The organism is Paenibacillus macerans, assembly GCF_900454495.1.
GTDB classification, from domain to species: domain Bacteria; phylum Bacillota; class Bacilli; order Paenibacillales; family Paenibacillaceae; genus Fontibacillus; species Fontibacillus macerans.
The window spans coordinates 1,368,211-1,425,881 of the sequence record NZ_UGSI01000002.1 but is presented as its reverse complement, the minus strand read 5'-3'; the positions used below and the strand labels follow the sequence as shown (position 1 = coordinate 1,425,881).

Genomic DNA, 57,671 nt, shown 5'->3' with positions numbered 1-57,671 from the left:
GAATCGACAATTTGAAAATTTCCGCATAAATCCGCTTAAACGGCAGCTTTTCTTCCGGTTTGGCATCCTGTGCCCGTTCGGTCCGGTCCTGCCGCAGCATTTTTACGCTGAAATACAGCATAACGATCAAAGCGGCAACGCCGCCAAGCACCGCGCCGAAGGTTGCCCCTGCGGCGATATCCTTTCCGGAGAACCCCCAGTCGTATAGCATAAACGCCAAAACAATGCCTGTCGTCACACGAACGATCTGCTCAATGACTTGAGAGATGCCGCCGGCGATCATAATGTTCCGCCCCTGCAAATAACCGCGGATGATGGCGATCAGCGGAAACAGCAGCAGCGCCGGGGCAAGCGCCCGAATCGCCACCACCGACTCAGGAACGCCGGCAGCTTGCGCATAATAAGGCGCCATAACAAACAGCAGCGCAAACATGATGACGCCGGCGGCTGCGGCAAAGATCAGCGCGGCGTGATAGACGCGGCGGGCCTCCTCGGGCCGGTTTAAGGCGTGGCGTTCGGAAACCATTTTGCTTAACGTGCTGGGAATGCCGGCCGTGGCCAAGGTGAGCAGCATGAAATAAGCATTGTTCGCCTGCGAATAGGAGGCGTTCCCGACGCTGCCGAGAATGTGTTCCAGCGGCACGCGCTGAAACAATCCGAGCACCCTCGCGATCAGCGCCGCCCCCGCTAAAATCAAAGTGCCTTTAATAAACGATTCTTTTTTGGACAACAACGATTCCTTCTTTCGCTCCCCTGAATAAGTCCATTTCTGCGATGATTATAACGTTCTAAAAGCAAGAAGCCTGGCGCCGGCCTATCCGCCGCAAAGCTAAGCCGCCATGATCCAGATAATAAACGCGACGATCATGACCAGCTGCAAAATCACCTTGACGACGATGCTGCTGAACAGGCCGACGACCGAGCCGATCCCGACTTTAAACGCCTTGGAAAGCGACTCGCCCCTAATGAGCTCCCCGAGCATCGCCCCGACTAGCGGCCCGATCACAAGCCCAAACGCCGGGATAACAAACGGTCCGATGATGATGCCGATCGTGCTGAGCCAGACGGACAGCTTGCTGCCGCCGAATTTTTTCACGCCCCAGGCTCCGACCGCATAGTCCGCGACCAGCAGCACAACGACGATCAACGTCTGCACGATCCAGAAAAGCGGCCCGAACGGCTCGAAGGAGAAAAACCAGCCGTACACAAAAAAGGCGAAATAGATGGCGATGACGCCGGGAAGCACGGGATATACCGCCCCCGCCATACCGATGGCAAACAGCAATATCACCAAAATCCATCCGAGCACGGTCATGGTCATCACGACAGCTTCACTCTCCCGTTAAAATATAATCGCGGATAATCAGCGCGATGCCGTCCTCGTTGTTCGTGGCCGTTACCACGTCCGCCTTGGCCTTTACGGCTTCCTGGGCGTTGCCCATAGCGACGCCGAGCCCGGCCGCTTCGATCGCGGCGAGGTCGTTCAGGCTGTCCCCAACCGCCACGACTTCGGACAAATCGAGGCCAAACCAATCGCAAACGGTGCGAATGCCGCTCGCTTTGCTGATTCCCGCGGGATTGATCTCCAAATTGTACGGCGACGAATTGGTGACTTCCAGACCGCCCAGCTCCTGGAGCTGCCGCTTGATATCCTGGCGCGCCTCGTCGTCCTTGGTAAAATAGCCGAACTTCATCCACTGGTTGCGCTCCAGCACCTCAGGGACCCAATTCGTTTCATTATAGCTGCCTTCCACCGAGTAGGCCCAAAACCATACCTTCTTTTCCTCGGCAATGGCATGCATCCGGGCGACAAGCGACCGGTCAAGCAATACCCGGCTGTGCAGCTCTTTCGGCGTTCTCCATATTTCGCTCCCGTTCACGGTGATCATCGGCGTGCCCAGATCAAGCTGCTCCCCGTACGCGATCGCCTCATGATATCCCCGCCCCGTCGACAGGCAGACATGTACCCCGGCCGCCGCCGCCTTGCGAATCCATTTTTCCGTTTCCGGCGTAATTTGCTGCTCATCGTTCAACAACGTTCCGTCCATATCGAGCGCCAACAATTTGTACTTCAAAAAAAAGCTCCTCCCATCTTCGGGTCATCCTATATTAGTACACCGCCATTTTACCATAATCCCGGAATCCCAACAAAGCTTCGGCAAAACAGGCAGGCTAACCGGAGACTCGCCGGTCGCAGCTTCCGAGCCGTTATTGCATCATATCCAGCCATCAAAGTCAAAGAGTCTTGTGATGCTGCGTTCCTTCCGGCATTCCCGGCATCTTTTGGGCGGGTCCCACCCTCTCATGCGGAAACTGTCCTGCTCTTCTACGGTCCAGTCAAAACGCGCGCCGCAGTCCCGACATTTCAATCGTTCGCTCTTCCGTTCCCCGATAATCGGCTTTCCGTCGCCCACCCCTGCATCCACCGGCGCGCCTTCCAGCACGAGCGGTTGGTTTGTCCCTTGCTGCAGGTGGACGATAACTTGACCAATGGCATGCCGCACCTTCCTGTAATCCACAAGCTCCCACTGTTTCAGCAAAGGAATGTAGCGGGCGTCCCGCGAATTCGCGATTTTTTGCAAAAACAGTAAGATCATGCTCCGGTCGCGGTCCTTGAGGTAGGTCATATCCACGACGGGAATCCCGGCTTCCACCCAAGCCTTCCACTGCGACAGCAGCAGGTCCGCCAACTGCTCCCGCTGGATTTCCCGCCCCCGCTCCGTAAACACCAGCACCGGCATTTCGCCAACCCAACTGAATGACAGAAAATCGTTTTTAATCATCCAGTCTACACGCTCAAGTGATGTTTGCGATCGTTAGCCGCCGATAATATCCGTATGCTATACTATCGTTCAGTCCTAGCGCCAACAGTTTTTTGTCGCGGGAACCCTTCAATATTTTGGCCAGCATCGTTCTTCCCGCGCAACCGGCGATGCTGTCGGCGGCATGAAGCATGTAACGAACTTCCTCTTCCGTCAACATGAGTTTATCGGATGTATCGTTCACTTTCTTCCCTTCCCGTTCCGTTTTTTGAAACATATCTCTAATTCAATTAAATTCAGATGTTGTATAAATCCTTTTGCCTAACTCCCGCATTTCTTTAGTTCAACTTATATACTCAACTTTCGCCGAACCAAAATCGGCTAAACTGCCGATGCTGTACAGACAGAGTACACCGTTGCCTATTTATTCGTCTGGTCGGATGGCGGGCAAAAGTGTGCTTGACCGGCCCCTCTCTGACCATTAATTGCAAATCATACAACCAACTTTACATCCATTTATCAATCATCCGTTTAATTGTATTTCATACATCGATTTCCTCGTTTCTGTGTCTCTTCTTCAAAAAGGCAGCGGAGTAATTGCAGGTTTTACACTTATTCAGGTGCTGTGGCAGCATTTCCCGATAAGTAACTGTACATTCTGCAACTATTCCATTATAACAATGGACCAAGAAAGCTGGAGAATGAAGCAGGTACGCTCGGGTGGGGCGATCGCTTTGCAACAACCGCTTCGCTTAATTGCCAATTTCATGTTGATCGCACCGACAGTTGATTTATATAGTATAAACTATATCATTACTCGCAAATATCCAAACAAAAACAGAGCTCCCAAGCGGAAGAAACCTTCTCCGCTATTCGGGAGCCCTTAAACGATCCGGCCGCGGCAGCTAAAAATCCAGAAGCATCATGGCGCGCCGGTATCCGCCACTCGCCATTTTTGCCGGTCCAGCGCCGGATCCGGTTCGTTCAAGTACAAGGAGCCGCCGTCCGCCGAAGCTTCAAGCGCTTGCTGGTTGTGAAGCGACAGAATGGCTACCGTGCCGTCGCCATTGTCGCGAAGCAGCCAGCGCTGATTGTCGTAGCCGAGATAATCGTACAGCTGGAGTTTGTTTTGGCCGGTATCGAGGTCCAAAGCTTTGCCTCCCGCGGCGGTGCGGATCGAATATGAGCCCGACTCGTCTCCGGTCGGCACCAAAACCCAAGTCTGGGAGGACGCCTCCCCAGCCCCGGCCGGGAGCAGCGCGACCGGCTCGCCGTTTTCCGCTTTCGCTGCATACAGCGACGCGTTCGCGCCGGCGTTAACGAAGCTTGTCTTCCGCAGCTTGGCCTGCTCCGCCCGGCTGGCGTTGACGTTTTGGTAATAAGCCGCGCCGCCGAAGACGTGAACGCCGAAATGCCCTTCCGCGAACGTTCCGTCGGTAATGTCAATGATCCCGGCACCGTCCACGGAAATCCGGATACGCGGCCCGTCCGCTTCGATGACGATGGCGTATTTCTTCCCCGGCTGGATGAATGCCGGCACGTTCGCCAGCACCTGGCGTTCGGCAAATGCGCCATCGATTTTGTAGAACAAACGGAAAGCTTTCATATTCGGATCGAGATTAAAATAGTACCCGCTTCGCCCGTCCCGGCTGGCCCGAAACAGGATAGAGCCCGCACCGCCCGTTTCGGCCAGCGTCATTTCGGCCTCATACACAAAATCCCCGGCCGTCTCCTCCGTCACATAATGAGCGTCGCTCCCGTAGCTGCCGCGGATGCCCTTCTCCGTCGCCACCCAGGAGGATGCCGCCAAATCGGGAGTCCAGCCGGTCAGATTCGTATGGAACTCCCCGGCAAACACCTTCACCGGAACGCTGGCCGACGCTTTCCCGTTCGGGGTGGAGGCGGTGATCACCGCCTCTCCTTGGCCGGCCGCGCGAATCACCGCCTGCCGCTGATCGGACGAGGCGATGGCCACGACTTGCGGATCGCTTGTCTCCCAGCGGATCGGCTGATTTCGGTTGCCGTCCGAACCGCCGCTGCGCCCGCCTTTGGCGCCGCCGTTCACCGCCGCATACAAGGTCCGGGTATCTCCCAGCCCCATTTGCTGCGGACTCGTGTCCATCACGATGGAGGTTTGGCTCTCCGCCGCCTCGTTCCATACGTTTGTTAGTGCGTGCACTTTCAAGGAAACCACGTTCACCTCTCCACCTACAGTAAAAAGGCTCATTTCACGGTGCGCAGGATCGGGAAAAATCACCTCCGAAAATACTACGCGGCCATCCCCTCCGAATACCTCCAGCGAGGAATCGTCCACGAAAATCCGCAGCTTCACACGCCGGTTGTCCGGCTGAAGCGGCGCCTGATGAAGCGTGGTGAACCGCTCGGAGAAGCCGGTGTCGCCGGAAAGGGAGCGATCCACGTAGATCTCGTTCTCTTTTGTTTTGTACCCGACGACCGTCCGCTTTCCGGCTCCCTCGCGGAGGCGGAAACCGAATTCGCTCACGTTGCTGGCCTGAGGAATTTCAATTTCGGCTTCAATTTCATAGACTCCTGAGGACACGCCTTTCAGTAAATTCTCCCTATCCGCTTGGACGCGGCGGTCCGACGCCGCAAACAGCAGCTGGCCGCGCAGCGATTCCAGCTCGCGGATCGGCGTCTGTGCCAGGCGGATTCCCTTGTCCGTCTTCTGCAGCGTTAACTCGCGCGGAATGCTTAGAACCCCCTTCCAACCCTCGGTCGGAAAAGCAAACGGGTAATCCCAGTTCGTCATCCAGGCCAGCATCACCCTGCGTCCGTCCGGCATACCGGCAAAAGACATAGAGGCGTAGTACTCTTTTCCGTAATCGGTCGCCAGCACCTTGCCGGCAGGGTTGTCGTTAACGAACTTACCTTCCGGAGTAAGCTCCCCAATAAAATACTCCGCGGCCGAACCCTGCGTATTCGGGTTGGCCCCCGTGCTGATCATGAGCACCCATTTTTTCTCGCCCGTGTCGTCCACGGCCAGTTGGAATAAATCGGGGCACTCCCACACGCCGCCGCGGACATAAGCCCCGTATCCGAAGCTGTCGGTCAGCGTCCAGTCGATCAGGTTGGTCGAAGTGAAAAAGCGGATATGGTCGCCGCCGGACACAACCATAACCCAGCGGTTATGCTCTTCATCCCGCACGACCTTGGGATCGCGAAAATCCCATCCTCCCGGATCGTCCCCCTGCTTGCCCGGATTTTCGATCACGATCGGGCGCTCTGCGGCGTACTCCCAGGTGCGGCCGCGATCCTTGCTGTACGCCAGCCCAATGCGCTGGTTGCCGTTCGGGCGGTCCGGATTATAGGAAGTATAATAGGCGATCAGGCCTTTGCCCCCGGAATCCGCGAACAAGCCGGAGGCATTATGGAGATCGGCGACGGCCGAACCCGACCAGACATGGCCCAAATCGTTCCAGGGCAAAGCGATAGGCAAGCGCTTCCAATGAACGAGATCGGTGCTGACCGCGTGCGCCCAAGTTCCGCCGTCCTGATGAAACAGATGGTATTCCCCTTCGTAATAGACCAGTCCGTTCGGATCGCTTGCCGACCCGCGGGCGGGCGAATAATGGTAGTCGGGGCGGTATTTTTCCGTATAATAATCATTGGCCGCAGTCAAATAGACGTCCTGAAAATATGCCGCTCCCCCGGATACCGCAAATCCCGCGTGACCGTCCGCGTAGCTATTGTCAACGGCATCCACGGCCGGTTCGGCGTATCCGTCCACATAGACCTGAATCCGGCTCCCGAGCGCATGGATTTCCAGATGGTGCCTTGCTTTGGAAGCCGACGGGTAAGCACGTTCCGAGGCCGCGATGACGCGGCCGTCCGCTTTTCTCAGCTCCGCCCAAACCTGGCCGCCGTCTTTTCGCAAAGCCGCCTCGTAGCCGTCCGTCCCCTGCCCGTTCGCTCTGAACCGCAAACCGGCTTCCCCCTGGTCTGCGGCAAAAGACACGTTTCCTTCCAGCACGAGATCCCGCTCAGCCCCCTGATAAAGCCGCAGCGCCCGCCCGGTACCGTCCGCCGTTCCCAGCTCCCCCCGCAGGTCCGGCTGCCAGACTCCAAAACTCGCGATCGCCGCGCCTAAATTGCTGTTCAGTTCGCTGACCTTCACGTTCTGAAACAGCGCGGAGCCGTCCCAAACGTTCAGGCCCAAATAGCCGGAAGCATAAGCCCCGTCATGGACGTCGATCAACGGTTTATAACGGTCCCCCCAAAATACCTGAAGCCGGGTTCCTTCGGCTTTGACTTTCAGATGATAGATTTCCCCTTCGGCCAAGTCCACCCGCCGTTCTTCCCGCAGCTTGCCGTCTTCGCTTGCATCCTTTAGCCGGATCAATCCCGCGTTCGGCACGAGCTGAAGCATGTAGGAGGACCACCCATCCTGATTGGAGCGGAATACCAACGTGGCGTCCGCCTGCCTCTCCGTTACCATGACGTCGGCTTCATAGATAAAATCGGCCGCCCGGGTTTCCGTCAGGGCCATCACGTTCTCCCTCGGCTCCGAGACGAGCAGAAGCCCCTGCTCCACCGTCTCCATTCGGCCTTTTCCCTCGATTCGCCAGCCGGTCAAATTCGTCTCCAATTTGGTTGCGCTTTCAAAAATGGCCTTTGCCCCCTTTCCCGTTTCCGTCTCCGCGCCTGCCGCCCGGACCATCCCAGCATCAAGCCCGGCAAAAATAAGCGCGGAGGACAAAAGGATGGATAATACGGATTTTCCTTTGCCCATGATACACCCTCTTTTCCTGTAAGAGATACAAACTTGTTTTGGCTTCCGGCGCAGGAGGCCATGGATCACGGCCACCGCCTCCCTCCGGCACGCTCTCTTCGCCGCTTTCTTCGCTTTCGCTTAAGAAGAAAGAAGCGGCCCGGTTAACGCCTTCAGCCCCAATGCCAAAGCGCCGCAAAGCCCTGCATGCTGCCCAAGGCCGGGAGGCACGATATACTCCTCCATGCGCTCCAAAATCTCGCCGGCGTTTATGTATCCGTTCAGATTTCGGCGCACCGCCTCCCGGATCAACGGGAAGAGTTGGGGCTGCTGCATGACCCCGCCGCCCAGGATGACCTTTTCCGGCGAAACCAAGAGCACCGCCCCCGTAATCGACTGGGCAAGATAAAACGCCTCGATTTCCCAAGCGGGATGATTCCCTGGCAGCTCATGCCCTTTGGCTTTCCAGCGGGCTTCGATCGCCGGTCCCGCCGCCATGCCTTCCAGGCAATCGCCGTGATACGGGCAGCGGCCCGCGAAATCATCGTCCGGGTGCCGCCTTACCGGCACATGGCCGCCCTCCGGGTGAACCAGCCCATGCACCAGCCGGCCTTCCAGATAAACGCCGATCCCCACGCCCGTTCCCACCGTATAATACAGGCAGCTGTTCAGGCCCCGGGCGGCCCCCCACGCCGCTTCCCCCAGCGCGGCCGCGTTCACGTCGGTATCCCAGCCCAAGGGGACCGGGAATTCGCGGCGCAGCGCGCCGAGGAAATCGAACCGGCTCCAACCGGGTTTCGGCGTTGTGGTCACATAGCCGTAGGTGGGGCTGTCTTGCCGAAGATCGATGGGGCCAAATGAACCGACCCCAATCGCCTCCACCCGTTTGTCCTTCAAATAAGCAATCGCTTTGCCAAGCGTGATCTCCGGACTTTCCGTCGGAAAACTGATGCTGTCCTCAATCACGCCGTGCTCATTGCCGATGCCGCAGACGAATTTCGTCCCGCCGGCTTCAATCGCTCCTATGCGCATGTTGATGATCTCCTTTTTTTTCGATACAGTCCAAGGCGGTCCCGCATCTTGTATGTTTCATCGGCCGATGGCCGCATTCATCGGCCGCAGCGCCGCCGATCGTAACGGATACCAGCGCCGTACCCTGGCATCGCTGCCTCCATCTAAATTACGGCGCCAGCTCATAAATCGTCAGCGACTTCAGCGCCAAGTCCGTTTCCGCCGCCAGGGATAGGCCGGTGGCCTCCGGGCCAGGGAAGATCAGATCGGTAATAACCGCTTCCCCGTCATTGGCAAACACTTCGACGGAGGCGCGGTCCACGAAAATGCGCAGCTCGAGCTTTTCTCCCGCGGAATGCAGCTTGGCCGCGTGTACGCCGCGAAACTGCTCGTGGAACTCATGCTGCCCCGACTTCGTGCGGTCCACATAGACCTCCCCGGAAGCCGCGTTCACGCCGACAACCGTCTCCTGGCCGGCCCCCGTTCTGACCTTAAAGGCAAAGGACGCGCCGGGCGCGGCTTCCGCAACCAGCTCGCAGCTGTCCAGCCGCAGGGAACGCAGCGCGGCTTCCGCTTCCCCGGCGGCGACATTCGCCAGGCTGAGCACCGGCCGGCGCACACGCGCCAGTTCCCGCGCCGGTCTCTGCGTCAGAACGGTCGCACCGTTCCGGGATTCCAGAGCAAGTTCCCGCGGTACCGTCATTGCGCCGCGAAACTCCTCCGCCGGCGTAAGCTGCGCATACTTCCAGTTGCTCATCCAGCCGATCAGCAGCCGTCTGCCATCCTCCGCCGGAATATCGGACCAACTGACGCCCGCGTAATTGTCCCGGCCATAATCCAGCCAGCGGACCGCGCGCGAGTCTTCATCGGGCGTGAACGTCACGCCGTCGAATTCCCCGGTAAAATACTGCGTTCTCGACCCTTCCGCATAAGCGGGATGATCGCCCACGCTGACCAGCATCACCCATTTTTGCCGGGAGGCATCGCCGTCGACCGCCAGCCGGAACAAATCGGGACACTCCCAAACCGCCTCATGGAAGCCGATCCCGCTGCCGAATTCGCTGGCGAACGTCCATGTTTTTAAATCGGGAGAATGATACAGGCATACCGTCTGCCCGCAAGCGATGATCATAACCCAACGCCGGGTACCTTCATGCCAAAACACCTTGGGATCGCGAAAATCAACGAAGCGTTCATGTCTCAACACCGGATTTCCCGCGTATTTCGTCCAAGTTCTGCCTTTGTCCTTGCTGTAGGCGATGCTTTGCGTTTGCACGGGAGGTTTTCCTTCCGCTTCGAGGTGATGGGTGAAAATCGCGACCAGCCCCGGTTCCTCCTCGAAAAAGCCGGTCGTATTGCCCCAGTCCACTACCGCGCTTCCCGAGAAAATCGTGCCGTTCTCGTCGGGGAAGAGCGCAATGTCAAGCTCCTCCCAATGAACCAGGTCTTCGCTTACGGCGTGGCCCCAGTGCATCGGCCCATGGGTCGTTCCGTGAGGATAATATTGATAGAATAGATGGTATTCTCCGGCAAAATAAACCAATCCGTTCGGATCGTTCATCCAGTTCTTCTCCGGCGAGAAATGATACCTGCCTCTGTAGTTTTGCTTGGCGATTGTCGACATTCCAGCGTCTCTCCTTTTTGCCTCCGTAATAAAATCGGCTATCTCTGTAAATACCTATCATTTTCTATTTCTCGGAATTTTCGTTGAATACGGATGCTTTGTGCGATGCCGCTTTACTTCCCGATTACTTCTTCATGGCCCGATCATATCCGCCCTGCTTGATTTTCAGCCATTCCTGCAGCCCAAGCCGATCCAGCTCCTGCAAATAGCCGCTCCACTCTTCATCGATTTTGCCGTTCTGATACCACTCGGTGCGCTTTCTCAGCACATAAGCGAATAGGTCCGTTTCGATCGTCGTCAGCCGGTCCAGCTCATCGATTGAATCGAATACATTGGGCATTGCCTGCTCCGCCTTCATATGAGGAGCCATGACCTCCTTGACGATTTGCATTCTTTCTTTGGCGTCGTCCGGCACGGTGGTATATTTGCCGAAATAGCTGTCCAGGATCGCCAGCGGGCCGCCAACGCTCGTTTTTTCGCGCAGTTCCACCGGAGCGGTTCCGTTCAGCGGCAGGTGCTTCAGGCTGTTGCTCGCTTCGTCGTATTCGAAGATGTTTTGCTGCGACTCGTCGCCGTAAGTGCCCCAGTTGTTCTGCACGGATTGGATCGGATCGTACATCTGATCCACCCATTTCGCCGTCGCTTCCAGGTTTTTGTTGGTGCTCGTAACGACCATCCGGCCGCGATGGAAGCCCAGCGCGTTCGTTTGGGCCACATTGATTTCACCGTCCGGCCCGGCTACCGGCGGCATGACCTCGTAGCTGTCATTAGCGCCCGTAATGTTGCTCTTGTCCCAGGTGAAGTAGAGGCCGTATCTATGGTCCTTGCCTTTGGCCAGATACGTGCTCCAGTCCTGCGTGTACGCTTCGACATCGATGAGTCCTTCCTTGTATAACTCGTTGATATATTTGACGGCATTTTTGTAGCCTTCCTCGGCAGGCGCAAACACGACTTTGCCGTCGTTCGTAACTACCGCGTGATCGGGATTTTCCCCTAAGCCAAACGCGGCGAACAGGAACACCAAATCCTCGGCCCCCGGCTTGTTGATAAAAGACAGCGGAATTTCGTCGGCCTGCCCGTTTCCGTTGGGATCCTGGGTTTTGAAGGCGATCAGCACCTGCTTCAATTCCTCCGTCGTTTTCGGCATCTCCAGACCAAGCTTATTCAGCCATTCCACATTGATCCACGGAACGGCGTCGACGGATTGAATCCGCTCCTTCCCCTTGCCGAGCTCTTCGATCCACGGAAAAGCGTAGATGTTGCCGTCCGGCGCAGTAATCATCGCCTTGTATTCCGGAGCTTCTTCCAGCACCTTTTTGAAATTCGGCATATACTGCTCAATCAGATCGTTCAGCGGAATGATCGCCCCGTCCTTGGCCAGCTTGAGCAGCTCGTAATCGGTGTAACCGGCGTCGAAGATGGCGTCGGGAAGATCGCCGCTGGCCATGGCGAGATTTCTTTTTTCCACGAACACGTCCTTGGTGAAATTCTTCCAATTGATATGGACGTTCGTTTTTTCCTCCAGCCGTTTGAAAATCAGCTTGTCGTTGGGATCCGCGGGCGCCAGCGGCGAGCTTTGCGTCATCATGTTCAGCGTGATCTTCCCGCTCGGATCCTGTTCGTTGGCGGCCGAATTTTTGCTTCCCCCGTTGCCGCAGGCGGACAGCAGAAGCGCGGAAGCAAGTACGGAGACGGATAAGGCTTTGCAGGCGAATTTCACTTTTTGGCTTTTTTCCATTGTCTTTTGACCTCCCAGGTTTGTGCTTTAGGCAAATCATTTATGTGCAGCCGGCATTATTTCAGGGAGCCGACCATAACACCTTTCTCGAAATATTTCTGGAAAAACGGATACATCACGACGAGCGGCAGGCTCGAAATCACGATCGCCGCGTATTTGATCATCTCGGACAGCCGCTTCATTTCCGCCATGGCCAGTTGATCGGCGATCATGCTGGGATCGACCTGGTTCTGGATCAGAATCGACCGGAGCACGAGCTGCAGCGGGTGCAAGTTCGGATTGTCCAGGTAAATCATCGCGTCGAAATAGGCGTTCCATTGGCCGACGAAAGCGTACAGCGCCAACACGAAAACGATCGGTTTGGACAGCGGCAGCACGATGCGGAAGAAAATCATCGCCTCGGAAGCGCCGTCGACGTTGGCGGCCTCTCTCAGCTCGTTCGGCACGCCTTTGAAAAACGTCCGCGACAAGATGATGTTCCATACGTTGACCGCGCCGGGAATGATCACCGCCCAGACGGTATCGATCATGCCAAGCTCTTTGACCAGCAGGTAAGTCGGCACCAGCCCGCCGCCGAAAAACATCGTGATCAAAAACAAGGTCATAAAAATGCGGCGGCCGACAAGCCTATGATCCGACAGGGCGTAGCCCGCGAAAACCGACACCGTCACGGTGATCAGGGCAAATGAAGTCGAGTACAGCACCGCGTTGCCGAACCCCCGGACCATCGCCGGATTCGTCAGGATTTTCTCGTAACCGTCCAGGGTCCAATCCTTAACGTTGAAGGACAAGCCGCGGCTAAGCAGTACTGAGGGGTCCATAAACGAGGCCACGACGACATAAATCAGCGGGACGACCACGATCAAGACGGCAAACGCTAGCCCGATGGCATTTAAAACCAGCAGAAAACGGTCGAATTTCGAATGTTTGATGGGCATGGCAGTTTTGCTCCTTTCAATACAGTTGCGAGTTCAATAAGTCAGGTTTTCAGCACCGAGAAGGTTGAATGAAGCTAGGGACTGAGTAGCGCAGCGTACGCTTTGGGTACGTGAGCAACGGAAGGCCCGGCTGAATTCAAGATTCGACGCCGAATCCGCTTCTTGACCTGCTTCGTGATTAAAGATGACTCAATAAAGGCCTTCGCCTTCGTTCAGCTTCTTAACCACAAAATTCACGGTCACAAGCAGGATGACGTTGATGACGGAGTTGAACAGCCCGACGGCGGCGGAGTAAGCGTAGTCTCCGGACTGCAAGCCGATTTTGTACACGTAGGTCGGAATGATCTCCGAGGTCGGCAGGTTCATGGCCGTCTGCATCAAGTAAGCCTTCTCGAAGCCGATCGACATGATCCCGCCGGCGGCGAGAATGAACACGATCGCCATAATCGGGCGGATCGTCGGCAGATCGATGTGGCGAATCCGCTGCAGCAGGTTGGCGCCGTCCAGGTGGGCCGCATGGTGCAGCTCCGGGTCCACGTTGGCCAGCGCGGCCACATAGATGATCGAGGACCAGCCCGCTCCCGTCCAAATATCCGACAAAATATAAATCCACCTGAAATACTCGGGGCGGGACATGAACATGATCGGCTCATCCGTAAACCAGACGAACAGCTGGTTGACGGGCCCTGTCGGCGACAGGAAGATGAACAGCATTCCGACGACAACCACAACGGAAATGAAGTTGGGGGCGTACAGAAACAACTGGATGTTCTTTTTCACGCCGGCCCGGCGGATCTGATTGAGCATCAGCGCCAGCAGGATCGGCACGGGAAAGCTGAGCACAAGCCCAAGCAAGCTCAATTTAAGCGTATTCATAAAGATGACTTCAAAATTGGGCGAGGACAGAAACTTGTCGAAATTTTTGAGTCCGATCCAATCGCTGCCGAGGATGCCTTTGATCGGACTGAAATCCTTAAACGCAATCACCGCCCCGTACATCGGCCCGTATTTGAAGATCAAGGTGAGGATCAGGGCCGGGGCAAGCAGCAGGTAGAGGAAGCCGTATTTCCGCAAATATTCGAAGGGGCTTTGTCCATGGGATCTCCTAAGCACCGTTCTTCTTTGTCCGGCTTTTATAGTGCTTTGCAATTTTGTTACCTCCGTTCTCCCGTTGAATTTACAGCTCTTGTGAAGTAAGGGCTTTCACTAACACTAATCCTTTATTGTCTGCACCCTGTTGCATTTACAATTTAACAAACGAAACTTTCATAGTCAATATATTTTGTAAAATTATTTTTGTGCATTTGTTAAGAAAAATTTCTGAAATTTGCACAAAAACATATTTCAAACCGCACAAAACACTCTAGAATCAAACAATCTCGGTTAATTGAGCTGTACAAAACAGCGTTTTCCGGATCGCACATGTTTTAAATCGATTAACAAATTAGCATAATAATTTGACAAATGTAATCATGCAAAATTGTAAATATCAATTGTTCATTTGTAAAGTTGATGTTGCTATTTTTCTCGTTTTATTATACATTTGAGATAGGAAATCTTTGCAAATACTCGCTTTTTATGCATCGTGACCCGAGGATCTTATAGAGGTGAAATGATGGCGAAGGAAAAAGTAACGATTCAGGATATCGCCGACGCTTTGGGCATCTCCCGCAACACGGCCTCCAAAGCGCTGAACGGAAGCGAAAGCATCCCGGCGGAAACGCGCAATAAAGTAATCAGAAAAGCCATTGAGCTGAAATACAAGCAATTTGCCTTTATGGACAGCGACAGCTTTTTGTCGAAAAGTTCGGGCAACATCGCTTTGCTGACGGAGAATTTGCCGAACACCTCCCATTTCGGTTCAACCCTGATCAGCGGCCTGGAAAAAAGAATCAGCGCCGAAGGCTACAACCTGTCCATTCATATCGTCAGGGACATCGAGCAAAAATCGCTGTCGCTGCCGAACAACTTCGACGCGTCCAATGTGGACGGCATCATCTGCATCGAGCTGTTTGATCTGGAATACAGCAAGCTTATCACCGGGCTCGGCATCCCGACTATCTTTATCGATTGCTCGGCTTACGTTTGCTACCCGGAATTTCAAGCCGACGTGCTGCTGATGGAGAACGACCACAGCACCTATCAGCTTACCAGGAAATTAATTGATGGCGGTTACAAAAGCTTCGGCTTTATCGGCGACTACAACCATTGCCGCAGCTTCAACGAAAGATGGGCCGGGTTTAACCGCGCGCTGACCGAGGCCGGCATCGTCCTTGACTTGTCCCAGTGCATCGTCGACGACGACCGGCTGTTCTTCTCCGAACCCGAGTGGATGGGCGCGCGCTTGGCCGCGATTCGGGAGCTTCCTTCCGTTTTCGTCTGCGCCAACGATTACATTGCCGTTAGCGTAATGAAAGCGCTGAGAAACCGGAACCTGTCGATTCCCCAGGATATCGTCATCTGCGGCTTCGACAACAGCCCCGAGTCCGTGATCGTCGAACCGCATTTGACGACAGTCCATATTTTCAGCAACGAAATGGGCGTCAAAGCCGCCGAAATGCTGCTTTCGCGCATCAAGGACCCGAATCAGCCCTACCAGGTGTCCCATATCTACACCAAACCGGTCATTCGGGAGTCCACGCCGAACATCCGGTAAGTCCAGCCGGGAGATAATGCCTGACGGCGCGTCCTTTAAACAGAACGCGCGTAGTGCCACACCCATCAAAAATAGCAGTAATTTTTACCGCTATTTTCGATATTCTCCCCCACTTTGGAGGAATAGCGGAATTTTATGTACTTATTTTGTTGCCGGCCCTGGAAAAAGTGTACATCTGCCTCCATCCGTCGAGCATAGCGGTAAACAATTCCCTTATTTGGGCCGAAGTCCCTCACACGTCCGAAATAGAGCCCTTTTTTACCGCTAATCCCGTGGCCCGCGCAAACATGAACGCCAACAACCACCTCCGCTCTCTCTTAAAGAGATGGAAGGTGGTTGTTGGCGTTGACGGCGCGCAAAAGCCGGGAGTCGCCGCCATCCTAAGCGGCCGCGGCCGACTTCAACCGCCGGCGCCGGCTCAGCCGGGCCGCAAGGCCGTGCGACGGCGAACACAGAAACGCCAGCACGAACAGCAGCCCGGCCACGGCGACCATGCAGCCGGCGATCGAAGCGTCCAGCCATTTGGCGGCGTAATATCCGCCGGCGGCGCTGGCCGCGCCGATCAGCACGCTGAGGAGCAGCATTACGCTGAGCCTGTCGGTCAGCAAATAAGCCGCGGAAGCCGGGACGATCAGCATGCCGACGACCAGGATCGCCCCGACGCTTTCGAACGAAGCGACCGTGGACAAGGATACCAGTCCCATCAGCAGATAATGGAACAGCGCCACCGGAATGCCCACGGCGGCTGCAAGCGCCGGGTCGAACGCGCACAGCTTGAACTGCTTGTAGAACAGCAGGATCGCCGCCAGCACGACAAGCAGCGTACCGCCCAGCATCCAGACGGCCGCCGGCCCCATGTCGTAGCCGTTCCAGACCCAAGTGTCCCACTGCACGTAGGCGATTTCGCCAAACAGCACGCAGTCGAGATCGAGGTCGATATGGGCGGCGTTGCGGCTGATGAGAATGACGCCCACCGCGAACAGCGCCGTAAATACGATGCCGATTGAGGCGTCCGACTGCAGTCCGCTGTGCTGAAGCGCCTGAATCAGGAAAACGGTAATCAGGCCAAGCGCGGCCGCTCCGATCAGCATCAGCAGCGAATCCCGCGAGCTGCTCACCAGAAACGCGATCGCGATCCCCGGCAACACGGAGTGGCTGATCGCATCGCCCACCATCGCCATTTTGCGTAAAATCAGAAAACATCCCAGGATGCCGCAGGCAGCGGCGACCAGCGTGCCGGTCACAATAATCCATACATCGGCCATATTACTCCGCCCCCCTTTCCATGGCGCCTGCGTTTTGGCGGATAACCGCCCCTTCCACGTGCTGCCGTACTTCGCTGCGGTTCCGCCAGTGCCGGACCCATTTTGCCAGCAGCCCGCGGTTTGGCGCGAACAGCGCCGAGACCAAAAACAGCGAGGTGGCGGCCAGCACCGTCACCGGCCCGGTCGGCAGGTTGGACAACGCCCCGCTGATCAGCGTCCCCGTTACGCCCGACAGCGCTCCAAACAATCCGGCCAATATTACCATGAAGCCCAGGGCATCCGTCCAATACCTGGCGGCCACGGCCGGGGTGATCAAGAGAGCCGCCACGAGCACGACGCCAACCGCCTGGATGCCGATGACGACGGCCACCACGGTCATGAACAGCAGCAGCTGTTCCAGAAAAGCCGCGTTCATCCCCATCCCCCGGGCGAAGCCGGGATCGAAGCTGACCAGCTTGAACTCCTTGAACAACAAGGTGCTGACGAGGATCAAGAGCACCGCCACCGCCCCCATCATATACACATCGGACAGCATCATGGAAGCCGCCTGGCCGAACATATATTTATCCAGCCCGCTTTGGTTGCCGTTGCCGCTGTGCTGGATCTTCGTCAGCATGACGATGCCGATCCCGAAAAAGACCGACAACACGATGCCGAGCGCCGCGTCCTGCTTAATGCGCGAATACCGGGTGATCGCGGAGATGCCGAACGTCGCCAGCATCCCGGCCAGGGCCGCTCCGATAATGAACAAGCCCACCGATTTGACGCCGCTCAGCATGAAGGCGATGCAGATGCCGGGCAGCGCGGCATGGGCCAGCGCGTCGCCCAGCAGGCTTTGTTTGCGCAGATAAGCAAACGATCCGATCACACCGCTCCCGAGCCCCAGCAGCAGCGATCCGGCCAAAATCCACCGCATGTTCGGATCCGTGATCCAAGAGATCAGGTTCACCAGCATGTTCATCACACCGTCCCCGCCGGTACGGCCGCGAGATCCTGCAGCATGGCGATCCGTCCGCCGTACGTTTTTTGCAAATTTTCCGGGGTGAATGTCTCCGCGGTCGGGCCGGCGGCGATCAGCTCGCCGTTCAGCAGCAGCACGTGGTCGAAATATTCCCTCACCGTGGCCAAATCATGATGCACGACGAGCACGGTTTTGCCCTGTTCCTTTAATTCATGCAAAAGGCCGATAATCGCTTTTTCGGTCGTGGCGTCCACCCCGGCAAACGGCTCATCCATAAAATAGAGCTGCGCGTTTTGCGCCAGCGCCCGGGCGAGGAACACCCGCTGCTGCTGTCCGCCGGACAACTGGCTGATTTGCCGGCCGGCGTAGTCGGCCATGCCGACCTTTGCCAGACACTCCATGGCGATCTGCCGCTCTTTCGCGCCGGGCCGGCGGAACCAGCCCAAATGACCATAGCGGCCCATCATCACCACATCCAGCGCGTTCGTTGGAAAATCCCAATCCACCGATTCCCGCTGGGGCACGTACCCTACGATTTTCCGCTGCTCCCGGTAAGGTTTGCCGTAAATACTCACTTCCCCCTGCACTTTCGGGATAAGCCCGAGCACCGCTTTGAGCAGGGTTGACTTGCCCGCTCCGTTCGGGCCCAGCACGCCGATCAGCTTCCCCTCGGGAATCTGAAACGATACCGATCTTAACACCGGTTTCTTCTGATAAGCGATCGTTAGTTGATCAACTTCAAGCGGAACCACTTTCATTTTAATCGCCTCGTTTCTTCGGGCAGCGCTGGCCGCCGCTTCATTTGAAATAAATATGCCGTCCGGTTGACGTTTCTTATTTCAACGCTTCCACGATGGTGTTTACGTTGTGGCGGACCATCTTGATGTACGTATCCGCTTCGCCGCCGGGTTCGCCCAGCGAATCGGAGTACAATTCCCCGCCGATCTTCACCGTATGCCCTTTTTCCTTGGCGCCGGCGATCACGGCTTCCATCGATTTGGTCGGAATGCTCGATTCCACGAACACCGCTTTAATTTGATTCTCCACCAAAAAATCCCGCAGCTTGCTGACATCCCTCGAACCGTATTCCGCCGCCGTGCTGATGCCCTGCAGCCCCATCACCTTAATCCCGTAAGCGTCCCCGAAGTACCCGAACGCGTCGTGCGCCGTCACCAGGACCCGGTCCTGTTCGGGGATTTCCGCGATCCGTTGTTTAACTTCGGCATCCAGTTGCTCCAGCTCCCCTATGTAGGCCTCCGCGTTCTGCCGGTATACCTCGGCGTGCTTTGGATCGTACTCCATCAGCGTGTCGCGGATCGTTTCGGTCGCGGTTATCCAGTGCTGGACGTTGAACCAGATGTGCGGATCGTATTGCGAGCCCCCCGCATCCTCGCCCGATCTAAGCAGCGCAGGGTCGATATTTTGGGAAACGGCGACCGTCCGCTTCTTTTGCTCCAGCTTCTCGAAAATCTCCGTCATTTTCCCTTCCAGGTGCAGCCCGCCGTAAAAAATAATCTCCGCCTCATCCAGCTTCTTCACGTCACCTTGCGACGCTTTATATAAGTGGGGGTCGACGCCCGGGCCCATCAGCCCGGCTGCGTCCACTTCCTCCCCGCCGACCTCCCGAACCACATCGGTTATCATCCCGATCGTCGACACGACCTGAATCGGCGTCCCGTCATCGTGCCGATGCGTTAGATCGGCTTGCCCCTCTACTTTCGAACATGCCGCCAGAATGATTAAAGCCAGCATCCCCAGCGTCATTTTGGCCCGCTGAAACGGGCTTTTTTTGATCTTCCATTCGTCCTTTTCGCTCATTTCCCCAATTCATCCCCTTATTTTGGATTAGTTGTTTCCCCAGTGAACACTTGTTTTCCTGATGCCTGTTTTTTAGCTAGATATAAAAATGTTTCCCTAATGCAAATTTTACACGCAGCGCATACAAAAAAGCAAGAGGATTTTTCCTCTTGCTTTTCGGTTTAGATGAATCATAGTTTTCTGCCTAAACTAATTGAGTATACAGGATCGATGTTTCGAAACTCGCGGCATTTGTATCGAAGTTGTAAATTTTTGCTCTGACCTCTGTTCAATTGTTCGCCTTGGCTTCAAAATATATAAGAAGACGAATTGCAAGAGCAGGGGAGATTTAAAAGGAATATGAGACATAAGCAATTATTAATCATTGAGGACGAAGATTCCATCCGTGACATATTGTCTTATTCTTTGCGAAAGGAAGGGTTCGTGATCCACGAAGCGGCGACGGGGACGGAAGGGCTTGAGATGTTAAGCCGGCTCAATCCCGACCTGGTGCTGCTGGATTTGATGCTGCCCGATATGAGCGGGTTCGATATTTGCAGGCATCTGTCAGCCGATGCGAAAACGCCAGTCATTATGATTACGGCCAAGTCGGATATGCTGGACAAGGTGCTGGGCATGGAGCTGGGAGCGGACGATTACATCACCAAGCCGTTCGATATTCGGGAGGTCGTGGCGCGTATCCGGGCGATATTCCGCCGAATCGATCTGATCAGCGAGACGCTGGAAATTGAATCGTTAGAGGTTATTCGCTTGGGGAAGCACATCGAGATTCGCAAGGACGAGCGGGAGGTTTGGAAGGACGGAAAACGCACAGGACTGACAAACAAGGAGTACGACTTACTGCTCTTTCTCGCAAGCCATAACCGCAAGGTGTTTACGCGATCCGAACTGCTGGACAAAGTATGGGGATACGACTTTGCCGGCGACACCCGTACAGTGGACATACACGTGCAGCGCATCCGCAAGAAACTGGACGGCGACGGTCAAGGAGCTTCCATTATCGAGACGGTGTTCGGCGTCGGTTACAGATTGGACACCCAGGTGCGGACATGAAGTGGACGATCCAGTTCAAAATGGTTTCCCTTTTTTCGGTCATCGTATTTATCGGCTTCTCTTCCCTGCTCATCCTTTCAAACAAAGTGGGCGAAGAGAACATGTACCGGGAAGTGCACGAAGACATGATTCAGGTCAAAAAAAATCTGGACATTGCGCTCAATCAATATTTCCTGATTCATAACAAACGATTGAACGAAAAGTCGCTGGAGGCGGGAAGCCGGGACCTGGAGGAGCAGATCGGGGCCGCGGCGGGCGGCAAGGTTACGCTTTATCACCCGGATGCTTCTCCGTATAACGCGTCTTCCAGCCCTGCCGTAATTGCCTCCGAACGGCCGGATATACAGTCTGCCGCCAATTCGCAGATCGCGTACTCCACATCGATGCAGAAAGGTAAGCTCATCTCCAGCCTGTCCTTTCCCGTCATGTCCGGCCGGCAAGTCATCGGCATTATTCAATTGGAGAAAAATTATACGGAGCTGTTCAAACGGCATTTACGCTTTCAAAATACGGTCAAATATTTGGCGGCGGTCATTTTTGTATTTGTATTTATCGCATCCGTCTTCATTTCCCGGCAAATTACCAGACCGGTTCGCGTGCTCACTAAACGCGCGGTACAAGTGGCGCAGGGCAACCTGAATGCGGACGTCAACATCTCCACGAAAGACGAGATTGGCGAACTGGCTTCCAGCTTCAATGTCATGATCAACCGCGTGCGGGAGCAGATCGACGTGATTGAACGTGAACGAGATGAGGTAAAACAGGTGCAGGCGCGCAGCAAATTATTTTTTGACAATGTGACCCATGAATTAAAAACGCCGTTGACCACCATTTTGGGGTATGCCCAAATATTGCGGGATAATGGATTTACGGACAAAGCGTTTTTCGACAAGGGCTTGGACTACATTATTAATGAAAGCAGGCGCCTGAACGCGATGGTTGCGGATATTTTGGAATTTTCCGTAGCGTCCGCCGCGATGCAGGCCTATCGGTTCGAACGGATCGATGTGTCGAAGGTCGTTCGGGAAGCCTGCGAGGACATGGCGATCAAGGCGGGCAAATATAATATCGCCATCCATTATGAACTGGAGGAGAACCTCCATATCCAGGGCGATCGTCATAAGCTCAAGGAAGCGTTCCTAAATGTGCTCGATAACTCTGTTAAGTACGGATATGTTAATTCGATGATCGAAGTCCGGTCGTTCCGGTCGGGCAATTCGGCTTATATCGTGATCAGCGATCAGGGGGAAGGCATCAGTGAAGAGGCGTTGAAACATGTGCTTGAGCCGTTTTACCGGGTGAACGGGGTGAACAGAAAAGAGAGAGGAAGCGCAGGCCTCGGCTTGTCCATCGTAAAAAATACAATAGAACAGCATGGAGGAACCGTCCAAATGTTAAGTGCAGTGAACCTAGGGACACAGGTACACATCCATCTTCCGGGAGAATGGCCGGCATGAAGAACCGGGAATTCTGGACAAAACATCGCGATGTGCTCCTATTGACCATTTTGCTGGCCGCCTTTGTCGGCGGCATATTCGGGGTCGGCGGTTTGTTCGACATGAACGGTTCCAAACTGAGGACGGTCATTCTCCCGGAAGCGCAATTCAGCAGCCGTCTCGCCCCTCCGCCAAACAGTACGGTTCAGATTGAGGCCGCAATCAAGCTGCCCAATGATTTTGCCATCTACGATTTTGAAGTCGCTGATCAAAACACCTTGATCCTGAACCGGCCGGAAAACTCTTATACCGGCATCAAAATTTCCATGCTTAAACTGGATGACAACCATGTGAGGGATCTCGCGACGAACACCGATTACGGCGTAGTCTTGAGCCCCGATCGGAAGAAGATGATCTTTTCCGAATATCGCTCACCGCAAGCACAGCAAACAACCTATGAGTACAATATGAAATCCGGACAGCGGCGGAAACTGGCTGATGACAATTCTTTTTACCGGGAGTATATCGGCAACGACGCCTACATCGGGCACGATAATCTCGTATTCAAAATGATCGATTTAAATTCAGACAAGAAACGCTTAATATACAGCGATGAAGAAATCATAAAGCTGGTTGCCAAGGAGAATCATATCCGGAATCCGGATGACGTGTGGATTCTCTTCAATATTGAGTTCAGCCGGGATTTGCAGTACTTTTATACTCTTGTCGGCTGGAATAACACGACCATGGTATACCGCTTTCCCGTGAATGGCCGGAACAATCCAGTTGCGTGCACCCCCGCGGAGGCTATACAGCAATTCAGAGTGCTCAAGAACGGCGATATACTGGTTCAGGGCACTGTGAACAAGGTGCCGGGGCTATTCATATACCAAGCCGCCTCAAAGCGGTTCGATCTTCTGATGAAAGGCAACATCTGGAGCTTCGACCTAAATGAAGATGAATCCCGGATTGCTTATTTTACGGCGCTTGAAAACCAAAAAAATGAGCTGCACATGGCTTATCTTGACGGCGACAAGTTATTGTCGGACACGGTGGTGTATCGTAATATCGATAATTTTGTCAATCTGAAATGGAACGGCGACAATCTCTTTGTTGTGAGCAGCTCTATGGAAAAAAGCGAGATTTACCGCTTCACGTTCCGCGCCTGGTAACACGGCATAACATACTCATATTTTACAACTTGGATACAATTGCGACCGAGACGGATACAACTGCCAATTATAATATTTTAGGTTATAATGCAAGTTCATCCTCTTATACTTCTCCATCTTGAAAGGAGCATCTCCATGAAACATCAAGCAGCCGCAGCCGTGCTGTTTCTGTCGTTGTCCGCTGTCTTTAGTGCGCCGTCAGCTGCCGCGTCTAACATAGAAGATATAGCACAGACAGCCAATATAAGCGACAGCGCTCAGCAGCAGGAGCTTACTCTCGACCAAGCCAACGCATGGGCTCAGGCCAACAGCTACACCTTGAAGACAGCCGCTCAGGACCTCGAACGCAAAGATCTGGAGCTAAAAAAGAGCACCAATGCCCTGGGCTACTTACAACTTCCGTCGAATTTGGAAGAATCGGATTCTACAGCCAACAACGCTGCTTGGAGAGACTACACCTCCGCTAATCTGTCCTACCTGTCCGCCAAGAAGCAGACTGAATTTGCCAAAGATAAGGTTTATTTTCAGACCATAAAGGCCTATTACGCCATTATCACAGCCGAGAATCAGGTCAATGTCGCTCAGGAGTCCGCTCAAATCGCCAAGCTGGAGGAGCGCATTGCGATCGCCAAGCTATCCCGGGGACTCATCTCGGAGAAGGGCAAGATCGAAAGCACGAAGGCGCGTTCGGATGCCGAGCGGACATTGGAGGAGCGCAAAACCGATCTGCAAAAGGCCAGGGACGAGCTGAACACCTTGATGAACAAGCCGAAGGGGACGGTTTTTCATCTTGTGGATTATCCGGTTTACCAGGAGCCCGAGCCCATGAATATCGAGGCGCATATTACAGGCTTGCTTCAAAACAATCCAACCATCTGGCAGCTGCAGGACGCTGTCAAAAATGCAAAGATTAGTCTGCATTATTATAATTTCCAAGGAACATCCGAAGATTATGAAATGGTCAAGCTGGATTTGAAAAATGCTAATGAGGCGCTGACCAACGGCAAGGACGAATTTGCCGAATCGGTAAGATCTCTCTATACCGCGCTGCAAGAAGAACAGAAAAAATACGTACAACTGCACGAAGATCTGAAGATTGCCCAGGCTGACCTAGAACTGGCTCAGAAGAAGTGGGAACGCGGCCTGATCGTAGAACTAGAGTTGATCAAAGCTCGCCTGAGCGTCGATCAATTGAAGCAGCAAATTAGCGAGCTTGCCACGAGACTGATCCAGTCCAATTATACCTTGAACAAACCTTGGAGCAGTTAGCCAATGCTTCCGAAGCGAGTTTTGGTACGGAGCCGGTTCAGGAAGCAACGCTCACAAAACTGAGTTTATGCTTTCGATGCGAGTTTTGTACGAAGCCGATTCAAGAAGCAATGCTCACAAAACTTTCAGGAGGAAGTTACATGTCGCAGAACCAAATGAACAACGCGCTACAGCAATTACGCAAGAAACGCCGCAAAAAATGGATAATCAGCCTCGCCGTGCTGCTCGCGCTCGGTGGCGGCGGAGCTGCCATATATAGCTCAATGCATAAATCCGCGCCAGAGATGGCAGCGATCCCTAACGAAGCGATCGTCGTGAAGCGCGGGGACATCACCGAGACGCTGTCCGTCACCGGAACAGTCAAAGCCTCCAAAGAGGTGAATCTGAACTTCAACAGCACCAGCACGGACAAGCTGGCCGAGGTGAATGTCAAGGTCGGAGATCAGGTGAAAAAGGGACAACTCCTGGCCCGGTTGAACGATACGGAAGCAAAGCTGCAAATTCAGAATGCCGAGGATACGCTGCGTATGGCCCGTTCCAAGCTGGCCGAGGCGACCAAAGGACCAAAGGAAACCGAAGTGGAACTGCAGGAATTGAATGTGCAAAAAGCCGCGAAAGCACTGGAAAATGCCAAGAAAAGCTATGATCTTCAGGAGGCCGAGGAGCGGCTCAAGACGGCCAAAAGCGATCTGGAACTGGCAAGGAAAACCTATGAAGATCAAAAATTCCTAAACGAGTCCGGGGCCGTCTCCGCCAAGGAGATGGCGGAAGCGGAGCAAGCGTGGGAGAAGGCGCAAGCCAGTTATGACGCTACGGAGCTGCAGGTACGCAAGACCCGCGATCAGATTGAGAGCAGCATTGAGGATGCGGAGTTGTCCTACCGTACCGCCCAATTAGAGCTTAAAAAGCTCAAGGCCCCGCCGGAGGCGGATACACTGGAGAATCTGCGCATCGACATTAGCCGTGCTGAGACCGATCTGGAGCAAAAGCGCAGTGAGCTGAACAAACTTCAGATTACAGCTCCCTGGGATGGTGTCATCCTCAAGGTCAATGGCGACGTGGGGACAAGCCCCACGGCTCCGTTCATCGTAATGAACAACTCCAATTCCAATGACCTGAAGATTGCGACCAAGATCAACCAGAGTGACATTGTTAAGGTAAAAACCGGACAGAAAGCCATTCTGACTACTACGGCTTATCCTGGCGAGGAATTCGCGGGCACCGTCACCTTCATCTCTCCCGAAGTCGCTACAGAGGAGGGTGTAAATGCCTATCCGGCGGAGATATCTATCTCTAATTTGGACAACAAGCTGAAGACGGGAATGATTATGAATATCGCGATCGAGCTCAGCAAGCGTGAAAATGTCTTGTTCGTCCCCGTGACCGCCATCCAATCGGACGGGGGAGCAGACGGAGTCTATGTCGCCGCCGATCCTTCCAATACGTCTGTCTTTGAATTTAAGCCTGTCGAGCTGGGACTCTACACTACAGACCGCGTAGAGCTGAAGTCGGGGGTCAATGAGGGCGACACCGTTGTCATCCCTGCTCCGGGAGGCGCCGGAATGATGGATGCCTCGGGAGGAGCTGTCTTCCCATGAATTATGTAATGGAGATTAAAAATCTGAAAAAGATATATCATGTAGGCGATCAGGAAATTCATGCGCTCCGGGACGTTAGTCTGTCCATTACGGAAGGAGAATTCGTCGCTGTCATGGGTCCGTCGGGTTCAGGCAAATCCAGCATGATGAATGTGATGGGCTGCCTGGATTCGCCTACCTCTGGCGAGTTCTATCTGGACGGATACTCCATTCTGGACGCTCGTGAAAATGAGCTGGCGTATATCCGCAATGAGAAGATCGGCTTCGTGTTCCAAAAATTTCATCTGCTCCCGCGATCTACGGCACTTGCCAATGTAGAATTACCCATGCTTTATGCGGGCGTACCGGCCCGGGAGCGGCGTGAACGTGCGATGGAGGCGCTGGCGAATGTCGGATTGGCAGAGCGGATGTACAATAAGCCTAACGAGCTGTCAGGCGGACAGCAGCAGCGTGTTTCTATTGCCAGAGCGCTTGTCACCAATCCCGTGATCCTGCTGGCGGATGAACCGACAGGGGCGCTGGACTCGCGGACCAGCCAAGAAATTATGGAGATCTTTCAGGATCTGAATGACAACGGCAAGACTATCGTACTGGTTACCCATGATATTGAGGTGTCGGAGTACGCCAAGCGGCTGATTCACTTTCGCGACGGCCAAATAGAACAGGATCATCCGGTGGAGAACCGGAGAATCGCGCGAAGGGAAGTGGCAGAGGAATGAATATGCTGGAGACGATTCGTGTAGCGCTGAGCAGTCTGCGCGGCAATCTGCTCCGTACGGTCCTGACGATGCTAGGGATTATCATCGGGATCGGGGCCGTTATTGCTATTATGGCGATTGGCCGCGGAACGACCGCCAGCATCACGAAAGAAATTAACGGCTTGGGCAGCAACCTGCTCATGATTTACCCATATATACCTTATGATGAGGACAATTGGATGACGATGGCCCAGCCGAAGGATTTCACGCTGGAGGACGTCAAAGCCATGAAGAAGCTCCCCTCCGTCGCCGATGTAGCGCCCAGTGCCATGAGTTCAGCGAAAGTCACGTGGAATCGGCAGGTGCTCAATGCGCAGATTGAGGGGACCTCGGGAGCCTTTTACCGCGTCAAAAAGCAGTCGCTGGCCTATGGGCGTACTTTCACATCTATTGAGGAAGACAACCGTGTTAACGTGGCCATTCTCGGCTCCGATGCGGCTCAAACTCTTTTTGGCCAGTCATCGGCCAAGACCATAGGAGAGACCATCCAAATCAAGGATATCCCGTTTAAGGTCGTAGGGATTATGAGTCCCGCGGATGCGATGCGCAGCTACACGAACAAACAGATTTATATCCCGATCACGACGGGGATGAATATGTTCGGGCAAATGGATATTCAGGAAATGAATGCGTCTGCCGTGACATTTGATAAAATAGATCAGGCTCGGGCGGAGATTCAGCAGCTTCTGCGCAGCAGTCACAAGCTGAAACCTGCGGACCAGGATGATTTCCAAATCATGACCCAATCCGAGATTATGCAAATGTCCACCGGAGTGAATGATACTATGAATCTGCTCCTGCTTGGGGTTGCCATAATTTCTCTCATCATCGGCGGGGTCGGCATTATGAACATTATGCTCGTCTCGGTAACCGAACGGACGCGGGAGATTGGAATCCGCAAAGCGATTGGCGCCCAGCGCAGCAATATTTTGACCCAATTCCTGACCGAATCGGTCTTCATCAGTCTGATTGGCGGGATCATCGGCATTTTCGCCGGAATCGGCGGAGCCAAACTGCTGGAGAAGTTTGCGAGCATGCCGATAGAATTCTCCTATGAGCCGATTATCTATTCCTTCACCAGCAGTGTGCTGGTCGGGATAGTCTTCGGAGTATATCCGGCACTCAAGGCCTCCAAGCTCAAACCGATTGATGCCCTGCGTTATGAATAAGATTTGTAGCGGAACGGAAACTAAAACCCGTCAAAGGCCTTGTAAAATCAAGGCTTTTGACGGGTACTTATTATCTTGATCTATTCACCTTTATAAGATCGGTATATATCTTGAATGTCCATAGCATTACTCGTCCTTTCCAATCGCCTGACTCTCCAAGCCCTTTAGTTCGGGCACAGTGACAAAGACATAGCCATTTGATTTATAGTAATCGATAATCTCTGGAAGCGCCTTGATCGTGTTACTCAGGTCTCCGCCTCTCCCTCCTGAAGAATGCATCAGGATAGTGACCTCCTCCTCAGGACCGGACTTGACGGTCTCAAGTATGTCAGAGGCGGAGGCGCCGTCCCAATCACGCGGATCGACATTCCATAAGGCCATGGCATGCCCCAATAGGTCGATTTCCTCCTCTACTCGATCCGACTTGGCTCCATAAGGAGGGCGCATAAGCACCGGTACAAATCCGACAACCTCATTAATGGCTTCATCCGTTTTTGTAATTTCCTCGCGCATTTCTTTTTCACTGATCTTGGCTAAATTCCGGTGACTCCAGGAATGGTTGCCCAGGGCATGCCCTTCACTAACGATGCGCTCTAAGACCTCAGGATATTGCTTGACTCTTTCACCTATAACAAAAAATGTACCTTTTACTTTTTGTTCTCTTAAAATATCAAGTACTTTTCCGGTATATTTTCCGTCCGGTCCGTCATCAAAGGTCAAGGCCACTACTTTTTTGGATTTGGGAGCCGAAGCAGGAGCAGGAACCGGCAGGTAAACAGGTTGTTTTTGTTCTATAGGATTGGCCACTAAAGAAGGAACGGCAGTTTCTACTGTTGATTTGCCGGACAAGTGGGTGGGAATAGCCGCATAGATCAGAGCAATTACAAATCCGGCCAAAACTAGGAGTCTAAACAAAAGATGATTTCTACGCATGATTTTCTCCTCAACGCTTTTTGTTTCGTTGGATTTTATTATAGAGGGATCTTGTTTCGGATTTCAGAAGACTTGTATCGAGATTGTAACTTCTAAAAATATTGATCCAAAGAGGGGAAGGAGGCCTATCCCATATTTGTTGCTTCCCGTTCGTACGGATCTTCCGGATAAACTCCTAAGCATGCAAAAAAATCAGCGACCTGCTCCCAAACGATGTTGTGAAAAGATCGCTGATCCATGTATTTTTCAATTTTGGGGTGCTTACTCCGCCTTGTTGCTCTCAACTGCCTGGCCGTTCGTCTGCTGATTTTTCGTTTTCTTCGGCACTCCGTCGAGGCCATATTCCTGATCGTAGGCATCGAAAATTTTACGGGCCACCGGCGCGGCGCTGTAAGCGCCAAAGCCGCCTTCCGGTATCACTACAGCGACAGCGAGCTTCGGATTTTCGCGCGGCGCAAAGGCGATAAATACGCCGTTATCTCTATTTCTTCCGGCACCCCATTGCTCCGAGGTTCCTGTTTTTCTGGCAAAGTCATACGGGAAGCCGGAAAATGCGAAGTTCACGTCAGTGCTCATCCCAGCGATAACTTCTTTCCAGTATGCATTATTAAATTTAACTTCGTTGAGTACTTTCGGTTCAAATTCCTTAACAACATTTCCTGCGGAATCGGTAATTTTACTGACCAGATGGGGTTCCATCCGCTTGCCTCTAGTGGCAAGCGTCGCCGTATACTGCGCCAGCTGCAGCGTGGTATATTTCCCCTGCTGCCCAAAGGAAGCATACGCCAGCCGGGACAAGGCGGTTTCCTTATCGTTCATATACTCCAGCTTGCCCAGATACTCCTGCGGAAGATCCACGCCCGTGGATACGCCAAGGCCAAACTGCTTCATATAGCCGTCCCATACATCGATTCCTTTGGCGCCGTACTTATTGTAAAGTCTCTCCCCAACCATATTGACCATAAAGGTGTTGGAGGAATGCTTGATTGCCGCTCGCGGATCAATTAAGCCGTATGCGCTTCTATGTGAATTTTTGACGCTCGACGAATTGTTTTTCCCGAAATAGGCAATCCCCGTGTCATTATAATAAGAGTCCGTCGAAAACAAGTTTTCGTTCAAGCCGAGTAACACGGACAACGGTTTAATCGTGGATCCAAGCAAGACGGTAGATTCGAAATCATGTCCCGACCGTCCCGAACTAAATGGGGTAATTGTCCCATTCATATAATTGCTTGAAATCTTCTTCCAAGCATCAGGCGAAACCCCGCCCGACTGCCAGACGTTCGTATCGTAATCCGGCATGCTGGCCATCGCCACCACATTTCCGGTATCCACTTCCATGGCGACGGCATACCCGGTTTTGGCGTTGGGATGAACTTCACCGGACACCGGGTGCGTATGCACCCACGCAATTTGGTCCAAAATCGCTTGTTCGGCCACAAGCTGAATGTTTTTGTTGATGGTCGTGTGCAGGTCGTTTCCTTTCACCGGCGGCGTGATCTCCGGGATGCCCGTGGCCATGTTCCGCGGATCGATCGGGACGCTTTTGTACCCGTTTTTGCCGCGCAGCTCGCTCTGATAATACAATTCCAACCCGTCGTAACCAACGTCTTCGTTTTCCGTGTACTGCATATCCGGCGGCGCATCTTTTTGCGCGCGGATCTGTTTATAAAAATCGAGGTTCGTCGAGGCATTGGAGTACTTCCGGATATACCCGATCGTCTGCACGGCTACCGTATCCGGATCGTAATGCCGGATGCTCTCTTCGACGATATCAATCCCCGGGAACTGATCCTTCCGCTCCAGAAAATATGCGACCTCTTCCTTGGTCAAATCCATTTTGATCCGGCGCGGCGAAAATCCGTTTTGCTTCCGGTAATCCAGGTCCATGGCTTCGATGATGGCGTCCTTCGTCATCTTGGAATCCGCTTTGCCGTATTTGTCGAACACTTCTTTTAATTTATCCGCCAAGGCCAGCGCTTCCGGACGGTTCTTTTTCCCCTTGTCCGTCGTATTGCTGTAATCCTTCTGCAAAGTAATATAGAGAGACTGGACGGGCGTGGAATACGCCAGCTTCTCCCCGCCGGCCGCATAGATCGTGCCCCGCGTGGGCGCCAGCGGCACATCCTTCACCCGCAGACTGCTTTCCTGCTTGGACAGGGTTGGGCCTTCCACAAACTGCAAAATCGCCAGCCGCACGATAATGACGGTAAAAATGGCAAATGCGCTGAAGAAAAACATGTTCAGCCGTATATTAAAATGTCTCTGCATCGACGCTTCTTGTTCGCGCGGATCTTCACTGTAGACGCGTTTCACTGCGATTCCCCTACTTTCTTCCCCTGATGAGTCGTTTATCGGCATGATCGAGGCAACTGTCGGCCTTATCTATATTAACATAACGCAAGAATCGTAGCGAAGTTACAGCATGATTTCTTTTTACCTGCTCTTATTTGCTTGTTTGATTTTCCGCTTTCTTCGGCACCCCGTCGAGGCCGTACTCCCGATCGTAAGCGTCGAAAATTTTGCGGGCCACCGGGGCGGCGCTGTTTGCGCCAAAACCGCCTTCAGGAATGACGACGGCGACGGCAAGCTTCGGATTTTCGCGCGGGGCAAAGGCAATGAATACGCCGTTATCTCTCTTTTCTTTGCCCCCCACTTGCTCCGAGGTCCCCGTTTTACGGGCAAAGTCATACGGGAAGCCGGAAAAAGCGGACGACACGTTGGTGCTCATCCCGGCAATTACTTCTTTCCAGTATGCGTCATTAAATTTCACCTCGTTTAGCACCTTCGGTTTGATCTCCTTGACGACATTTCCTTCGGAATCGGTAATTTTGCTGACCAGGTGCGGCTCCATCCGCTTCCCCCGGGTGGCAAGCGTGGTCGTATACTGGGCAAGCTGCAATGTGGTGTATTTGGCTTGCTGCCCAAAGGAAGAGTACACCAACCGCGCCAAGGAGGTTTCCGACTCGTCGGTATAATCCAGCCTGCCCCGGAATTCCTCAGGCAGATCCACGCCCGTGGGTACGCCAAGGCCAAACTGCTTCATATAGCCGTCCCAAATGCCAATCCCTTTGTCGCGATATTTCTTCCACAGCTTTTCTCCCACCATATCGACCATAAACGTATTGGAGGATTTAATGATCGCCTCTCTAGGGGTAATTCGGCCGTACACATGTCTTGAGGAATTTCGCACGCTTGACGAATCATTTCTCCCGAAATAGGCAATCCCCGTATCGTTGTATCGATCACTCGTCGTAAACAGGCCTTCGTTTAAGCCAACTAACACGGACAAAGGTTTGATCGTCGAACCAAGGTAAACGGTGGAGTCGAAATTATGTCCCGAACGTCCCGAACTGTTTGGCGTTATCGTCCCGTTTCGGTAATTATCCATAATTTTGTTCCAATCTTCCGTCGAAACCCCGCCCGACTGCCATAAGTTCGTATCGTAATCCGGCATGCTGGCCATCGCCACCACATTGCCGGTATCCACTTCCATCGCGACGGCATAACCGGTTTTGGCATGGGGATGCACTTTTCCGGACACCGTATGCGTGTGTACCCATTTGATTTGGTCCATGATGGCTTGCTGGGCGGCGAGCTGTACATTTTTATTGATCGTTGTATGCAAATCATAACCTTTTTCCGGCGGCGTCAGCTCCGGAATCCCGTTTGCCATATTGCGCGGATCGATCGGGACGCTCTTAAATCCGTTTTTGCCCCGCAATTCATTTTGATAGTACAATTCCAAGCCGTCGAAACCGACAAGCTCTTCCTCCGTATACTGCAGGGAAGGATCCTCTTTTTTTGCTTCCCTGATCGGGTCATACCAATCCAAATCCCTTGTTGATTGAAACTTTTTAAGATAACCGATCGTTTGCACGGCTACTCTGTCCTTGTCGTAGTGGCGGATGCTCTCCTCAACGATGTCAATCCCCGAAAATTCGCTTTTGCGTTCAATAAAGTACGCAACTTCTTTAGGGGTCAATTCCGCTTTGATTCGCCTTGGAACAAAACCGTTATTGGTCTGGAAATTAAGGTCCATCGCTTTAAGGATGTCCTCTTCGGACATGGCCTTGTCCGGGGCTCCGTATCTGGCAAACGCATTTTTCAATTTCCGGGCTAAAGCCACCGCTTCCTCGTAATTCTTCTTTCCCGATTCACTGTCCTGGCTGTAACTGCTCTTTTGCAAAGTCAAATACAAAGATTGAACCGGTGTCGAATAAGCCAGCTTTTCTCCACCGGCAGCCAATATAGAACCTCTCATCGGAGGCATTGGCACATCCTTTACCCGCAGATTGCTTTCCTGCCTGGACAACGTCGGGCCTTCCACGAACTGCAAAATCGCCAGGCGAACGATAATCACGGTAAAAATCGCAAAAGCGCTAAAGAAAAACAGGTTTAGCCGAATATTAAAATGTCTCTGCATCGCCGCTTCTTGCTTGCGCGGATCGTCCATGTAGACACTTTTCATTGCGTTTCCCCTACCTTCTTCCTTTCAAAAATCGGATCGATAAGTCTACACTCTTCTATACTTGCATAAGAAAAACGTCTATCGATGTATTTTCTGGGAAGGCAGACCGCGTTTAACGGCAGTTTTTCTCCACGATTATAGAATTGTTCGGCTCCGCCGGAAACTTATTATTATATAACTTTAACGAAATAGGGCCCGTCGAAGTTACGGCCCGGTTCCAACTTTTTTCGCCCGCCTCCGGAAAAAAATTTTAGATGCGTACTTCCTAGTTAGATTAATTTATCCGGGATATGGGTTTCGCTGAAGGCCGGAGGATTAAACCAGTCCCCGCTTTGGGCCCAGGTCGCGTCGAGCGGAATCCAGGCGTTTTGCGCAGACAAAAACACCTCGTTCCAGGCATGCGGGCCGTATCCGCCCTGCCCGTCATAACCGAGCCCGGTGATGACCTTGACGTCCAGGCCCTGCGACCTCGCCATCACCGCGTACAGGCGGGCGTAATCGATGCAGACGCCTTTTTTCGTCTCAAACGTCATTTGCGGCGTCTGCTCGTGCCAGATCCCCTTCTCCTCATAGTCCTTCACTTTATCGTAATCGTAGCTGACTCTCGTGCCGATCCAGTCGTACAACCGGCGGGCCTTCTCCTCGTCGCTATCCGCGCCTTTGGTAATCTCGGCCGCCGCCAGCTCGATATCCTGCGGGATATGGGCGTCGATCAGCTCGTATTTTTGCTGCAGAATTCCGCTGAGCTCCGCCTCCACACTGCGGGTGAACACCGGCAGCTTCTCCTTGATCAGGTTGCCGGTCAGCGGTTCAATGATGGTGCGGGCCCCCTGCTGGTATACCGGGGACGCCTCGACATAACGGCTGAAGCCGCTGTTCGGAAACAACGTCACGGCGATAAAAAGCACGGCGATAACCATCAGGCAGCGCGCCGCCCCGATCACACCGCCGATGCATGCTCCGGCCAAACGGCTCAGCAGCGAAGCCGGGCGGTCTCCGCCCGAGAACAGCCGCCCGAACCAGGAGCCGCCGCCGAAAAGCGCGGCAGCCAGCCCGGCAATCGTCCGGATCAGCCAGTACATCAGGATGAACACGACGGCAAAACGCATCAGCGGAAAGTCCCTTACCGCCATGATGAACGTATAAAACACCTGCTCCCAAAGCGCCAGCTCACGCTGCGGTATCTCCAGCATAGCCAGCCACCCCTGCACCTTGGGAGAAATCCACAACGTAAGCGGGATGGCGGCGGCAATCCCGAGCAGCGACAGCACGCCCCCGCTGAGCAGCGAAAACAAGCGGCCGGCCGACCGCGATGCCCCGCGCAGCAAGCCCTGAAGTATCGATCCCAGCAGGATGAACAGCAGCAGCAACGATATGAAGTTGTATTCCCGCACACTTTGCAGCAAATCCTCCATCATGTCACCCCCCGATCCTGATGATTTGCCGGCGCGGCATATATATTAACGATAAATTTTCCGAAAAATGCAGATGCAATTCGAACCGCCGCTTACTTGGAATTGCGCTGCGCCTCTTGAATAAAGGCCTTCAGCGTATCGTTCACCGACCATTCTCCCATGGACACGCCGTGGAACGAAACCTTCACTTTATCGCTCCCCTCGGTGCCGGTCACTTCCAAATTCGGCGTGGAAATCGTAAACGATCCGTCCGAGTTTTGCGTCAGCTTGGCTTCCTTGGCTTCTTTTTTCATCATATTCAAAACTTCGCTTTGGCTGATATTCACGGCCTGTTCCTTCACAGTGGCTACCGCGTTGCCGATGTCCTTAAGGGAAATGCCGCTGTAAATAATGATAAAAGCCGCGATCACCAATACAAGCGCCCATTTGACGACGGTTCTGACGAAATTCAGCACCAGAAAAAGGATGACCAGGGCCACGACGATGACCAGCCAGTTCTCTTTCAAAAATTCAGTCCATACTTGCACGTCCATCATTTGCAAACACTCCTACACGTTTTTGCCGGCGGAGTTCTTCCCTGGCCGGCCCGGTTATTTCGGCAACAACACGGTTGCCTTACCATTATACATGATGGCCCAGGCCGGTGTCAGCTTAACCCCTTTGCCATCATAATACAGGGGCTGAAGAAGACGTGCCTTTAGTCCCTGTGGGGCCGTACATGTTTGCCATACATTTTTATACAGGGAGAGCAATCAGGCTACATTTACCTCCTAACCCGTTCAACCTGCCAACACGCTGGCAGGACGAATGAGGAGGAACTCCAGCGGAAAACATAAGAACAAAAAATGTCGTTATTCCGGCGATATCCATCCATTTGAGAGAAATAGAGGTATTTTATGCAGCTATTTTCCCCCGTTGCAAGGAAATGCCCGCGTTCCGGACCCTTCATAAGAAAATAAGGACCAAAAATGCCGTTAATGGGGATGAATATGCCTCGCTCCGGATAATAAGTACATAAAGTGCCGTTATTTTGAAGGACGACGGTTCGTCGTCCCGGTTGGCCGTTCCGTTTGTCGTTCCGGTAATTCTATCCTTCGATTATAACCTTATCCCGTTTCCGGGCAGCTAACGAACATAAGAAAAACGTCTATCGACGTACTTTCAAGCAAGCCAGACCGCGTTTATCAGGTAGTTTTTTTCCTCAATTTTCACAGAACGAAAAGCAGCTTAAAAGCAGGAAGCTTTCCGCCATTTAGACATAACTTCATCCCTTCAGGCGTACAAGTAGTACAAGTAGAGCATCGTTACTATCCAAGAGAGGAGGGCTAACGCATGAAAATCGCGTTCTGGCTGTATTTCTTTATGTTTCTCGCTTTCTTCGACCTGCACGCCCAGTATCCGATTCTGACTCCGTTTGCGTTGTCCCTCGGCGCGGCGCCGACGTTTATCGGCTGGATGATGGGGATCTACTCCTTAACGCATTTGCCCGGCAACCTGATCGCCGGCCAAGGCGTAGACCGGCACGGCAGCCGGAGATACATGATTTTCAGCTTGCTTACCGCCGGTGTACTATTGCTGCTTCAGGCGCATGTGACGGAGCCGTGGCAGCTGCTCGTCATACGCTCGATCAGCGGCTTTGTGCTGGCCTTTTTGTCGCCGGCCTGCCTGGCGATGCTTGCTTCGCTGTCCAATAATCCGGTACAGCAGGGGAAACTGATGGCCGGCCACGGGGTGATGCACACGATCGCTTCCGTCGTCTCGCCGGCGGTCGGCGCGTTCCTTGTGGCCCAGTCGGGCTTCTCGCTCGCGTTTCAAATGCTGGGCTGGCTGCTCATCACAACAAGCGTCATCGCCATGATCACCATTCACGAGCCCGCGAAAACGAGCAAACCAGCCGCTCTGGAGCCGAAAACGGCCTCCTCCGGGATCCCGCTCAAGCTCAACGTCATTCCGCTCCGCTACTACCTTCTGTCGCTGGCCGTCGCCTGCTCCCAGGGTATTCTGTTTTTCGAACTGCCGCTGCAAACCGGCGGGGCTTCCGAAATCATGCACACCGGCCTCTATTTTTCGATCATCAGCCTGGGGGCGCTTGTCACCCTTTCGATGCTGTTTCTTAGCAAACTGTCGCCTTACAAACGGGCGAGCTTCGGCATCCTGGGTGTTGCGCTCTGTTTTTTTGCGCTGGCCGCACTCGATTTCATCCCGCTGCCGGCGATTCTGTTCGTCCTGGGCATGGCCAAAGGCATCGTCTTTCCGGCGCTCTCTTCCCTGTTTATCGACCTGAGCGGGGGACAAAGGCTTGGCACCGTATTTTCCCTTCAGTCGATCGCGACGTCGCTAGGTTCCTTTATCGGGCCGATCGCCGCCGGGGCGATGCACGGGTCGTATTCTCCCTACTTCCTGGCCTTTTTCCTGCTGATGCTGGCGCTCATTTTGGCGCCGCCGAGGAAACATCCCGGCGTATTTACGCCGCCGATCGGCGCCGAAGCCGGCCGGCCGTAAGCCCATTTTATAGTTTTTTCGCCCTCTGGGCCGCCGCACAGGACAGAGACGAACGCCCGACATAAGATAACGTGAAATCAGCTGATAACCAAATATATCGAGGTGAACCAAAAATGAGCTCCTTAAACAATGTTTGGCCCGGCGCGGTTGGACCCGCCAATATTGGTCCCGCTAATATCGGTCCCGCTAATGTTGGACCCGTCAATGTTGCGCCTGTTAATGTCGCGCCTGTGCATATTGCACCGGTCCATGTTGCACCTGTTCATGGCCTTTACGGCTTCTGGACGTCAACAGGCACGATTCTCGTATTGTACATTTTGCTGGTGATCATTCTTCGCTCTACTTTTCATTAATGGGCTTTGCCAATAACCGCAAGGCAAACAGTCTGCCGTGCGGCAGGCTGTTTTTTTTCATAGATTTAACGAACGGCAAAGCTTATACTGGATAGAAAAAACCAGATAAGATATCCGCGGAAAGGACTGGTCCACTTGGCATATTTGCAAATTACGAAGCAAAATATCGACGAACAACACATTTGCTGCGCATTGGGCGCCAAGCAGTATGAAGCGGCCGTCAATGAGAAAAAGCACTGGCTGAAGGAACGAATGGACGAGGGCCTCGTTTTTTACCGTCTGGACGACCGGGCCAAAGTTTTCATCGAATATTTGCCGGCCGATCAGGCCTGGATCCCCATCGATGCTCCCAATTATATGTTCATCAATTGTCTTTGGGTGTCGGGCAGGCATAAGGGGCAGGGGCATGCCGCAAAGCTGCTGGAGCGGTGCAAGGAGGACGCGGCGGCCCGGGGCATGGACGGCATTGTGCATATCGCCGGAAGCAAAAAGCTGCCTTATCTGAGCGACAAGGCTTTTTTTGAGCATATGGGGTTTATAGTGGCGGATGAGGCCGAGCCTTATTTTCAGTTGCTGGCTTTAACCTGGAACGAAACCGCCGCTTCTCCTGCGTTCAAACCGCACGTCAAGCAGGCATCCGTTCCGGAAGAAGGAGTTTCGATCTATTACACGGCCCAATGCCCGTTTGCGGCCGGCATGCTTGAGGAGCTGCGGGAAGCGGCCCGCGCCAAAGGCGTCCCCTTCCGCGCCCGCCGGATCACATCCAAAGAACAGGCCCAGCAGGCCCCCGCGGTTTGGACAACCTTTGCCCTGTACTATGACGGGAAGTTCGTCACGCATGAAATCTTGAGCGTCAATAAATTCGATAAGCTGCTGGAGCGGTTGCTTCCGGCTTAACGGGCTTTCGATCCGACAGGTACACCCCGGCGCTACAATAACGGCGGAATGCATATTAAGACGGAGGATGAACCGCCCGCTCAATCCGGCTCCAGATTCATATCCCACTTGGCCTTCCTGTAAAGCAGCGAGCTTCCCTCCATTAGAGAAACCATGCCCGTCACCAACAATGTTTCTTTGAGCTTCGGATTAGGCTGAGAAAAGAGAGAACCGATGGAGTGAGCGATAAAGAACTCTCCCCAGCTATCGTAGCAGCTTTGGGCAAAGCGGGCTGCCGCGAGCTTGTACTGCCAGGCTTCCTCGGCCGTCAGCCAGCCTTTGGCCCGGCCGATTCGGCTTAAGGCGACCGCCCAGGCGGCCCCGTACCCGGCAATGTTGCCCGAGGGCAGTTGGTGCAGACAGTGATTCACCAGCACCAGCTTGGCATGATCGCCGCCGCCTTGCCGGGCTTCGATATATTTGCTGCGCGCCGCCTCCGGTAAAACGAACAGGATTCTATGAATCCGGCGGTATTCCCGGTAAAGGTCGGCATCCGCATCCAGCAGCGTACGAATCCTGTCCTTCAACTGTTCCGCATTGGCAACCTCATTTTTTTTGAGAGATAGGGTTATCACACCTTTACGTAACCAGCGGTTAAGCCAGGTGAATTCATAAAAATTAAAATAATCTGCCATAATCCCATCAAAGCAATTAGCCGACAAACAGCGAAAGTACTGATTCAGCCGTCTGCGCCTAAAAAAACTGTACTTGGGTAACATCTAAAAACGCCCTCCTTCGGTCAGATGCGCCGCATCCAGGCGATTTTGGCCGTCTTCCAGGTATTCCACAACATGACTGCCAGCCAAATCGCGGCGATAGCGGAACCGGCGCCAAACGTAAACCGGCAGACGAGATAGAGCAGAATGTACAGCCAATTTAGCCCCAGGAACAGAAACAGCATCATTAGGAGTTCAAACTGCCACATCCGCAGCCGAACCTTGAACGGCAGCCTGCTATATTTTTGGGGGAATAGATGCCGGTTTTTAAAACGCGACCACACCGCATAGAAACGATAGTGTATAGAGTTCCGCTCAAACTCCCAGCGCTTCCTGCCGTCCTCCCAGGCCTGTTCAACCTGACCGAGAACCTCCCGGCATTCCAAAGCCAAGCAGTACGCATCCTGCGGCGTGGGAGAAAACTGCAGCAAATACTCCGCATCCTGCAGCGCTTCACGGTACTGCCGCCGATCAAATAACAATCTCCCGCGCAGCAGATAAGCTTCCCGCGCCTCCGGGTTCAAACGGACGACCTGATGGAGAACAGCCAGCGCTGCGCCGGAATCCCCGGCCATAATAGCATGCTTGGCCCGCATTAACTCCAGGTCCGGGTCCTCCCGGAACAGCGCATGGGCGGCGGCAAGCTCCCGCCCGGCGTCTTCCAGCCGGCCATCCATCAGACTGAGCTGCGCCTCTTGTCTTAAGCCGAGATATGCCTCCAAGTCGATCGCCAGCTCCCGGTTCAAGAAGCATTCGTAGCCCATCGCCAGGCCTCCGCTAATCTGTCCGGTCACAAATTCCATCAATTCATCGTCAAAGTAGTCATACCCGTGCTCAAAGTTTTCTCTGATCAAAAACAGTTCATCCAATACTTTCCACACGTTCGCCGGCATATGCCGATGTTCGTCCAGAAACCGGATCAGCGCGTCGAATCGCTCGCCTTGCGCCCCTACGTCCCATATGTAATCCTGGTTCGCTAGCATTTTCCATTCCTGCGGATCGACGCGGCGCTTGAAATCCGTGTAAAGTTCATGCAGGTGTTGTTCAAAAAGCGCCAACGAATCGGGGGCCGGTTCCCCCTCCTGCTTCGTCCCGATCGCGACTCCGGTCTTCAGGTCCTGGCCGTATCCGGGAAAATCATGCTCCTCCGGCATGCCGGCCTGCTTTATGGCCGCGTCAAAAGCCTCCCTGAGCCGCTGATAGCCTCTTGGGTCGTTCTCTGGGTGAGCCATCCGCAGTTTCTTGGCATAGGCCTTCTTGATCTGCTGCTTGTCTTGCGTCGGTTCGATGCCCAATATGCTCCAAATCGTCGTCAAAAGTAACTTTCACTCCTCAAGTCAGGTTGCTTAACTTTCAGACAGCTTACGCTTGCAAGCAAAAACAGGGCGTCTCCCGCTGTAAGATCGCTTCCGGGAGCAAACACCCTGTTCTTATTTAAAAAGCCCGTCGGCTTAGAAATTGAAATCTTCGTCGGTCAGCGGCTCGACGTTCAGCGCCCGTACGTAGCCGTTGCCTTTTTTGGAGAAAAAGTCGTGCTGCTTCGTGTCGGTACGGATCCCGTTGAACACGATCGGGTTAACCTCTTCCTCCTCGAACGGCGGCTCAAAGCCGAGGTTCATAAACGCCTTGTTGGCGTTATACCGCAGGAAGACTTTCACTTCGTCCACCAGTCCGATTTTCGTGTAAATCTGCTCCGTATACCGCTCTTCGTTGGCGTGCAGGTAGTGCAGCAGCCCTTCCAGCGTTTCGTATACGTCTTTTTGCTCGTCTTCGCTCATTTGCGCGTAGATTTCCTGGGCCAGCACGCCCACGTACACGCCGTGAATGCTCTCATCGCGCAGAATCAGGTCGATGATTTCGCCGCTGCAGGTCATTTTGCCCTGGCCGGCCAAATACAGCGGGTAGAAGAATCCGCTATAGAACAAGTAGCTCTCCAGCAGGACGGAGGCCGCCATCGCCAAATACAGCTCTCTCGGGGAGCGGATGTTGGTGTAGTACTGGCGGATCGTCTCCGCTTTCGTCTGCAGCATCGGGTTCTGCTCCACCCAGCGGAAGATCTCGTCAATCTCCTCATTGGAAGCGAGCGTAGTGAAAATGCTGCTGTACGATTTGGCATGGATCTGCTCCATCATGCCCATAAAGCCGAGCACGGCTTTGCGCTGCAGGCCCTCCACATGCTCCATGATCTGCGGCATGCCGACGCCGCCCTGTACCGTATCAAGCAGCGTCAGACCGCCGAGGACCTTCATATATGCGTCTTTTTCATCATCGTTTAACGTCATCCAGGACATTTTGTCGTCGGACAACGGGATTTCGTCATCCGTCCAGAACTGCATGATGTTCTGGTTCCAGAACATCATCGTAAAATCGTCGTCCGGACGGTTCCAGTTTACAGCTCGTAATGCGCACATCGCCGATCTTTCATCCCTTTCTAAGTCTTTCGTTATAGTGCAAGTTCAAAAAGACCTCTTATACCGAGCAGGTCAGGCATTCTTCCACGGACAGCTTCTTCGTCCGGGTATAATACAGCGACTTCAGCCCTTTATGCGCGGCATACAGATAGTAACGCGCCAACTGGCGGGTCGTCACGTTGCTGTTGACGTGAAGGATCGTCGAGATGCCCTGGTCGACATGCGGCACGATTTCCGCGATCAGGTCGATCACCTTGAACTGGTCCATCTGATAAGCGGATTTATAGAAGAAAATATTTTCCCGGCTCAGATACGGCATCGGATAATACGTCGTCGAGTTCGCGTAGGTCCGGGTTTCGATTTGCTCCACGACCGGCATCACGCTCGAGGTGGCGTTCTGAATGTACGAAATGCTGGCGGTCGGCGCAATCGCCAGACGGTAAGCATGGTACAAGCCGTTTTTCATCACCTGCTGCTTCAGTTCGGCCCAGTCCTGCGGGGACGGGATGTGCATGCCTTCGAACAGAGCGGCCGCTTTGCCGGTGCGCGGACGGTAGTCCGTATTCAGATACCGTTCGAAATACTCCCCTGTAGCGTAGTCGGATTGTTCGAATCCGGCGAAGGTTTCTCCGGTTTGCACGGCGATCTCCATGCTCTTTTCCAGGGAATAATAGTTCATCATCATAAAGAACGTACGGGCAAAATCGCGCGCCTCTTCGCTTTCGTAGGCGATTTTGTTTTTGGCGAAAAATCCATGCAGATTCATCACGCCGAGCCCGACGGAATGCATTTCCCGGTTCGCTTTGGCAACGCCGGGAGCGTTGGAAATATGCGTCATGTCGCTGACGGACGTGAGCGCCACCATGCCTTCGTGCACGGATTCGCGAACCATCTTCCGCTCCATCACGTTCACGATGTTCAGGGAAGCCAGGTTGCAGCTGATGTCGCGGCGGATCGCATCCGCTTGCCCGTAATCGGCGATTTCCGACGTCTCCTGCAGCTGGAAGATCTCCGTGCACAGGTTGGACATTTTGATCTTCCCGACCTTGTTCAGCGCATGCTGGTTGTTGGCGTTGCTCTTGTTCATGATGTACGGGTAACCGGATTCCAGCTGGACCGTGGCGATCTTGGTCAGCATGTCGCGCGCGCTCATCAGCTTTCTTTTCTTAACCCGCTCGTCGGCGAGCAGCTTGTCGTACATCACGTCCAGGTCCATGTCGTCCAAATGAGTGCCGTAAGCTTTATATACACTGTAAGGACCGAACACGTAAAGCGGTTCGTTGTCCTTGGCCAGTTGATAAAAACGGTTCGGCACGATCAGCCCGATCGACAAGGTTTTCAAGCGAATCCGTTCGTCGGCGTTGATTTTTTTGCTGTCCAAAAATTCCGCAACGTCCCAGCCGAAAATGTTGTAGTACCCCGCGCCCGATCCTTTGCGCTGACCCATCTGGTCGGCATAGGAAAAAGCGTCCTCCATCAGCTTCAGCACCGGCATGATCCCTTTGGCCGCGCCTTCCACGCCTTTGATCGGCTCGCCGCGTCCGCGCAGCTTCGACAGGTTTACCGCTACGCCGCCGCCGATTTTGGACAGCTGCATGCAGGTGTTCAGCACGTAGTTGATCGAGTTCAGCGAGTCGTCCATTTCCAGTAGGAAACAGGACACCATCTCGCCGCGCCGGCTTTTGCCCGCGTTCAGGAACGTCGGCGTCGCCGGCTGCAGCCGCTGCTCCATCATGGAACGGGCCAGCAGGCTGGCGGTCTCCGCGTTGCCGCGGCCGAGGTGCAGCGCCACCGCCGCTACCCGGTCCGGGTAATGCTCCAGATACTTGGATTTATCGTTCGTCTTCAGCGCGTAGTCGGTATAAAACTTCGACGCCGCCATATAAGACGGAAACTCAAAATGATAGCCGTGGGTAATGGCATATACGCGTTCGACCTCGGCTTCCGTATACTGCTCGTACACGTTCTCGTAATAATCGTTTTCGATCATGTACCGCACTTTATCGGTCGTACTCGAAAAGGTCACGCTTTTGCGTTCGACTTCTTGCATAAATTCGGCGACGGCTTCCCGGTCCTTCTCCAGTTGGAAGAACCCGCTCTCGTCCCGCTTCATCAACATGTTGTTCAGTTCAATATGCCGCAACCCGGCTCACCTCCTGCTTAAATCTTTCCGCATCCTGTTTCGTGCCCGACAGCTCGAATTTGGCCACCACGGGAACATGGTAGCGCTGGGCGATCAAATCGGCGCTCAGGGCAAAACGCTCGCCCCAGTTGCGGTTTCCGCTGGCCGCTACACCGAGCAGCCGCTGATGGTTATGCTCGAGAAAAGCGGAGACCTTTGCCGGCACCTGTCCAAACCCCGTCGTATATGTAATCAGCACAAACGGCTCCTCCAGCGTCATATTCTCGTCAATTTGCACGGCGGGCAAATCGAGCTTCTGGATGAACCGTTTCACGTTTCCGGTTTTGGAATCATAGGCAATCAGCATTGTTACTCCCCCACTTTTCTTCTATTACCCGGTAAGTATTTGATATAATGAGATAAACACCAAAATTCGCTTCACAACAACATATTGGTGTACTTGTTTAATTTAATACCTATATATTGTGTTGTCAACCTGGTAAACGTCCCAAACCGCACCCAAATCCCCTGTGGATAATGTGGAAAATCGATGCAATCCCGCATCATACCAGGGCCCGCTGGGGGACAAGCTGTTGATAAAAATTTTTTAAAAATTTTTCTATCAAAAAAAGATAGATTGCTGTGCGTGGAAACTACTTTGTTTTGCTTTCCCTTTTGCGGTTTAATTAAGAGTTCGGCAGTTGAGCCCTGGCTTGGCTAGTAGGCTGTTCCTGAAATAATGGAGCATGGTGGCGGCTTCTCTTGAACTGCAAAAGTTAGCTTGCTAAAAAACTCAGCCGGAAACATAAGGGAAAAAAATGGCTCTATTTCGGCGAAATCCCATTTCGGAGAGAAATAAAGGAAAATTATGGCGCTATTTTCTCAAATCACAGGGGAATGGCCGCCTTTCGCAGCACCCATTGAACAATAGGGCCAAAAAATTCCGCTAATCAGGACGAACAGGCTCCATTCGGAAAATAAGACCATAAAGTTCCGCTATTTTTTTGGATAGTACCTCCACCCGACCCGTAGATTTATCACGTTTTTTCTGGATCATTTACTAGGCGTGCAAAAAACCTTGTCATACCGGCAAACAACCGTTATGACAAGGTTTTTTGACAATGGCCGCATCACATTGGGACAGACCGGTGCACGGCCGCAGAAGCAGCACGCTGTTGGACGAGCCGCTGTGTATCACGGGCAATCATCAGCTCTTCGTTGGTGGGGATGATATGCACCGCCACACGGGAGGCGGGGGTGCTGATCTTGCGCTCGCCGGGCGAGCGGGACCGGTTCAGTTCCGGGTCCAGCTCCAGCCCCAGATAGGTCAGACTCTCGCACACCTTGGCGCGAATATAATCGGAATTCTCGCCGACCCCGCCGGTAAAGATCAGCGTATCCAGACCGTTCAGCACGGCGCAGTAGGAGCCGATGTATTTGCGAATGCGCTGTACATACATATTCAGCGCCAGCCTGGCTCCCTCATGGCCTTCATCGGCGCAGCGGATGATCTCGCGCAAATCGGAGCCCTGGCCGGAGACGCCGGCCAGCCCGCTATGCTTGTTCAGCAGCGAGTTGATCTCGCCAAGACCCAGATTCTCTTTGGCCATCACAAAGGGAATGATCGCCGGGTCGATATCGCCGCAGCGGGTTCCCATCATCAGGCCTTCCAGCGGGGTCATGCCCATACTGGTATCTACAGACTTCCCGTCCCGAATGGCGGTAATGCTGGCTCCGTTGCCGATATGGCAGGAGATTACACGGGTTCCCTGGAGGGGTCGGCCGGTAATTTCGCCAAGGCGCAAGCTGACATATTTATGCGAGGTTCCGTGGAACCCGTATCTTCTGATTTTATGGCGGTCATACAAGACTCTTGGCAGTGGATACATGTAGCTCTCCTGCGGCATCGTCTGGTGAAAAGCGGTATCGAACACGCACACCATCGGCGTCTCCTCGCCCAGCAGCTGGCGGAACGCTTCGATCCCCTTCAGATTGGCCGGATTGTGCAGCGGCGCCAGCTCGATATTGCGCCTTACCGCCTGCAGCACCTCATTGTCCACCAGTGCCGAATCCGAAAAGAATTCGCCGCCATGGGCAATCCGGTGCCCTACTGCCGCGATTTCCCGCACCGAGGCGATGCACCCGTTGCCCGGATCCATCAGCGCCGCAAGCATATGGGTGATGGACTCCTTATGCTCCAGGATCCGCAGACCGGTCTGCGGAGGCAGCGGCGGTGTATTATCCTGACGATGAATCGCCTGCTCCGTTCCAATCTCTTCAATAATTCCCTTCGCAAGCACCGATTCATCCTTCATATCAAACAGCTGATATTTCAAGGACGAGCTGCCGCTGTTAATGACCAGCACCTTCATAAACGGCTCTTCCTTTCATACGTACTTCTTTTTTAATTCAACCTCCGATTTGGCAGCGCAAGCCATAACCTTCCGCCACATGGCGCAGGCTCTCCATCTCGTCGCTTGGAGGTGGCGTCTGATGCTTCATATGGTATTCCGTACCCAGATAGGTGTATTTATTCTCGCCCAGCCGGTGAAAAGGCAGCAGATGCAGTTCCCGCACCCCCGGCAGTTCCGCGGCGAACGAGGCGATGGCGGCGATCTCATGGATGGTGTCGTTGAAGCCCGGAACGACGGGAACGCGAATGATCATCTGCGCCCCCTGCCCGGCAATCCGCCGGGCGTTCTCCAGAATCAGCGAGTTGGACTGCTGCACATATTCATAGTGTTTGCTGTCCTCCATGTGCTTGATGTCCAGCAAAACCGTATCGAGCAGCGGCAGCACGTTATCCAGCACGGCCGGATTACAGAAGGCCGTGGTTTCAATCGCTGTGTTCCAGCCTTGATCCTTGCAGGCGCGAAGGAGGTTCAGAACGAAGTCGCTCTGATAAAGCGGTTCACCGCCGGAGAGGGTAATCCCCCCGCCGGAACGCCGGTAATAAGCCTCGTCCTTGCGCAGAATGGACACAATCTCAGAGGTGCTCATCTCTTTGCCGTTCATAGTCAGCGCCCCGCTGCCGCATTCGGCGCTGCAAAGTCCGCAGGATACGCAGCTTAGGCGGTTAACCGTCACCTTCGGCTGATAGCTGATGGCCCCCGCTGGACAGACATTGGCGCAGCGTCCGCAGCTGACGCAGTTGTCCTCCTGAACCATCAGCTGGCTGCCGGGAGCCTGGGTTTCGGGATTGCTGCACCAGCTGCAGCGCAGCGGGCAGCCCTTCAGAAATACGATTGTGCGGATACCTGGACCGTCATGGAGCGAGAAGCGCTGAATTTCGCTGACCATCCCCCTGGCTTCCCAAATGACTTCATTCATGGTGGGCCTCCTGATCTATATAGTTACATCGTCTGCTCCGTCCGGTTAATAATGTCATCCTGCAGTTTCTTGTCGAGTGTGGTGAAATGGGCGCTGTAGCCAGCCACACGGACGACGAGGTTCTTGTATTTCTCGGGGTTGCGCTGAGCCTCCAGCAGTGTATCGCGGCTGATCACATTAAACTGCACATGCATCCCCTTCTGGTCAAAAAATCCTCTGACCAACGCCGCCAGCTTCTCCAGTCCCGCCGGTCCGCTCAGCGCGGACGGATGGAACTTCTGATTGAACAGCGTACCGTTGGAGGCGATGTGATGATCCAACTTCGCGACCGAGTTGGCCGAAGCCGTAGGTCCGCTGGTATCCCGGCCGGATACCGGCGATACGCCATCGGCCAGCGGTTCGCCCGCCAGCCGTCCGTCCGCCGTTGCACCGGTAGCGGCTCCCAGCGGCACATTGGCCGAGGCCGGATACAGTCCGGGCTGGAAGGTGCCGCCGCGCGGATTGACATGCTTCTGCACTTCACGGCAGTAGACAAGTCCTACCTGGCGGGCCAATTCATCGACCTCCTCAATGTCGTTGCCGTATTTCGGCGCGGCGATCAGCCACTCGCGCAGGCGGGCGTCATTGCCTTGGCCCTGGCTCCGGCTGTTGCCGAGATCCACCTTTACATCCGCTTGCGCGCCCAACTGGGCTAACGATATTTGGTTGCCTTCCAGGAGGAACTTTTTGATCAATTCAATAATATGCTCCTGGGTTAACGTATCCGGCGAGACGGGAGCGGGGGCTGTAGCAGCAGCCGGCCGGGCCAGGCCAAAATTGCGTTCAAGCGCTGCCTGCAGCTCCGACAACGTTGTTTTGCGCTCTTCGAAAACCACCTTCTGGATGGCGTACATGGCATCCGCTACATTGGCAATACCTACGCCCTGCGGTCCGGTGAAGTTATAGAAGGCGCCGCCTTCCTGCAGCGATTTGCCTCTGCCGATGCAGTCATACACCATGGAGGACAGGAACGGCAGCGGCGCTCTTTCCGCATGAGCATAATCCACCGCATTATCCGCTTGAGCCAATAGATTGACGAAATGTTCCATCTGCTTGCGGTAAGCCTCCATAATCTCATCCAGGGAGGTGAAGGAGGTGAAGTCTCCGGTGGTGATCCCGGCTTTTTTGCCATTGACGGTACCGTTGCCGATGACAAACTCCATCACCTTCGGCAGATTGAAAAATGCGGCGTCATGCCAGCCTTCGGTTTTTCCGCCCTTTTGCGGCTCGACGCAGCCGATAATGCCGTAGTCGCGCGCATCCGCCAGACTTACGGAACGGCTGACCAGCGCGGGGATGATGACCTCATCGTTGTAATAAGCCGGGAGTCCAAGCCCCAGACGGCTTACCTCCGCTGCCTTCAGCAGCAGTTCATCCGGTGTGCGGTTCCAGACGCGGATCGAGACGGAAGGCTGCGGCAGCTTCACATGGGCCGTCGCCTCCAAGCAGGCGAAGGACAGCTCGTTGGTGGCGTCCAGCCCCTCCTCATTCTGACCGCCGACCACCAGATTCTGAAACATCGGGTATCCGCCAAAAGCTTTGCTTGAGGCTTCGTCGCGGATTTTGTTAACCTCGTTCAGCTTCACCCACAGGCAGTCCAGCAGTTCCTGGGCTTCTTCATGGCGAAGGGTACCGCGCTCGATATCCTGTTTGTAATACGGATACATGTATTGGTCAAAACGCATCGGAGACACGGAGTGCCCGTTGGATTCCACCTGGATCAGCATGTGCACGAACCAGAAGCACTGTACCGCTTCGCTGAAGCTGGATGCCGGATTCGCCGGAACCCGCTCACAATTGCGGGCAATCTGCAGCAGTTCCCGCTGGCGGACACCGTCGCTGCAGGCTGCGGCCTGATTCTTGGCCAGCTCCGCGAACCGTTTACCGAACTGGATGGCCGCTTCCGCCGAGATGATCACCGCGTTCAGAAACTGTTCTTTTTTGATATAATCCGGCAACGAACGGTCCGCCTCCGCTTTGGCCTGCTGCGCCTCCTCGATGATGCCCTTGAAGCCCTTGGACAGCACCTTTCCATAATCCACAGAAATATGGCCAACGCCGTTATTATAATAATTGCCTACCGTAAAAACTTCCGCATCCAGCGCCGTCAGCGCTTCGGGAGACATGAAGGAGGTTGCCAGCTCCTGCACCGTGCGGCCGTTCCAATATTCAAAGGATTGCTTCAGCTTGCCGACCGTATCATCCGAGATCGTAAACACGTCGCCCGTTCTGCGGGCCACCGTGTCGAATTCGCTCAGCAGCCAACGGTTCGAAAATTCGGGAAAGATCTGGCAGCCTCTTGGTTTGACGGTCAAATTGCCCACGATCAGCTCTTTGTCCCGGATCACCAGCGTCATGTTCCGCAAAATATGCTCCAGCGCTTTGGCGCGGCGGATAATCATCGGAAGGTGCTCGGTTTGCTTAAAAGATTCCGTAATCAGGACCGCTCTTTCGGCTTCGATCTCCGGCGTGCCGGACATCAGGTTGTCGATCAGATGGCCGATCCGGCCGGTCACTGGTGCTGATTTGGGCATATCATACACTTTTGTCATCGTATAGCTTCCCCCTTCAGTTTGCTTTCATAATGCTTGATAAGCTGTTCATGAAACACCCGGTTAGGATGCCGGCTGGTCCTGATCCTTCGCTGACAGCACCACGGCCGGCATCGCCGGATAAAAGGGCGCGATCAGCTTATGATACACCGCGCCGCCGGCCAGTGCGCCCGCAATCGGGCCAAATACCGGCACGATCAGTCCGTAAAGATTCGGACCGAGGGCGTTCGTTCCCCAGCCGGAGAGCAGCAGCAACAAGCGCGGACCCAGGTCACGCGCCGGGTTCATCGCGAAGCCGGTGAGGCGCCCGAAGCCGATACCCAGAACGGCCACAGTCAGCCCGATGGACACAGCGGCCAGTCCCGCCCGGGGTGCGGCGCCATTGCGGCCGTCGGTTACGGCCAGGATCACCAGCATAAGAACGGCAGTAATGATGAGTTCGATCAGACCGGCTTGCAGCAGGGACAGCCCGCTTTGCGGGAAGGTACTGAACATACTGGCCGTGGCCCGGCCGCCGGCCGTACTACGAACAATCCCCGCCCCCTGCTCATAAGCAAGGATCATATTGCGGTAGATCGCATACACAGTTGCTGCCCCGGCAAATGCGCCGAGGATCTGCGCAGCAATATAAGGAATCACTTTGCTGCGCCGAAATCCGCTCCAGACGGCCAGACTGATCGTTACCGCCGGATTGAGGTGCGCACCCGAGATATGACCGGCAATATAAACACCGAGCATGACCGCGAACCCCCAGGTTAGCGTCAGTTCCGCCCAGGTGATGTCCGAACCCCCAGCAACCAGCGAGACCACAGCCGCGAGGCCGATAAATAGAAAGATGAATGTTCCAATGAACTCCGCGAGGCATTCGCCGAGCAGCGTCTTTTTCATGGCTCACTCTCCTGCAAGTTTTGTTAGCATCACTTCTTAGCATCACTATGGTAAAACTCTCATTGAACAGACTTCGGTAAAACTCGCTTTACTAAGCGCTAATACACTTTACGAAACAGCTGCTCCAGTTGCTGAACATTGACCTCGCGCGGATTGGCCGCGGTGCATTTGTCCTTCAGCGCCGCCTGGCTCATCGCGGACAGCAGTGCTTCATAAGCCTCCCGGTCGATGCCGGCCGCCTCCAGCGATGCCGGTGTGCCGGTGAGCTTCTGCAGCGCCCGCACCGCCGAAACGAGGCTGGCCACGCCCTCCGCCACCGTTGACGCCGGAAGATGCAGGCGACGGGCCAGCTTGCAATAACGCGTCGCCGCCCGGCTCTCACCGCCGCTCTCCAGGTCAGCGTTGTATTCGATAATGTGGGGCAGCAGCACGGCGTTCGCCCGTCCATGCGGCAGATGAAAATGCCCGCCCAGCGTATGTGCCATGCTGTGGGTAATGCCCAGCGCCGCGTTCGTAAACGCCATGCCTGCCAGACAGGAGGCATTGTGCAGGCGCTCCCGCGCCTCCAGATCGTCGCCGCTGTGATAGGCGCGCAGCAGATAGTCAAAGATCAGCTCGACGGTCTTCTCGCAAAGCGCATCCGTATAATCGGAATGCTCGCTCGACACATAAGCTTCGATGGCATGCGTTAGCGCATCAATGGCGGTATCGGCGGTAATCTGCGGCGGCACGGTTCTCAGAAAGGCGGCGTCCAGGATCGCCACATCCGGGATGATGTCCTGTGAGACGAGCGGAATCTTCGTGTCGCCCAGCGTCATGACCGAATAGGAGGTCACTTCCGATCCGGTGCCGCTTGTCGTCGGAATGGCGATGAACAGCGGCTTGCCGCCGTCATCCGCATTACCGGCATGCTGGCGGGCAAACAGCAGAATGCTTTTTGCCGCGTCAATGGTAGATCCTCCGCCCAGGGCAATGATCAGATCGGGACGGAAAGCCAGGTACTCCTTCACTCCGGCGGCCACCGCCTCAACAGGCGGATCAGGCTGTACGCCGGTGAAGAGCCGGTAATCCTCCACACTGGTTTTCAGAATATGAATTAATGTATCCGCGAACCCGGCCTGCACCATAAAAGGATCGGTAATGACCAGTGCCCGGCGGTTATCGAGCAGTGTTAAATATTCAAGCGCGCCTGAATCAAAATAGACCTCCGTCTTTACACAAAAACGCTTCATTCCTCTGCCTCCGTTCCACGTCATTCGTCGGTCTGCAAATCGTCCACAATTCCGACAATGGACATATCTGCGGATAAGCGGATGTCCTCATACATGGAACTGCCCCAGTCAATCAGCACCAGGTCACCGATTCCCGCGCCAACCATATCAATGGCAACGAACACATCATCACCGGTCATTCTGCGCTTCTCGTCCACTGATTTGATCATAAGCAGCTTGGCGCCGATCAGCTTCTCACATTTCTGGGTAGAGACGACCTTGCCGATGACTGTAGCCAGATGCATGCTGTGATTCCTCCCTTATCCCATTAGTTGCCGCAGCAGCTGCTGTACGATCGCTTCCAGTTGGGCCTCATTCATTGCTGCCGGCGCCGCCGGTGCTGCCGATGCCGCCGCTGCCTCAGCCGTCACCTGTTTTGCCGCACACATCGGCACAGGCTCCCGCAAATCCTCCATCTCGCGCACACCATAGGCTAAGCGGCGGATGTTCAGCAGGTTCATCGGGCCGATGTTATCCGATGTGGAGCTGCCGCCAACCGCACCGCACCCCAACGTCATGGCCGGAGGAAGATTCGTGGTTGCCCCAATGCCGCCCAGCGCCGCCGGAGTATTAACAAGCAGGCGTGACACCTGCTTGTGGAGCGCAAACTCCCGGATCACCGCTTCATTGCGCGAATGGATCGTCATGGTATGGCCTTTGCCCTCCCCTTCCAGCAGCTCCATGCAGCGCTCGCAGGCCGATTGCCAATCCTCTGCCTCATAAAAAGCCAGCACAGGCGCCAGCTTCTCCCGGGAATAAGGATTGCTGCGGGAAACGGTCGCCTGCTCCGAGATCAGCACCCGGCTTCCGGCCGGAATGCTGAAGCCGGCCATCGCCGCCAGCCTCTCCGGCGACTTGCCGACCGCTTGCGGATTAATTGTGCCATTGCCCCGCAGCAGGAAGGAGCCCAACTGGGCCGATTGCTCGCTGTTCAGGAAGTAGGCTCCTTGCCGCAGCAGTTCTTGTACAACCTGCTGTCTGCTCTCCTTCTCCACCACAATCGATTGCTCGGAAGCGCAGATAACCCCGTAATCAAACGTCTTGCTGTCGATAATCTGCTTAACCGCGCGCGGGATATCCGCCGACCGCTCTATGAAGGCCGGGCCATTGCCCGGGCCGACACCGATGGCAGGCGTGCCGGAGCTGTAAGCCGCCTTCACCATCGCTTCCCCGCCGGTGGCCAGGATAAGCGAGGTGTCGCGGTGCTTCATCAGCTCGCTGGTGCCCGGCATGCTGAGAATAGACAGGCAGCCCAGAATGCCTTCAGGCGCTCCCGCCTGCACCGCCGCAGAGGAGAGAAGGGCCACCGTCTCGCTAATGCAGCGGCGTGCGGACGGATGAGGCGAAAAGACGATAGCGTTGCCTGTCTTCAGTGCCAGCAAGCTTTTGTAAATCACTGTCGAAGTTGGATTGGTCGATGGAATCAGCCCGGCGATCACACCGACCGGTACGGCGATATCCACGATCTGATCGGTTTCATGGATGGCAATTACACCGACGGTCTTCATGTCCTTAATATGCCGGTACAGCTGTCTGCTGGCGAATGTATTCTTAATGACCTTGTCTTCCCAGCGGCCAAATCCGGTCTCCTCGTGGGCCATTTGGGCGAGCTTGACGGCGGACTGTTCCGCAGCCGCGGCCACCTGCGCTACAATGTGATCAATTTGCTCCTGACTGTAGCTTTGCAAAACCTTCTGGGCTTGCTTGGCGGCTGCGAGAATGACGCGAACCTCCTGTATGGATTGCAGATCATGATCCAGAATCTTCATTGCCGTTTCCTCCTGCTTCTTATGCTTGTTGCTCACTTACTTTTTCAGAAAACGGAGCTCTATCCTGCGAGCTTCCAGCAGCTCACGGGCCAACGGTGTGATGATGGCATCCTCCCGCGCGCTCAGCGTCCCCCCTGAAATATGTTGCACATCGGCCAGAGTAATGACCGAATCCGGCAGATGGATGGCGTTCGGCGGGTTTAGATCGGCTGGCCTTCCGCTGCCTGGCGAAATGTCGGCTGCAGGGGCTCCCTCCGGCTGCAATCCATGCGTGCTCAGCGTTTCGCGGAACTCCGCGAGTGTGACTACCTTGACGCCAAAGTCCTGCAATGTACGCTCATAACCCAGCAGCATCCTGTTGTACGCCCCGTTTCCGCCCAGCCCGGCAGCGGCCTGCACGGTATGTAGCGGATCATAGCCGTCACGGACCGCGACGATCTCCTTGCGCTGCATGATCGCCGCGGCGATGCCGGCGGTAAGCGGGCTGTCGGCGATGCCAAGCGCGATCTTGCTTAATGTGCCCCGGGTGGCGAGCGGAATCAGCACCAGTTCCGCCTCGCGCAAGGCTTGCTCGATTTCGGCCAGCCCGTTTAATCTGCGTGCGGACAACCGGGACAGCAGCGTCTCATCCAGCGGGGGCAGGCCGGGGCTGTCATCGATGACGAGACTGTAGCGGTACAGCGGATAATCCGCCAGTATCCTGGCTACACAACCTTCGTTCACTGTGCCTCCGCTGAGGAACACAACGACTCTCCTGCTCAGTGCGGGCAGCAGCGACTCCAGCATCCGGCGGATTAAGGCTTCGGCGGGCAACATAGGCCGTCTCCTTTCGCACTCATGGCGATGCCGATCGGGGTAACCAGCAGCGGATTGTCCGGCTTCCTTACGTTGAGCGAGGTGTATTTGGCGAAAACCTTCTCGATCCCCTGCAGGCAGCAGCTGCCTCCTGCCAGATAGACCGTTTCGATATCCTGCGGAATGTAGCTCATCGCAATATTGGCCATTTTCTCAATCACCGGCTGCACGATGGGGGAGAGCATGCGGTGCTGCTCAGGGTCATGCTTCAACTGCTCCGCCGTGGCGAAATCCACATTCAGGTTCCCGGAGATCACGAGCGTCATATGCACGCCGCCTGTGGGTTCATCGGCGGAAGCCGCAGCCTCGCCGTTCCTGATAATGGAGATGCCGGTTGTGCCGCCCCCGATGTCCACCACTGCGCCACTTCTTACCCGCAGCACCTTCGCTGCCGCCTCAGGCTCATCAATCACTTGAATCAACCGGAAGCCGGCAGCCTCGACCACATTCGTAATCACCTTTACGTTGCCGGGCGATATTCCCGGCGGAATAGCCGTAGCCGCTTCGTGCAGCACCGTGCCGAGGCGCCGCTCCAAACGCTTCTTCATTTCTTGCAGCAGCGTAACCGCACGGACGTATTCAACCACAATTCCATCTCTGACCACATGGGCTTTCTCCAAAGCCCCGCCTACCGGCCGGTCATCCTGGTCAAGCACCGTTATCACGATATTCGAAGTACCCAGGTCTACGCCGACCTTATAGGGCAGCTTAAAAACTTTATCTTCAAAAGGCCGTGCACCGTCCATCGCCAGCTCCATTTCACGAACCAGTAGATTGACCCGCTCCATGCCGTGCTCAGCGCCCATAGGCTTCACCCTTGCCGCACTGCGGTGATCCGAACGGTGTCTCCGTTCTTCACCTCCGCCGCATTTGCCTCGTCGGTATCGATATGCATCTCCAGCACGAACTCGCGGCCCGCGCGGATACGTACATCATGAAACATAATTTTCTTGCCTGAGTCCGCCGACTCTACAGTGACTGAATCGCCGTTCTTCACCCCAAACCGGGCTGCATCCTCTTCGCTCATATGAATATGGCGTTTGGCGCAGATCGTCTTACTGTTCATCACCAGCATGCCTTTGGGTCCTATCACACACAAGCTCGCAGAGCCTGCCGTATCTCCCGAGTCGCGGACGGGAGGGTTGATTCCGAGCGCAAAAGCATCGCTGCGCGAGATTTCGATCTGGCTGGACGGCCGCAGCGGCCCCAGCACACGAACGCACGGAAAGCAACCTTTGGGTCCGGCGATACAGACAGTTTCCGAAGCAGCGAATTGACCAGGCTGCTTCAGATTGCTTTTGACCGTCAGCTCGTGGCCGGCTCCAAACAGCACCTCCATATCCTGGCGGTCCAGATGGATATGGCGGGCGGAGATTCCAACCGGAATGCTATAGCTGCGGTCCTTTACTTTAAGCGTACTCGCGATTTCCGCCGCAAGACTTTGTACCAGCTGATTATTCATGTCCATTATGGTTGACCATCCTTGTTTCTTTTGACTGGGCGCGGCCGGTGATGCAGACAGAGAGCGGCCGGCTGGCCTTTCATTCTCCCGCATAGCGGATCGCCGCACAGATTGCAGCTGACCTCAGCCCGGTCTAATCGCTCCGCTTGCTGCTCTTGCTGTGGTACTGGCGGCTCTGACTGCGGTTCCTGCTGCAACTCCCGATCCGCAGCTTCGACCCATGGCGCCTGTTCCGTCGGATCCGCTACAGTTTCCCCGCCTGCAGACTCATCCGCATTGGGTTCTTCAGCACCAGACTCGTTAAATTTCGTTACTTCTTCCTCTGCAACAGGGCTGTCAGCATCGCGCCGACCGGCAGCAGACTCTGCTGTCTCTTTCTCCCCGCCCGCCGTTTCCTCCAGCGGCTCTCCAGGCATCTGTTCCGCTCCCGGCTCGGTGAATACGGTTTCAGGAGAATGGACCAGCCGGCTGATCCCATCCGCCGGGCGGGCAATGACAATCGCCGCTATAACCGCCCCCAGCTTGCCGGCGCTGCTCTTAGCCCCCTCTACCGCAGCCTTGACCGCACCCACATCTCCGGTAATTTTGACCACGACCCGCCCGTCCTTCGCTTTCTCGTACCCCAGCAGCTTGACATAGGACGATTTCACACAGGTATCGGCAGCCTCCAGCGCCGCCGGATAACCGACCACCTCAATCAGACCAAGGGCATTCCCATTCACGGTAGCCACTCCTTCAACATTTTACATGTATGCTTGTGCTGCCCTACAGATTGGACTGTGTCATCGATACCGGGTTATGGCCCATCGATCTCAATACGCTTACGCCCACATCGCGAGCGGAGATCACCGCTTGGCGGACCGCGCCGGAATCGCCTGTAATCGTGGCGATAATTTCATTCGAGCGGGCTGTGCCTTTATCCGGGCTGGCATAGGTTACAATCTCCACATTGGCTGTTTTGAGCGCGGTGTCGGCCATCAGCAGGCCGATCGCAGCCGGAGCACCAACCAGAATGCCGAAGGATTTGCCCGCCGGTGCGCCAAAAGCTTTCTCCAACGCCAGACTCGCACGTGCTGTATAATGGAGCTCCACATGCCCGGCATCACAAGGGTAGACATTGCCGAAGGTGCGCGGCAGCTCTTTGAGCGCCACTTCCACCGCCCGGCGGGAGTCGGAGACATCCTCAGAGGCAAAAATAATGGTGCAGCCGTGTCCGGCCCCGCCCTTGGTGTCCCGCGCCAACTCAATCGAGACCACTTCCGTGTTGGTCGCCTTCACCGCTTCGTCGGCAGCCATAATTTGCGGGCCTGCCCCGGTGCGCGAGCTGACGATGCCGATAGAACGGTATCTCGGGTCCAGGCCCATGCTCTCATGCAGATGGCGGTCCAGATTGGCGATCACCAGGCCCACGGTATCCCCCATGGCTGAGCCGACATACTCCGTTATCGCTTTGCAATGGCTTGTCACGTCTTGTTCCCTCTTTTCCGTATACTGTTGGTTGTTCAGCGGAAAGCCTGCGGCAGCATCGGCTGCCGGGGCGGAAGGCACACCCCCGGGGCTTGCCTGGGCGACCGCTTCAATCACCTGCTTCAGAATCGCTTCATCCATACGCTCACCCCGGTTTTATTGTTCAGACAGCTTTGGCAAAATTCTCTCAACGTCCATATGCGGTCTTGGTATCACATGTAC

49 protein-coding genes (2 of these 49 only partly in view) are annotated in these 57,671 nt (G+C 54.6%); 11 read left to right on the top strand and 38 right to left on the bottom strand.

Annotated features, from left to right (window positions below):
- From DYE26_RS29610 to DYE26_RS29560, 11 genes are all read right to left on the bottom strand, one after another.
- Positions 1-730, bottom strand: the 5' end (the start) of a protein-coding gene (locus tag DYE26_RS29610; RefSeq protein WP_036620047.1) for a putative polysaccharide biosynthesis protein. It extends 902 nt beyond the left edge of the window; the window shows 730 of its 1,632 coding nt (coding positions 1-730); the start codon lies at positions 728-730; its stop codon lies beyond the left edge, outside the window.
- Between the two features lie 99 nt (positions 731-829).
- Positions 830-1,315 (bottom strand): DUF456 domain-containing protein, encoded by a 486-nt coding sequence (locus tag DYE26_RS29605; protein WP_036627623.1) that lies wholly within the window; start codon positions 1,313-1,315, stop codon positions 830-832.
- Between the two features lie 16 nt (positions 1,316-1,331).
- Entirely contained in the window at positions 1,332-2,075 is a 744-nt protein-coding gene (locus DYE26_RS29600) for a Cof-type HAD-IIB family hydrolase (protein ID WP_164815273.1), read from the bottom strand.
- Between the two features lie 141 nt (positions 2,076-2,216).
- Positions 2,217-2,783 carry an RQC-minor-1 family DNA-binding protein gene (locus DYE26_RS29595; RefSeq protein ID WP_051985288.1) on the bottom strand — a complete coding sequence of 189 codons (567 nt, stop codon included), beginning with the start codon at positions 2,781-2,783 and terminating at the stop codon, positions 2,217-2,219.
- Between the two features lie 13 nt (positions 2,784-2,796).
- Entirely contained in the window at positions 2,797-3,006 is a 210-nt protein-coding gene (locus tag DYE26_RS29590) for a hypothetical protein (protein WP_127463457.1), read from the bottom strand.
- A gap of 678 nt (positions 3,007-3,684) precedes the next feature.
- Entirely contained in the window at positions 3,685-7,512 is a 3,828-nt protein-coding gene (locus DYE26_RS29585) for a GH32 C-terminal domain-containing protein (RefSeq protein ID WP_051985286.1), read from the bottom strand.
- Positions 7,513-7,632: 120 nt separating this feature from the next.
- A complete protein-coding gene (locus DYE26_RS29580) occupies positions 7,633-8,523 on the bottom strand; it encodes an ROK family protein (RefSeq protein WP_036620045.1) in 891 nt (296 codons plus the stop codon).
- 148 nt (positions 8,524-8,671) lie between these two features.
- Positions 8,672-10,126, bottom strand: a complete 1,455-nt coding sequence (locus DYE26_RS29575) for a glycoside hydrolase family 32 protein (RefSeq protein WP_036620042.1) — start codon at positions 10,124-10,126, stop codon at positions 8,672-8,674.
- Between the two features lie 124 nt (positions 10,127-10,250).
- Positions 10,251-11,864 carry an ABC transporter substrate-binding protein gene (locus DYE26_RS29570; RefSeq protein ID WP_036620040.1) on the bottom strand — a complete coding sequence of 538 codons (1,614 nt, stop codon included), beginning with the start codon at positions 11,862-11,864 and terminating at the stop codon, positions 10,251-10,253.
- Positions 11,865-11,920: 56 nt separating this feature from the next.
- Entirely contained in the window at positions 11,921-12,802 is an 882-nt protein-coding gene (locus tag DYE26_RS29565) for a carbohydrate ABC transporter permease (protein WP_036620037.1), read from the bottom strand.
- Positions 12,803-12,991: 189 nt separating this feature from the next.
- Positions 12,992-13,915 (bottom strand): ABC transporter permease, encoded by a 924-nt coding sequence (locus DYE26_RS29560; protein WP_227872922.1) that lies wholly within the window; start codon positions 13,913-13,915, stop codon positions 12,992-12,994.
- A 502-nt stretch (positions 13,916-14,417) separates the two neighbouring features.
- Between DYE26_RS29560 and DYE26_RS29555 the strand changes: the two genes are divergently transcribed.
- A complete protein-coding gene (locus DYE26_RS29555) occupies positions 14,418-15,458 on the top strand; it encodes a LacI family DNA-binding transcriptional regulator (protein WP_036620033.1) in 1,041 nt (346 codons plus the stop codon).
- Positions 15,459-15,838: 380 nt separating this feature from the next.
- Here the strand turns inward: DYE26_RS29555 and DYE26_RS29545 are convergent, their stop codons facing one another.
- The 4 genes from DYE26_RS29545 to DYE26_RS29530 form a co-directional block, all read right to left on the bottom strand.
- Positions 15,839-16,723 (bottom strand): metal ABC transporter permease, encoded by an 885-nt coding sequence (locus DYE26_RS29545; RefSeq protein ID WP_036620030.1) that lies wholly within the window; start codon positions 16,721-16,723, stop codon positions 15,839-15,841.
- A gap of 1 nt (position 16,724) precedes the next feature.
- Entirely contained in the window at positions 16,725-17,678 is a 954-nt protein-coding gene (locus DYE26_RS29540) for a metal ABC transporter permease (RefSeq protein ID WP_036627617.1), read from the bottom strand.
- Positions 17,679-17,683: 5 nt separating this feature from the next.
- The gene (locus tag DYE26_RS29535; RefSeq protein ID WP_036620029.1) at positions 17,684-18,442 is read right to left on the bottom strand and encodes a metal ABC transporter ATP-binding protein; all 759 of its coding nucleotides are present in this window, start codon (positions 18,440-18,442) and stop codon (positions 17,684-17,686) included.
- A 76-nt stretch (positions 18,443-18,518) separates the two neighbouring features.
- Positions 18,519-19,502 (bottom strand): metal ABC transporter solute-binding protein, Zn/Mn family, encoded by a 984-nt coding sequence (locus DYE26_RS29530; RefSeq protein WP_051985285.1) that lies wholly within the window; start codon positions 19,500-19,502, stop codon positions 18,519-18,521.
- A gap of 339 nt (positions 19,503-19,841) precedes the next feature.
- Between DYE26_RS29530 and DYE26_RS29525 the strand changes: the two genes are divergently transcribed.
- The 7 genes from DYE26_RS29525 (at position 19,842) to DYE26_RS29495 (ending at position 27,957) form a co-directional block, all read left to right on the top strand.
- Positions 19,842-20,555: a response regulator transcription factor gene (locus tag DYE26_RS29525; protein WP_036620027.1), complete on the top strand. Its 714-nt coding sequence runs from the start codon at positions 19,842-19,844 to the stop codon at positions 20,553-20,555.
- The gene (locus DYE26_RS29520) at positions 20,552-22,012 is read left to right on the top strand and encodes a sensor histidine kinase (protein WP_036620025.1); all 1,461 of its coding nucleotides are present in this window, start codon (positions 20,552-20,554) and stop codon (positions 22,010-22,012) included. The genes DYE26_RS29525 and DYE26_RS29520 overlap by 4 nt, the downstream gene beginning before the upstream one ends.
- Positions 22,009-23,163 (top strand): hypothetical protein, encoded by a 1,155-nt coding sequence (locus DYE26_RS29515; protein ID WP_036620024.1) that lies wholly within the window; start codon positions 22,009-22,011, stop codon positions 23,161-23,163. The genes DYE26_RS29520 and DYE26_RS29515 overlap by 4 nt, the downstream gene beginning before the upstream one ends.
- 135 nt (positions 23,164-23,298) lie before the next feature.
- A complete protein-coding gene (locus DYE26_RS29510; protein WP_036620022.1) occupies positions 23,299-24,432 on the top strand; it encodes a TolC family protein in 1,134 nt (377 codons plus the stop codon).
- 140 nt (positions 24,433-24,572) lie between these two features.
- Complete coding sequence (locus DYE26_RS29505) at positions 24,573-26,030, top strand: efflux RND transporter periplasmic adaptor subunit (RefSeq protein WP_036620020.1); 1,458 nt, start codon at positions 24,573-24,575, stop codon at positions 26,028-26,030.
- Positions 26,027-26,749 carry an ABC transporter ATP-binding protein gene (locus tag DYE26_RS29500; protein WP_036620019.1) on the top strand — a complete coding sequence of 241 codons (723 nt, stop codon included), beginning with the start codon at positions 26,027-26,029 and terminating at the stop codon, positions 26,747-26,749. Before DYE26_RS29505 ends, DYE26_RS29500 begins: the two co-directional genes overlap by 4 nt.
- Positions 26,746-27,957, top strand: a complete 1,212-nt coding sequence (locus DYE26_RS29495) for an ABC transporter permease (RefSeq protein WP_036620017.1) — start codon at positions 26,746-26,748, stop codon at positions 27,955-27,957. The genes DYE26_RS29500 and DYE26_RS29495 overlap by 4 nt, the downstream gene beginning before the upstream one ends.
- A 126-nt stretch (positions 27,958-28,083) precedes the next feature.
- Here the strand turns inward: DYE26_RS29495 and DYE26_RS29490 are convergent, their stop codons facing one another.
- The 5 genes from DYE26_RS29490 to DYE26_RS29470 form a co-directional block, all read right to left on the bottom strand.
- Positions 28,084-28,890: a polysaccharide deacetylase family protein gene (locus DYE26_RS29490; protein ID WP_051985284.1), complete on the bottom strand. Its 807-nt coding sequence runs from the start codon at positions 28,888-28,890 to the stop codon at positions 28,084-28,086.
- Positions 28,891-29,151: 261 nt separating this feature from the next.
- Positions 29,152-31,206: a peptidoglycan D,D-transpeptidase FtsI family protein gene (locus tag DYE26_RS29485; protein ID WP_036620015.1), complete on the bottom strand. Its 2,055-nt coding sequence runs from the start codon at positions 31,204-31,206 to the stop codon at positions 29,152-29,154.
- A 130-nt stretch (positions 31,207-31,336) separates the two neighbouring features.
- Positions 31,337-33,361 (bottom strand): peptidoglycan D,D-transpeptidase FtsI family protein, encoded by a 2,025-nt coding sequence (locus DYE26_RS29480; RefSeq protein WP_036620012.1) that lies wholly within the window; start codon positions 33,359-33,361, stop codon positions 31,337-31,339.
- Positions 33,362-33,630: 269 nt separating this feature from the next.
- Positions 33,631-34,779 carry a transglutaminase domain-containing protein gene (locus DYE26_RS29475; RefSeq protein ID WP_036620011.1) on the bottom strand — a complete coding sequence of 383 codons (1,149 nt, stop codon included), beginning with the start codon at positions 34,777-34,779 and terminating at the stop codon, positions 33,631-33,633.
- A gap of 89 nt (positions 34,780-34,868) precedes the next feature.
- A complete protein-coding gene (locus DYE26_RS29470) occupies positions 34,869-35,309 on the bottom strand; it encodes a hypothetical protein (protein WP_036627611.1) in 441 nt (146 codons plus the stop codon).
- Positions 35,310-36,108: 799 nt separating this feature from the next.
- Between DYE26_RS29470 and DYE26_RS29465 the strand changes: the two genes are divergently transcribed.
- The 3 genes from DYE26_RS29465 (at position 36,109) to DYE26_RS29455 (ending at position 38,528) form a co-directional block, all read left to right on the top strand.
- Complete coding sequence (locus DYE26_RS29465; protein ID WP_036620009.1) at positions 36,109-37,278, top strand: MFS transporter; 1,170 nt, start codon at positions 36,109-36,111, stop codon at positions 37,276-37,278.
- A gap of 236 nt (positions 37,279-37,514) precedes the next feature.
- Positions 37,515-37,631 carry a sporulation protein YjcZ gene (locus DYE26_RS34420; RefSeq protein WP_115311385.1) on the top strand — a complete coding sequence of 39 codons (117 nt, stop codon included), beginning with the start codon at positions 37,515-37,517 and terminating at the stop codon, positions 37,629-37,631.
- Between the two features lie 135 nt (positions 37,632-37,766).
- The gene (locus DYE26_RS29455; RefSeq protein ID WP_036620007.1) at positions 37,767-38,528 is read left to right on the top strand and encodes a GNAT family N-acetyltransferase; all 762 of its coding nucleotides are present in this window, start codon (positions 37,767-37,769) and stop codon (positions 38,526-38,528) included.
- Between the two features lie 80 nt (positions 38,529-38,608).
- On the opposite strand, the gene DYE26_RS29450 is transcribed toward DYE26_RS29455, so the two are convergent.
- The 18 genes from DYE26_RS29450 to pduA all read right to left on the bottom strand — a co-directional run.
- Positions 38,609-39,142 (bottom strand): DUF1266 domain-containing protein, encoded by a 534-nt coding sequence (locus tag DYE26_RS29450; RefSeq protein WP_218568201.1) that lies wholly within the window; start codon positions 39,140-39,142, stop codon positions 38,609-38,611.
- A 164-nt stretch (positions 39,143-39,306) separates the two neighbouring features.
- Positions 39,307-40,599: a J domain-containing protein gene (locus DYE26_RS29445; protein ID WP_036620003.1), complete on the bottom strand. Its 1,293-nt coding sequence runs from the start codon at positions 40,597-40,599 to the stop codon at positions 39,307-39,309.
- A 135-nt stretch (positions 40,600-40,734) separates the two neighbouring features.
- Positions 40,735-41,694, bottom strand: coding sequence for a class 1b ribonucleoside-diphosphate reductase subunit beta (nrdF, locus tag DYE26_RS29440; protein ID WP_036620001.1), 960 nt, complete (start codon positions 41,692-41,694; stop codon positions 40,735-40,737).
- A 58-nt stretch (positions 41,695-41,752) separates the two neighbouring features.
- A complete protein-coding gene (nrdE, locus tag DYE26_RS29435; protein WP_036619998.1) occupies positions 41,753-43,837 on the bottom strand; it encodes a class 1b ribonucleoside-diphosphate reductase subunit alpha in 2,085 nt (694 codons plus the stop codon).
- The gene (gene nrdI / locus DYE26_RS29430) at positions 43,824-44,183 is read right to left on the bottom strand and encodes a class Ib ribonucleoside-diphosphate reductase assembly flavoprotein NrdI (protein WP_036619996.1); all 360 of its coding nucleotides are present in this window, start codon (positions 44,181-44,183) and stop codon (positions 43,824-43,826) included. Before nrdI ends, nrdE begins: the two co-directional genes overlap by 14 nt.
- 763 nt (positions 44,184-44,946) lie before the next feature.
- Positions 44,947-46,188, bottom strand: coding sequence for an acetate/propionate family kinase (locus DYE26_RS29425; RefSeq protein WP_036619993.1), 1,242 nt, complete (start codon positions 46,186-46,188; stop codon positions 44,947-44,949).
- A 37-nt stretch (positions 46,189-46,225) separates the two neighbouring features.
- On the bottom strand, positions 46,226-47,146 hold the full coding sequence (locus tag DYE26_RS29420) for a glycyl-radical enzyme activating protein (RefSeq protein WP_036619992.1): 921 nt from the start codon (positions 47,144-47,146) through the stop codon (positions 46,226-46,228).
- A 23-nt stretch (positions 47,147-47,169) separates the two neighbouring features.
- On the bottom strand, positions 47,170-49,737 hold the full coding sequence (locus DYE26_RS29415) for a glycyl radical protein (RefSeq protein ID WP_036619990.1): 2,568 nt from the start codon (positions 49,735-49,737) through the stop codon (positions 47,170-47,172).
- Positions 49,738-49,800: 63 nt separating this feature from the next.
- Positions 49,801-50,625, bottom strand: a complete 825-nt coding sequence (locus DYE26_RS29410) for an MIP/aquaporin family protein (protein WP_051985283.1) — start codon at positions 50,623-50,625, stop codon at positions 49,801-49,803.
- A 98-nt stretch (positions 50,626-50,723) separates the two neighbouring features.
- On the bottom strand, positions 50,724-51,857 hold the full coding sequence (locus DYE26_RS29405) for a 1-propanol dehydrogenase PduQ (protein WP_036619987.1): 1,134 nt from the start codon (positions 51,855-51,857) through the stop codon (positions 50,724-50,726).
- A 20-nt stretch (positions 51,858-51,877) separates the two neighbouring features.
- Positions 51,878-52,141 (bottom strand): EutN/CcmL family microcompartment protein, encoded by a 264-nt coding sequence (locus tag DYE26_RS29400; protein WP_036619984.1) that lies wholly within the window; start codon positions 52,139-52,141, stop codon positions 51,878-51,880.
- Between the two features lie 15 nt (positions 52,142-52,156).
- Positions 52,157-53,665, bottom strand: coding sequence for an acetaldehyde dehydrogenase (acetylating) (locus DYE26_RS29395; protein WP_051985282.1), 1,509 nt, complete (start codon positions 53,663-53,665; stop codon positions 52,157-52,159).
- 36 nt (positions 53,666-53,701) lie between these two features.
- On the bottom strand, positions 53,702-54,481 hold the full coding sequence (locus DYE26_RS29390; protein ID WP_036619981.1) for a hypothetical protein: 780 nt from the start codon (positions 54,479-54,481) through the stop codon (positions 53,702-53,704).
- Entirely contained in the window at positions 54,460-55,326 is an 867-nt protein-coding gene (gene eutJ / locus DYE26_RS29385) for an ethanolamine utilization protein EutJ (RefSeq protein WP_240534101.1), read from the bottom strand. Before eutJ ends, DYE26_RS29390 begins: the two co-directional genes overlap by 22 nt.
- Positions 55,327-55,331: 5 nt before the next feature.
- Positions 55,332-55,988 carry a phosphate propanoyltransferase gene (locus DYE26_RS29380; RefSeq protein WP_240534100.1) on the bottom strand — a complete coding sequence of 219 codons (657 nt, stop codon included), beginning with the start codon at positions 55,986-55,988 and terminating at the stop codon, positions 55,332-55,334.
- Positions 55,988-56,704 (bottom strand): BMC domain-containing protein, encoded by a 717-nt coding sequence (locus tag DYE26_RS29375; protein ID WP_051985281.1) that lies wholly within the window; start codon positions 56,702-56,704, stop codon positions 55,988-55,990. The genes DYE26_RS29380 and DYE26_RS29375 overlap by 1 nt, the downstream gene beginning before the upstream one ends.
- A gap of 43 nt (positions 56,705-56,747) precedes the next feature.
- The gene (gene pduB / locus DYE26_RS29370) at positions 56,748-57,590 is read right to left on the bottom strand and encodes a propanediol utilization microcompartment protein PduB (RefSeq protein ID WP_051985280.1); all 843 of its coding nucleotides are present in this window, start codon (positions 57,588-57,590) and stop codon (positions 56,748-56,750) included.
- Positions 57,591-57,605: 15 nt separating this feature from the next.
- Positions 57,606-57,671 carry the end of a propanediol utilization microcompartment protein PduA gene (gene pduA, locus DYE26_RS29365; RefSeq protein ID WP_036619978.1) on the bottom strand. 219 nt of this gene lie beyond the right edge of the window, so only the last 66 of its 285 coding nucleotides appear in the window; the start codon falls outside the window, past its right edge — the gene reads right to left on this strand; it ends in the stop codon at positions 57,606-57,608.

Excerpts from the sequence above, each read along its gene's own strand:
- DYE26_RS29605 (WP_036627623.1), bottom strand. The coding sequence starts at position 1,315 with ATGACCGTGCTCGGATGGATTTTGGTGATATTGCTGTTTGCCATCGGT.
- DYE26_RS29595 (WP_051985288.1), bottom strand. The coding sequence starts at position 2,783 with ATGATTAAAAACGATTTTCTGTCATTCAGTTGGGTTGGCGAAATGCCG.
- DYE26_RS29585 (WP_051985286.1), bottom strand. The coding sequence starts at position 7,512 with ATGGGCAAAGGAAAATCCGTATTATCCATCCTTTTGTCCTCCGCGCTT.
- DYE26_RS29580 (WP_036620045.1), bottom strand. The coding sequence starts at position 8,523 with ATGCGCATAGGAGCGATTGAAGCCGGCGGGACGAAATTCGTCTGCGGC.
- DYE26_RS29575 (WP_036620042.1), bottom strand. The coding sequence starts at position 10,126 with ATGTCGACAATCGCCAAGCAAAACTACAGAGGCAGGTATCATTTCTCG.
- DYE26_RS29570 (WP_036620040.1), bottom strand. The coding sequence starts at position 11,864 with ATGGAAAAAAGCCAAAAAGTGAAATTCGCCTGCAAAGCCTTATCCGTC.
- DYE26_RS29565 (WP_036620037.1), bottom strand. The coding sequence starts at position 12,802 with ATGCCCATCAAACATTCGAAATTCGACCGTTTTCTGCTGGTTTTAAAT.
- DYE26_RS29555 (WP_036620033.1), top strand. The coding sequence starts at position 14,418 with ATGGCGAAGGAAAAAGTAACGATTCAGGATATCGCCGACGCTTTGGGC.
- DYE26_RS29545 (WP_036620030.1), bottom strand. The coding sequence starts at position 16,723 with ATGGCCGATGTATGGATTATTGTGACCGGCACGCTGGTCGCCGCTGCC.
- DYE26_RS29540 (WP_036627617.1), bottom strand. The coding sequence starts at position 17,678 with ATGCTGGTGAACCTGATCTCTTGGATCACGGATCCGAACATGCGGTGG.
- DYE26_RS29535 (WP_036620029.1), bottom strand. The coding sequence starts at position 18,442 with ATGAAAGTGGTTCCGCTTGAAGTTGATCAACTAACGATCGCTTATCAG.
- DYE26_RS29530 (WP_051985285.1), bottom strand. The coding sequence starts at position 19,502 with ATGAGCGAAAAGGACGAATGGAAGATCAAAAAAAGCCCGTTTCAGCGG.
- DYE26_RS29525 (WP_036620027.1), top strand. The coding sequence starts at position 19,842 with ATGAGACATAAGCAATTATTAATCATTGAGGACGAAGATTCCATCCGT.
- DYE26_RS29520 (WP_036620025.1), top strand. The coding sequence starts at position 20,552 with ATGAAGTGGACGATCCAGTTCAAAATGGTTTCCCTTTTTTCGGTCATC.
- DYE26_RS29515 (WP_036620024.1), top strand. The coding sequence starts at position 22,009 with ATGAAGAACCGGGAATTCTGGACAAAACATCGCGATGTGCTCCTATTG.
- DYE26_RS29510 (WP_036620022.1), top strand. The coding sequence starts at position 23,299 with ATGAAACATCAAGCAGCCGCAGCCGTGCTGTTTCTGTCGTTGTCCGCT.
- DYE26_RS29505 (WP_036620020.1), top strand. The coding sequence starts at position 24,573 with ATGTCGCAGAACCAAATGAACAACGCGCTACAGCAATTACGCAAGAAA.
- DYE26_RS29500 (WP_036620019.1), top strand. The coding sequence starts at position 26,027 with ATGAATTATGTAATGGAGATTAAAAATCTGAAAAAGATATATCATGTA.
- DYE26_RS29495 (WP_036620017.1), top strand. The coding sequence starts at position 26,746 with ATGAATATGCTGGAGACGATTCGTGTAGCGCTGAGCAGTCTGCGCGGC.
- DYE26_RS29490 (WP_051985284.1), bottom strand. The coding sequence starts at position 28,890 with ATGCGTAGAAATCATCTTTTGTTTAGACTCCTAGTTTTGGCCGGATTT.
- DYE26_RS29480 (WP_036620012.1), bottom strand. The coding sequence starts at position 33,361 with ATGAAAAGTGTCTACATGGACGATCCGCGCAAGCAAGAAGCGGCGATG.
- DYE26_RS29475 (WP_036620011.1), bottom strand. The coding sequence starts at position 34,779 with ATGATGGAGGATTTGCTGCAAAGTGTGCGGGAATACAACTTCATATCG.
- DYE26_RS29470 (WP_036627611.1), bottom strand. The coding sequence starts at position 35,309 with ATGGACGTGCAAGTATGGACTGAATTTTTGAAAGAGAACTGGCTGGTC.
- DYE26_RS29465 (WP_036620009.1), top strand. The coding sequence starts at position 36,109 with ATGAAAATCGCGTTCTGGCTGTATTTCTTTATGTTTCTCGCTTTCTTC.
- nrdF (WP_036620001.1), bottom strand. The coding sequence starts at position 41,694 with ATGTGCGCATTACGAGCTGTAAACTGGAACCGTCCGGACGACGATTTT.
- nrdI (WP_036619996.1), bottom strand. The coding sequence starts at position 44,183 with ATGCTGATTGCCTATGATTCCAAAACCGGAAACGTGAAACGGTTCATC.
- DYE26_RS29425 (WP_036619993.1), bottom strand. The coding sequence starts at position 46,188 with ATGAAGGTGCTGGTCATTAACAGCGGCAGCTCGTCCTTGAAATATCAG.
- DYE26_RS29420 (WP_036619992.1), bottom strand. The coding sequence starts at position 47,146 with ATGAATGAAGTCATTTGGGAAGCCAGGGGGATGGTCAGCGAAATTCAG.
- DYE26_RS29415 (WP_036619990.1), bottom strand. The coding sequence starts at position 49,737 with ATGACAAAAGTGTATGATATGCCCAAATCAGCACCAGTGACCGGCCGG.
- DYE26_RS29410 (WP_051985283.1), bottom strand. The coding sequence starts at position 50,625 with ATGAAAAAGACGCTGCTCGGCGAATGCCTCGCGGAGTTCATTGGAACA.
- DYE26_RS29405 (WP_036619987.1), bottom strand. The coding sequence starts at position 51,857 with ATGAAGCGTTTTTGTGTAAAGACGGAGGTCTATTTTGATTCAGGCGCG.
- DYE26_RS29400 (WP_036619984.1), bottom strand. The coding sequence starts at position 52,141 with ATGCATCTGGCTACAGTCATCGGCAAGGTCGTCTCTACCCAGAAATGT.
- DYE26_RS29395 (WP_051985282.1), bottom strand. The coding sequence starts at position 53,665 with ATGAAGATTCTGGATCATGATCTGCAATCCATACAGGAGGTTCGCGTC.
- DYE26_RS29390 (WP_036619981.1), bottom strand. The coding sequence starts at position 54,481 with ATGTTGCCCGCCGAAGCCTTAATCCGCCGGATGCTGGAGTCGCTGCTG.
- eutJ (WP_240534101.1), bottom strand. The coding sequence starts at position 55,326 with ATGGGCGCTGAGCACGGCATGGAGCGGGTCAATCTACTGGTTCGTGAA.
- DYE26_RS29380 (WP_240534100.1), bottom strand. The coding sequence starts at position 55,988 with ATGGACATGAATAATCAGCTGGTACAAAGTCTTGCGGCGGAAATCGCG.
- pduB (WP_051985280.1), bottom strand. The coding sequence starts at position 57,590 with ATGGATGAAGCGATTCTGAAGCAGGTGATTGAAGCGGTCGCCCAGGCA.